The following is a 57,671-nucleotide window of genomic DNA, read 5'->3' as shown; positions in this document are numbered from 1 at the left end:
TGACAAAGATTTATGCCAAATGACGTGATTATTTCGCATATGGCAATTGGGTTCACTTGGTGGTCGGCCAGCGGAGGACCAGGAAAGACAACAAATGCGATGCAAACTGCAGCAGCAATTGGGCGAGATGGATACGATGTCCTCGCGGTCGACTTGGATCCACAGCGGGGAGCCCTAACCCATTACTGTGGGTATGGTGATCTCGCGTACGATGACGAAGAGGCAGGTCACGTCGTTGAGCCAGATATCATGGATGTCTTGTTCGGAGAGGAGGGACTCGAGGAGATCATCGTCGAGACAGACCATTTTGATCTCGTGCCCGGCCACGAGGACATGGGGAACTTCGAATCGGCAGTAGCAGATTCTTCGCGAATGGCAGCTGATCAATTCTTCGTAGTTCGAGACGCAATTGAGGACTTGAGCAGCGACTACGATGTCGTAATCATCGACACACAGGCGACCCACACGAAACTCGTCGACAATGCGCTCGTTGCCGCGCAAAACATCATGGTCCCGATTGAACTCACCCCCAAGGGGAAAGCATCACAACAAGAGCTGGAAGACACGCTGGAGGCAATCGAGAAAGGGTTCCGCGGCATGAACGTCGACGTGACGATCAGGGGGACAGTGCCAAGCCGAGTTGGAAACGCGAAAATCTTCGAAGAGTACCGAGAACAGATGGAAAACGAAGGGATCCCGATCAGCCCATTCTCGATCCCAGAACACTCGCTACTACGCTACACGTGGGACAAGCGGATGGATCTGTTCAGCTTCATCGAGTCAGAGGACACGCGGGAGCTTCGGGCCTACGAAGAACACGTGCCGTTAGCATACAAGGTGATTGGGCGGTGGATGGTTGGAGATTACAGTTACGATGAGGCGATCGAACGGTGGGATGAAGTGAAGGACAAGGAGATGGGAGATGCGACGCCGGAAAAGCTGCTTGAGGATGCTGATCCCACAACGGAGGTGAATGTCTGATGGGGAAAGATAGCCGCTATGATTTCGACGAGGGCTCGACAGACGCACTTGGTGACGATGAACCCGAACCGACTCAAAGCCAAAGCCAAGGCCAAGATCAGGACGCCACCCGTCGCGGTCAGCGACACGAGACCGGTGACCAAGCTCCGGAGAACGCACGGCGTAGTCCATCAGACCAAGATAATTCACTCCCTGCCGGAGGAGAAGCGGGCGATTTGCGGACGAATGCTACCCACCACACGCTCCCGGAGGAGTTCGATATGAACAATCTCCCAGTCAAGCAACGCCGATCAAACGTCAAAGAATACCGTGACGTAGACCTCACGGTGACGATCCAGAACGAGACGATGAACGATATCCGGGATGCAAAGCGGAAGCTGGAAGACGCCTTCGAAGGGGAAGTGCCCAAGACGGATGTCTACGAGATCGTGCTGATTGCCGGTGCAAACGACGACCTCTCCCTCCTTGACGCCGCCCACATCGTGGGTTATGGCATCGATTAGCAGCAGCTTGTGAGTCAAGCTTATTCTATATCCGCCTAATAGGTGGAAAATATGACCGAAGGGCCGAGGGGAGGCGCATATGGCACGCTCTCGGAATTTGTCTCTGTGACGAAGGGGGTTGTTGCGACGGGGCAAAGCCTCGACGAAACGAATACGAAAGCAAAGATTGTGACGCCGTTCATTAGAACTCTCGGATGGCGCGTCTACGACAATAGTGAGGTGTTGCTGGAATATTCGGGTGAGGAAGGATTCGACGATCAGGCAGACTATGCCCTGTTCGGTCCAGACGGAGTCCACGCTGTCGTCGAGGCCAAACAGATTGGCCGGAATATTACAAACAGCGGAGCGCAGATCCGGCGGTATATGCGGTTGTTCGGGGCCGAATGGGGGCTTCTGACTAATGGGGAGCAGTATCGTCTCTACCAAGCGACGGATGAAGATGACGAGCAGTTCGTGGAGTCAGTCTCGCTTGCCGATCTCCCGTCAAGCGCCCACATTGAGGATCTCATGCGACAGTCGGTGTATACCGAGGATACAGCTGGAAGTCCCTCGGACGAAGAGAGTCCTGAAGTACCCTCAGAGTCACGCGAAAGGATTGAGGAGTTTGTTAATGAGAAGCGAAGCAACGATCAGGAACCAATTCAGCAGAGCACGTTCGGGCCACTATACGATAGCCTAATCGAATCAATTGCTCCATCGGTATATGGACATGAGATGGAGAAATTCGGGCTGCTGCTCTCGCTTGTGGGTGGGATACACAAACCACGGGAGAACGGCCGGTCTATTCGGGGTGCGATACACATTTCGCTAGTCCATGATTCGGGGACGTTGACTACGGATATCGCAGAGTATGCAGCACAGGTGGCTCCTTCGGGAGTTCACCTCTCCGGTGGGCCATCTGGCAAAGGACTGTTGACGACACAAAAGAGTCCACACGACTCTTCGTCTCGAAGGCTATCTGAGTACTCTGTTGATACGCTAACACGTGCGTCCCACGCTGTTGTTACGCAGTTCGGCAAAGCCAACGAGAACGAGCTCGACCAACTGCGGAGGGCATTCACCGCGGAGATACCCTCCGACAAAGCTGGCGCGAACCAGGGTCAAACAGGGCTAATTGCTACCTCGAAGCCGAAGTATGGCCGGTTCGATCAGTATGAACCGATTGCGGAGCAGATCGATATTGATCCGACTACAGTATCGCAGTTCGATCTGGTATTCACAGTCGTAGATCGACCAGATCCGGAGGAAGATATTGAGGCTGCCGAACGGATTCTCGAAACGAATCGCGAGAGAGAGCGCGACACCCGCCGCGAGAACACGGTGGAGTCCGAACCCACTCAGTCTGAAGTTGAGGAGGCCGCCCGAACTGCTGCCCCCATTGTCGAACCCGAGTTCCTCCGGGAGTACATTTCGTACGCGAGAGAGACTTACTATCCGACCTTGACCGATGAGGGGAAAGAACCGATCCGCGACTACTATGTTGAGCTCCGTGCGAAAAGCGCTGACGAGGACGCCCCGGTGCCCGTTACCGGTCGGAAATTGGAAGCGATGGTTCGCTTGGCAGAGGCAAGCGCTCGACTGCGGCTCTCTGACACTGTCGATCGTGAGGACGCAGAGCGTGCAATCAAGGTTGTCCGATCTTGTCTACAGGATATCGGTATTGATCCTGTCGAGGGAGATTTCACCCATGATGTGGTTGAAACGGGAGCTGGACGAGAAGGCGAAGACGCGACTGAAGACGGCGGCGAGCATGATGAAGAAGTAGTAGAATCAGTGAGAGACGTGATTGAGATAGTGGATAAGGAATATACTGGAGAGGCCGGCGCACCGATTGATGCCATTGTCGACCGGGCACGGAGCAAGGGTATAAGCAAAGAAAGGCTACTGGACCACATCGAGCAGCTCCGCAGGAAAGGAGACGTATATAGCCCCTCAACCGACCAATACAAAGTCGTATGAGACTCAGATGGTTCCGACCACTCCCCGTTGTCGACTTGTAACTGGACGTCCTACCTATCTCCCAGAGTACTACCAGAAGGACAATACCCCCCGTTGTCGACTTGTAACTGGACGTCCTACCTATCTCCCAGAGTACTACCAGAAGGACAATACCCCCCGTTGTCGACTTGTAACTGAGCGTCTTGATTTCCTCCCAGAGGATCACCGGAACGACCACACCCCCCGTTGTCGACTTGTAACTGAGCGTCTCGATTTCCTCCCAGAGGACCACCTGTACGGTCACACCCCCCGTTGTCGAGTAGTAAGCCCGAAATAGGCTGCCCGCTCGCTATTACGTTGTGTGATAGCGAAGTAACTACTACTCGAATTTCCGGAGTTGGGCATTCACCACAGACTGGATCATTTCCGGCTCAATACTACCGATTCGACTGTCGGCCTCGACCGTATTAATGAGCGCTTCTGGATCCTCGTTCAGTGAGAAGAACATATGCACACCCCGACCACGACCCCGGCCACGGCGCTCGTAATCCAGAATGCCGTACGTCTTTTGTTCAGTAACCTTGTTGACGTAGGTTTCCCGATTGTGGTCCTCACTATCGATCGATTGGGCGATGAATTGGTAGACGTTGTACCCGACGCCGGCAGGTATTTTTTCGGGAGGATCGTCCGCAAAGTGCTGAACAGCAGCAGTCGCATAGAGTGCTAACTTCTTCTGTGTCGCAAGGCCGTTAACATGTCTGAGAGTCCGATTTTCATCGTATTTTTCCTGTGCGGTTCGGACATGGTCCTCAGCAACCACATCAGAACCTTCCCGTTCGGCGATCTCACCAGACCACCGGAACAAGTCGATCGCCTTTCGTGCGTCCCCATGGGTCTGGGAGCCGAACGCCGCGACTAATGGAATCACGTCACCCTGAAGCGCACCTTCCTTGAACGCATCCCGACGATTCTCAAGGATGGCCCGGAGCTGGTTCGCGTCGTAATCGTCAAAGAAAATGTCATCTGGGTTGAACGAGCTTTCGGCTCTGCTGTTAAGATCCTCCATGAAATGAGTATAATTCGTCAGAGCCGTCACCGATACGCTCCCCTGGATATTACCGAGGGATTCAGCCCGCGAGAGCTGATATAGTAGCGAGGAGAATGCGTTGTCGTCATATGGTCCGACAAGCAGATCAATCTCATCGAGGATGAATATGACAGAGTCGTAGTAGCTATCGACGAGTTCGTATAATCGCTCGAATTTTTGATCGGTTGAAACGCCAGTCTGAGGGACGCCAGGCTCCACGCCGACGTCGTCGGCAACGGTTCTCACAAGTCGATAGACGGCTTGGTCAAGCGAATTCGGACGCTCACAATTTAGACTCACGACGCCGAACCGGATGTTCTGGCTTTCACAGAGGTCAATTATTTGCTTACAGACAGCATTGACGATTAGTGATTTACCCGTGCCCGAGGGACCGTTTAGGAGCATGTTCGGGAGTCCTGAGCCATCCAACGCAGGTCGCAGATTGTCGATGACCCGCTCCAGTTGTTCATCGCGACCGACGATTCTATCCTCGTCGATGATCGTTTCCGGGCGGACGAGATCCTTGTCGGCGAAGACACTGTTACTACCTTGTGACTGCAACCGTTCGCGAATTGAGATTTGATCGCTCGATGACGAAGAAGAGGCATCCTCGGCCCCCTCCCCCTGGCCGGTTGAGAGATCGTCGTCCAGATCTTCTCCTGTAGTATCTTCAGATTCGTCAGAATGTGGAAGAGTATCCTGAGCTGACCTTGGATCAGTGTTCTCGTTAGTCACCGTTTCAGGCGAGTCCCCCTCACCTCGGCCCTCGGTGCCATTGTCGGTCATTGCCGTGGGTGTTGATCTCCAAATATAAAAAAGTGGACCACTAGCAGAATGTAAAACGGCGATACTGACGAACCTGAACCGTAGAGACAGGGTTCACGAATACCAGCATTCACCGTTATCGTGATCTAAGGAACCTTCCGCGGCCACCAAGCCGACTCGGCAGGCCCGTATTCTCCGCGACCAGCTGTGTCTCCAGGTAGAATAGGCCGGGCCACTCGGATCTCGACCTCGGGTCGGTTCACGGATCATCGAAAGCCACGGATCGATTTCCAACGACGGACGACCCCCTCCCCCCGTTGTCGAGTTGTAAAATCATAAGGGAGGGGGACCGCTCAGCCAGAAATCGACGAAAGGGAGCTCAAATGCAAAAATATCGGTGCATATGGCCTGAGAACAGTGATCCCCGAAGTCTTCTCTAGAATCAGGTGGTTTTATGTCCTACCTCTACAAGTTAGTCCGTAGTACTATCTCTACAAAATATAATAATAGTGTCATTAATAGAGTTACTGCCTACTGAATGCGACCAAAAAACAGACGTGATACCCGTGTTACTGCCTTTCCGTGGCGATATCGTCTACTCTACCGGTTCGTTGCTTATTCGTTTCGTCGCAGTTCCACGAGCCGTTACAACTCGATAACGGGGGGAGGGGGTCCACGATCCGGTGGAGCTGCCACCGTGATATTCATCACCTGACAACGATTTCTCGCTCCTCGATCAAAGGTACCTCTGTTGGCATCAATCCTTCTGCGTCGATTCTCTACTCTTGGCCAGAAGATCCAGAACACCCGGCGTGCATCCGCCCGGCCATTGCAGGCCGACCCTCCACCCACCACCGTGTCCGCAATTTCTGCAATAGCGAAGATACGAGAACCGTCTCTAGTCCTTCGGGCTGACGGGTCCAATATACTCGTTCGCCCAGCTGTCTCCTTCACGCCACTGCCAATAGTAGTAGTGATAGCCCGGTTTTGTCTCCTTGATCGTGATGTACGCCTTTGACGGGACGTCTTCATAGGCTTCAGGATCGGTTTCGAACCCACGCTGCTCGATCTCTTCGATTGTCTCTTCATCGACTTCTTCGGCGGCACGCTTTGCAGCGATATTATCTTCTCGCTGCGCCCGTTTCCAGTCAGCTAGCACGTCCGCGTAGGTGGCGATCAGTTTCAGGTCCTCTGGCGATTGCTTTTCGAGGGGCTCGACCACGTACGCAGGGAGATCCGGTGGGTCTGGTTTTGTTTCGTCGGACATCACATAGTTACCCCACGAGTTCCATAAGGTTGTATTTTGTGGGGTAATTGCTGAGAGAAGCAGTGGCTGATTTAAATACAACCACTATTTGAAACACCCAAAGTTTGTTTCAAATTTGCCCCGTGGGATCTCCTATTGACCCCCACCCCATGAAAACTGTAGACGCCCTACAATTCCTTTTTTGATAGAATAAATTGCCCTCTCATATTCTACCGAAGTGAAGTCACCCACCCCCCGTGAAAACTGGAATCTACGGCACTCACCCCCTACTTTTTTAAGAGTGTATAGTTGCTCACTGGTGTCGGTTTGACGGCGTTCAAGACGGTCGGGCCCATGTCCGACTATTCCTGCAGAAGGAGACAAGACAACGAGTCCGAAGCACAAACAGGGTCGTGATGAGCTGCCCGTCCTGCTGCCATCTGTCATGGTCTAGAAACTGTTTCACCGAGCCAACTTTTAAGTTAAGACAGAAGTGAGGATCTATGAAAGGAATGAGCTAACGTACCCACTCACAGCGTTGTGGAAGAGGGGTGGGCCGAATCCCACTTCGGCCCACCACCGCGGCCCATTGCACCGCAGGGCACACCTTACACCGTGTGCTTGTTCTTCCGCATCCCACGGACAAAATGTTTGCCCCTCATCGCGAGCGACGCATAGCGCCAACTCGGTCTCTTGACGGGTTGAGGGGCACCGAGAGTGTCCGTGGGCACGGCGGCTCGTCGATCCGCCAACGCGCAAGGTCGACGTCCACCCTGCATGGACGATACGCCTGCCTACACCTCCAAGAGCGATGTTCGCCCCCACGCCGAGCCGACGTACTCCGTCGTCGGCTGTCGGCGCTGTCAAAGTCACTGGCTCGTCGAGGGCCTCGACACCCACGAGCAGGTCCAGTGTCCCAGTTGTAGTGCTGTCTGGCAGGCCGACCGCCTCCGACCACGCGCTCAAGCCGATGATCGCGACGTCGCTCGTGAGCTCCGGGCGCGCATCCTCGCCGATCGCGCTGGCGAAGCCGATCGGTATGTGTCCGTCGACGACTACAGGGCCCTCGAGAAGCAGGTTTCCGACTATTTCGACCGGCAAGACGCGCTATTCGCTGCTGACGTCGACACGGAGTTGGACGAGTACTGCCAGCGGTTCGAAGCACTCGCCGACGGCTACCTCGAACAACAATCTCAACGGTTTGCAACCGCTGCCGAAGCCCATCTCGCCCGTCGTGATCAATGGCTCGAAGCAGAAGCCGAGGCTGCCCTTGGTATCGAGGACGGGCGCTTTGCTGATGTCGTCACCGAGGAGGTCGATCTGGATGTGTTTGATGCCGACCCCGACCCTGAGGGGGCGTCGGTCACGCTCGCTCGTCCAGGCCAAGCCCGCGTCGACGCGGTCCGGCTCACCCGTGTCGGGCCACAAGTGAGTGACTGGCTCCCCGAGTTGTGGATACAGCTGCTTCCTCGAACCACTGCCCTCGCCCGTGAGATTGCGGACGAATACGATGGCTCCGACGACGCCGCGCTCGCTGAGGCCTGCGGCGTCCCGATCGCCGTGACGGACGGCGACCAACAAGAGGCGATTGCCGCCGTTCAACAGTACTGCACACTCCTTGCGACGCACGCTCGCGCTGACACTGACATTGATACTGAGACAACTGCGAGCGACACACAGTGCGCCGACCGCCGGGATGCACTGACTGCCATTGGAACCGGGAAGGATCCGCTCAACAGCGGGCTGGACGCGCTCGTGGCCGGCCCACTCGCACTCCATGCACAGAGTGACCGGGAAACTCCGATCACACTCACCCTTGACCCCGCCTCGTGGGAGGGGGCTCGAAAGGCGACCCGGGAACGAGCGCTGCAGATGTTTGCCCACCTCGCGACGGCGTTCGATGTCCGGGTGGTGTGTTGCTCGCAAGCGGCCGAAGGGATCCTGCGGGACCACACCGAGTGGGCCGAGTCGTATCTTACTGATCCGGAGGGCGGGTCCCACTCAAAGACGGGCAACGAGACCGAGACAGGAACGCCCCAGGCGGCCTATGATGCCGCTCAGGAGTTCACCCCTGGCGATGGGCATCTTCGTATTGTGGGGGCGCTCCGGAGCGCTGAGCCGCGCCAAGCGCGAACGCTTGCCGACGATCCGGATGTGGCCCTTGCCTCAGGGAGTATCAGCGCGTACCTTGGCCGTCTCGAGACGGCGGGGCTTGTCGATATCGACCAGTCGGGGACGTTCAACACGGCGACACTGACGCCGCTGGGCGGCGCGCTTTCCCAGTTACTCACCGATGACTACGACGTCCGACACCCTGATCAGGCGGCGCTCACGGAAACTGGCTCCCGTCTTAACGCCCCCCGACAGGAGCACACAAGTACAGTGTATCGGGCCGGCGAGGCGAGGGCCCCACCCCCCACCGGCCCCGACGGCGACGGCGGCGACGACGGCCGCGACGGCGACGCACCCGCTACGGCAGAGGAGTGGCTGGCCGCGACCGGTGAGATTGAGGATGGAGCCGAGTACGTCCAGTGGCTCAGTGGGCCAGATCCCCGTGGTGTGATGGATAGTTGGGGGATGCACGCCCGGTTAACGGCACCTGTTCGCGAACATGGTGTGACACTCCTCGACCACGAGATTGATCGGTTTGCGGATGGACGCCCTGGCTACCTCTCCTGTTTCGACGACACCACGGTTGCGGTCGTCCAATGGGGTGGGCCACTGGCAACACTGGTACGTCTCTCGGCGATCTTACTGAGCGACAAGGCATGGGCCCGACCGCTGAACAGAGGGGCGCTTGGCGACGGCCTCCAAGAGACATACGACGGAGCCTTCGATGATGCCGCCGAGGATGTGCTTCGATACGCCTCCCAAGTCGGCTGGCTTGGGGGAGCCGAAGAGACGTGGGTGGGACTCCGCGACCGGCTTCAAGAAGTCTCCAGTGGATTGCTCCGCCGGCTGGATGAGCTGGACGGGAACGACACGGAAGCCAAAACGGAGTTGTTCAAAGACGCCCACGGCCTGTTGGCGTCGGCGACACACCTCTTTGCCGCCGCCGGCACTGACCTCCAGATCACGGTTCGGCTCCCGGACGTCGACCAACTTCGGCGTGACTCACCCCGACTCAACGACTTCACGCAGTTCTTCCGACACACGATCCCGAAATCGGCTGGGTATGGTGCCCACAACGCCTATCGAAACCTCATCGAGGACCGTGAATCAAAGCTCAAACGCCGGATGAGCGTGGAGTTCGACCCGACCGACCCGCTTGCCGATCTAGTCGCCGACTGGGTGATCGTCGGCTCTGAGGCGTCCACGCTCCAACCCGATCTCCGTGGCGCGCTTGAGGCGGCGGACGACGACGTCCGGGAGCCGGTCGCCCAAGGCACTGAGGACACGTTCGGGCTTACGGTGCCGGTCCACGTGGCGAATACTTACGCCGGCATTCGGGCCGTCCTTGAGACACATCTCGAACAAAAGGGCTTCCGGGCGGGTTCGGAACTCCGCGAGCTCACCCACGTGCTTCAGTCCGTGTTGGCGACCGACGATCGGGGTGCAAGCCCGTACGATGTCGCAACTGTCTGTCTACACCTCGCGGCGGCCACTCACGACGGTGAGACCCTTAGGGTGGATGATCTGGAACATGGCCTTGCACAGCTCCCAGCGGACCGTCTAGCCCCGACACTCCCACCGTCGGCCTGTCGCCTCCTCAAGACGGTTCTCGGGGCGAGTGATCAGCTTTCGACGGCGGAACTCGTCGATGAGGCTGGCGTCTCTCAGCGCTCCTACGATCGGCATCGCGACCTTCTCACTGCGATTGGCTTCCTCGACCAGGACGATGAGGGGCACTGGGAATCCAGACTGATCCCGTGGTGGTCGCCGTTCTGGACGCCGGTCCCGACGCCGGGGACTCCCGACACGACCGAGGATGCCCTCGGTGTGATCACGGCTGAGATTGGCGACTGTCCGGCCGATGGGTCGTCGCCTACTCAGCCCCACGGCACATCGATGAGGCGAAGTGAGCAAATAGCCGCCATCGTCCGGGCTCATTTTGACGCGATAGAGACGACAGAATCCGCTGAAACAGCCAGCGTTCAGATTGGGCCACCTCCTAGAAGCGACGGGACGCAACTGACGCTTGCCGATTAACGACGATTCGGATCCGCCGGCCCGATATACTCGTTCGCCCAGCTGTCGCCCTCGCGCCACTGCCAGTAGTAGTGGTAGCCGGGCTTGGTCTCCTTGATCGTGATGTACGCTTTTGATGGGACATCGCTGTAGGCCTCGGGGTCGGTTTCGAACCCACGCTCCTCGAGGTCGGCGATGGCGTCTTCGTCGATTTCATCGGCAGCGCGTTTCGCGGCGACGTCCTCGGCTCGTTGCGCCCGTTTCCAGTCGCTAGCAACTCGGCATACGCAGCGACCGACTCCAAGGCTTCTGGCGATTGACCACGTACGCGGGAAGGTCTGGGGATCTGGTTTGGGGTCGTCGGGCATTACACGTTACCCCACTTACCCATTTGTGTTGTATTTTGTGGGGTAACTATCTCGGGACTGCTACTCGCAGTTGGAGTAACGGGACCTCTTAGAATTGCAAGGCGGAAACCCACGGCTTTAGCCGTGGGAGGAAGCCGACAGTACGGCAACAAACCACAGGCATAGCCTTCCTAACTCCCCACCCTGAGCAGATGGGTTTAAATAATACGAGCATCATGTTGGAACCAAGTGCTGAACCGGAACTGCGAAGTGAAACTCACCGCGCTTGAGTCTGAGGAGGAAGCTCTCCTTGATAAGACGTTCGAGCAGTTCCGTTATTCCGCACAATACGTCACCAACTACGGTTGGAGCGACAACCCAGCCAACATCATCGACAGCAAGGACGAACTTCACGACGCGACATATGAGGACGTACGAAGCCAGACCGACCTCACCGCGAACCACGTCCAAGCCGCCCGGTCACTCGCCGCGCAAGCACTTGACTCCTGCACGGAACTGCACTTCGAGGAAGACCAATCCATCAGCAAGCCAACGTTCCGGGGTAGTGTCGTCGTCTACGACAATCGAACGGTGACGTTCTACGACGACTATTGCACGCTCTCTACAACAGAAGACCGAGTGAGCGCCGAATACGTTCTTCCTGAAGACGCGACTGACACGCCGTTCGAAACGTACTGGAACAATCCCGAATGGGAACAGAACAGCGCGACACTGCACAAGCGCGACGGCGAGTACTACTTGCACGTGAACTTCCAGAAAGAACCTGACACGGACGTGTCGGCAGTCGAGAACGGAACGGTTCTCGGCGTCGATTTCAACGTGGACGGGTCTCTGGCAGTCACCAGCACGGGTGCATTCTACGGCAACGCGGACTTCTTGAACCACAAGCGTGACGAGTACGAGCGCAAGCGGGGCACCCTACAAGAAACAGGCACTCGCTCTGCCCACCTCACGATCCAAAGCATAGGTGACTCGTTTAGTGAGTGGAGCGAGGACTACTTGCACCGAGTGTCGCTCGCAATCGTACAGGAAGCTCGACGGTACGACTGTGACGCGATTGCCGTCGAGAATCTGACCCAGATTCGTGAGCGAATCTCGGACGGGAAGAAGTTCCAGCAGTGGGCGTTCAACAAGTTACAGGAGTTTATTTCGTACAAGGCCGAGGAGTACGGCATTCTCGTGGACGATGTGAAACCGCAGTACACGAGTCAGCAGTGCAGTCAAAGCGAGTGCGGGTTCACGCACGAGGATAACCGCAACGGTGACGAGTTCAAGTGCTTGAAGTGTGGTAAAGAGTTACACTCGGACTACAATGCGGCGCGGAACGTGGCATGGTATCTTGTCCAGAACTGGCTCAAGTCTGGTTCTGGACGGGCGAACTGTCAGGTCGCCCTGAAGTCAGGGACACTGAACGGGAATGGCGAGTTTTCGTCTGCCACCGGCTCCGGTGGCCAGACCGGGAGTCCACTGACAAGCCCACCCCTTTAGGCGTGGGTACCTGATTTCGCAAAGGGCCCCCCACCTACCCCGTTTCAGTATCCTCTCTGCTGGAGCGAGACGCGGATCCACGGGCGGGGTCCGCGAGCTGTCGGCCGCTTCAGTGTTGGCTGAGTTACCCCACAGTGGAGAATTTGTCTAAACTATGTGGTAACTACGGTACTCGTTCCCGCCGAGAGTCGGGTTCGTTAGGCTTCCTCGAATTCTACTTCCGGTTCGACGTAAGTACCGAGCGGGGGTTGATGTCGATCTCCTTTGCGGCCTTGGGGAGCGTGTTCTCTCTAAAGAACCAGTGCCTCCTCGTCGTGTGTCTCGACGAACAGCGAGAGTTGCTGGCAGAGATACGTTATCGAATCCGGGTTCGGATCGCTGATGTAGATGCTGATTGGATGGTCACAGTCGACATCGATCTCGTACTCAGTTGGCGTCTCGATGAACACATCGCGTTGGGTCTGATGTGCGTCAGTCATCTGTGTTCCTTCTGCTCCAATCGGGGACAAGAAAGAATCGCGCTTTGTTCTCGCTCGTGACTTCTGTTTCGTGCTTTGGCGTCAGTCTGCTGTCCATGGTGGACTGAAAGGGCTGGGGCGCTCGCGTTTACCTTGCTCGTCTCGGCGAGCACTATCATCCTCCGGAAGGATATCCCGCCGAGCGAGCGCGAACGTCCGAGGGCTTTCGAGTTGTCTTCATCTTTATCGACTGCTTCCTGAGGACTATGCCCACTACGTCCTCTTGTCTACTCCCCGTCCGTACCCACGCCTCCGACATCCTCACGCTCATCAAGCAGGTCCCTCAAGATGACTGCTTCCTCAGCGGACCGATCGGTGAAGTCCCCTGTTGACTGGAAGAACGGATGTGGTTGTTCCTCTAAGTCCACAGCGAACGTTGCCTCCGGAAGGCCTCTATCCGTTACCTGTTCGAATCGTTCCTTGACTGCTTCCCGTGCAACCGGCTCGCCCCCGAGACTCTCGATGAGGATGTCCATCTTCGCGTCCAGTTGCTCCATTCGGTATCGTTGCGCCCGTGCATGGAGCCCTTCTCGGAGTAGCAATTCGACTGCCCGACTCTCCGAGATATCATGATACTCTGCAACTGACTCAATCGTCGCGGCGACATCACTGTCTACGCGAGACGTGATATGGGTCTTCTGCTGCATCGTGCTTCGTCGCTCGATTGTCGCCCCCGGTACTAAGTAGTTGTCGCGCCCCGCCCATCTTTCACTTCCGTGTCGCCGTCGCCGGCGACGCCCGCGACTACCCGCGCCCCGCAACACTGCTCCCGCACTTCGCGATCCGCGACCAACGCTCGCCCCGTCGCATCACCATTACCTATCCCCCACCGCGTTGCGCGGCCCGGTCCCCCACTGCTGTTGTCGTCGCCGCCGACGCTGTGGTGGGCCCCGCCGTGTCGCTGCCGCCGGTGTCGTGTCGCGCCGACGACGCTCCGTTCTTCTTCCGCCGCCGGCGCTGTTCGGTTCGATCGTGGTCGGTCGCCCCTTGCTTACCCCGCGTCGACGTCCCCGTCTCTTCTGGCTTGTCCGTCGCCGGCGTTCCCACTGGCCTCACGTCTCTTTTTCGTCCCCGGCTATTCGTGCGCTCACCCAGGGTTCCACTTCATATCCGAAATCTGGTAGTAGTCCTTTCCCGCTCATCCCCGGCCCCGGCCTGTATCGTCCGTTGCTCGGCTTCGCCCTGAAAATCCGCTACGCGACTGACTACTGTATTCCTTTGGCTCCCTGAACCCTAATTGTGTGAATTCCGCTAAACTGCGACGGCCGATTCTCTGATGTATTAGAGATGCTCTAAGGCGCTCTAATCGCGTTGCCAAACAAAGACGCCCGTTCTGTGGGGGGTGAATCGTACACGTTACCCCCTGAATTCGGCCGCCGTCCCCGTATACCGAGATATGATAGTCAGTATTCATAAGGTATCGTAGATGCCCCGAATTCCACTGCCGTCTGCGTATACCGGGCAATATCTCCGCTCGCGAAGTAGGTATACTGAACCCCCCGAATCCTGACGCCGTCTGCGTATACCGAATTGTATACCGATCGCCCTGAATCATGCCGCCGTCTGCGTATACCAACATTCGAATCGAGTCAACTGGCGGGGTGATTAGTGGTATACCAAGTCCCCGCAATTCTACTGCCGTCTGCGTATACCTAATCGTATACTGATCACCGTATATCACGCCGCCGTCTTGGTATACTCAAAGTGAGGGCGCTCCGGGCACGCTTCTGGATAGTGGTATACTGACCCCTCTAAATTCAACCCCCGTCTGCGTATACCGAATTGTATACCAAACCCCCTGAATTGGCACGCTGTCCCCGTATACTCTAGCCTATGATCGTGATGAAGTATCTAAAATGTGGTAGGTCGGTGGTATGACGCCCGATCTGCTGGTGGTAGCCGTTGTCCAGTACGGGCCAGCTACGATCGTCCGACGCGACTGAGACCTCACCGATAGCGCAGTAGGTGGTTACGTGCCCTCTACTGTAGATTTGATCACGATTCCATTCAAAGGGTGCCTCACTCGGCTTGAGAAGGGAGACTGGTTCGATTTTTGCGAGGGGACTCACTCGGCTCCAAGTTGGAACGCTCCTGTTCGCAGGTGAGACACCGGCAGGTCACCCTCACGTGGCCGGGGCCCAAATCAGTGACTGGGTCAGCCCTGTCAACGACCGACTGAACGGTCCACCGGGGAGCTTACGTCGACCCCAACTGGGTGGCGAGAAGGAGGACGCGAGCGAGTAGGCGGCCCTACGACTCGGCGTCGACGGCTGGCTCGTCGTCGGGACTTGGATCGGCTCGATCCCACACTTCGCCGTCCTCTCGAAGGTCGATGAGCAACGCGCCGGGGAGGTCCTCACTGGTCACGTCTTCGTCCCACTCTGGCTCGTACCGGACGGTCTGTTCGGTCTCGATTTCGTTGTGCTTGAAGAACCCGCTGGCGTTGATCTCGGCATTGTTCCCTTCCCACAACAGCGAGTACACTTTGGGGTGGCTGATCTGCTCGGGGAGTGGCGTGATGGCGATCGTCTTCGTCCGGGAGTAGTAGCCCATCATCACTGCTTCGGCTCCCTCGAGGTACTCCTGGCAGACGACGTTGTTGGGCGCGATCTGGCCGCTTCGTCTGATCGAGACCATCTCACGTCCCGAGAAAACATCGTAGCCTTCCTCACTCAGTTCTGCCGTGAGTTCTTCGACGAGCGCATCGGTGGCCATCGAGTCGGCGGTGTTCTCCTCTACTGGTTCAGTGTCGCTTGGTTCGGCGTCCGTATTCTCGGTCGCGCCCGACTCGGTGTCGGCGGGCGACGGCTCGGTCGAACTGGTCGCTGTACTGTCGGCTGCAGACTCCTCTGCAGTCTCTGTGTCTGCGTCTGCCATGCTACAATTGAGTGTTGGCAAGAGGTGGTATATTCTTTTCCCACGGGGAAGGTATCTGTGAGAAGTGAAAGTAGATATTCTCGAAGGTCTGCAGACTCAGAAGAGATGCCTATGAGGAGCTATTCGAGTTTCTTCCTGAGACTGTTTAGAGTGTGTACGGCTGCCGCCCCAGTGTCGTTGAGTTCTTCGCTGATCTTTTCTACGTTCTCCGAACGGGTGGACGGTGAACCGTCGAGTTTCTCGGAGAGGTTGTTGACCAATGTCCTCACAGCTTCGGTGTTCTCCACGACCCAGACGCCGTCTCCGTAGCCCTCTTTCAGCGTCTCGTAGTCCTCGAGGACGTGGCCTTTCTTCTCGGGACTTGTCTCGACTTCGATGAGCTGGTTCCGATCGGACGGTGACGCTTTGGTGTCTGCTGCGCGGACGTCGAGTTTGTTTGAATCACCACTGTCGGGGTAGAGCGAGACATCGTACCCTCGTTGTTTGTAGACTTCGGCGGCCATCCGCACACCCAGCAGGTGCTTGGGGCTTTCGCCTCCTAACTCTCCTCCTTCATCTGGGGAGAGTGACCGCTCCATGAAGACTTCCGCGGCGGATGTCGGGAAGTAGTACAGCTTCTTCTGGGGCAGCATTACCTTCTCTAAGAGCCCCCAGTCAACGAGGTCATCAGCATGTTCGTTATACTGGATCACCGTCATCGGTTCCCCCAGCGAGTAGGAGTCGTGATTCCCTGTGAGCGCGTCGAAGACCGTGTCGAGGAATGCCTTGTGTCTGAAATTGAGTTCCCCGATATCGATCTCGGTGTCGAATTCTTCGTTGACTTCGTTGGCTTTTGTGGCTACATCTATGCTCGTTTCAGCGGTACTCGAACCACCGCTATCGCCGCCTCCATTCATGTACTCGCTTCCTACCTCTGCCCTGATTAGCTCGTCCTCACGTTTGAGACAGTGGCGGTCGCGACTCTCTTCGCGAACCCTCTCGGACATCGGTGTGACGTTGAATGGGCCTTCGCTGTGTCCTGGTGGGATTGGGAGTGGCTTCAGCGTGAGAATCTCTGGTTTCTGCTTGTGGAAGCCCGTTGAGGGCAGCTGGACGACCCATTCCCCACGACGAAGGCCGGCGATGCGGTCTTTGATTTCGTCGGTGTCTAGGTCCTCGTGGAAGAGGGAGTTGGCAAGCAGGTCGTCGGTCGCGATGTTCCCGATGATCTTGGTGTTGACGTTGTTCAGGATCTCTTGGTAGGCGCGTCTGTTCCCTCGAGGATCTTCACCCAAGACCTGCTCTGGGTACTGCATGATGAGCCCCAGCGAGAGGTTGAACTCGCGGCCTTTCGGGAGGAGTTCGTTGTAGACGATTTCGTTGCGGGCGATGTTCGCACTCTCTTCGATGATCACGTTCGCGATGTAGTCATCATCGTTTGGCGTCCAGATCGACTGGACTGAGGTCCACAAATGCGAGAGGAACAGCACGGTGAAGACTTCGCTACTTTCCCCGCGTAGGTCTCCGGTATCTACGAGGAGGACCTTGTTTGTGTTGAGGATGTTTTTCAGATCCAGCATGGAGACTTCCGACCGCTCGTACCAGTTCTTGTTGTCGTTCCAGTGTTCCTCGGGGACGACGAACGAGAGCATATCCCAGATGAAGTCCCGCTCTTTGAGCTTGCGGATCCGGTTGAGGACGGCGTCGGTGGTGTTCATGAACTGCCGTTCTTCTTTCTCCATGTGGGAGGTGAGGATGCTCCGGACCTGTTCGTCTTCGATTGGTGGGAGTGCTTTCTGAATGTCGTCTTGGCTTGCTTTTTCGACGTCCTCGATCTCTCGTCCATAGTGCTGGAAGTCTTGGGCGGCTTGCAGCAGGTCCCCGATTGCGAAGTAGTCTGAGCCGTGTTCTTCGTCGAAGAGTCCCTTGATGAGATTCGTTAGGATCTCGTTGGCGACGAAGGCCTGATCGACTGTCTCTCGGCCGAGGACGAAGCGCAATAGCTGGAAATAGTGATCGATGATATCTTGGACAGCGGTCTCTCGCTCGCGGCCTGCACCACGGGTGAGCGGGCGGATGTCGAAGAACGGGACGCCGGGGATATGCCCATCTTTTTCGGGGACTTTGACGTACTCGACGTCGTCGAGATCACCGAAGAGTGTGCGGTGACAGCGGAGGTAGTTCCGGCACATTTCCCCACCTTTTGGATCGATGAGGATGGTCGGCCCGTCGAGGCTGTCGTGGGTGGAGAGCATGTCGTTGAGGGTTGCGACGGTCTTCCCACTCCCGGTGGTTGCGGCCCGGATGTAGTGGTGTGTGAGGTCGCCGGCGGAGAGAGAAAGGGCGTCCCGTTTGTTGAGTTCGGTCCACCATTGGTTCACGCTGTCGATGGCGCTGATTTCGCTTTCGTTTTCGGTGTCGTCACGGAGGGCTGTGACTGCGTGGCCGATGGTCATCCCATTCGAGAATTCTTTGAACACCTCTTCGTTGGGGGAGGTGAGCGCCGATTGTGCCTTTGGTTTCCCACCGGTGCCGCCACGGCTGGCTTTCGGGAGTGCGTCGATCGAAGGGACCGTGATGAAACTCGCGAGTTCGTCGATGTTGCAGACGAGGATGGGCTTTCGCCGGGTCACCATCTCCCAGCCATTCGGGTAGGTGATCCCGTGGTTGAGCATCCGCTTGTACTCGTTTTCGTTCTGTTCAAGATACTTCCCTTCGATGGAGTAGAACTGCCCGCTCATCTGATTGAGCGAGTCTTGGAGCGTCTCTGCACAGTGCTGTGATTGGGCAGCTGCGCGAAGCGAGACGTTGTAAGTGTGGCTGGGGTCTTTCAGGTCGATCTGTCCCATACGGCTGTTTCCTGGCCGGTCGCCACCAACTTGCGAGTCCATGATGGAGCCACCGATCTCCTGTGGTGTCTCGCCCCGATGGCGTTCCTGGCGCTCCTCATCAGAGACGCCGATGACCGCGTCGAGGATGCTCCGGATAACCATCCCGCCGGTCGTGTGGACACCTCGCTTGAGGCGACCTTTCTGTCGTTGAGCTTTCGGAGACCAGTCCGAACGGGGCTCGAAGATCACCTGGAAGACGACTGCGCCGTCGGTTTGGATGATGGTTTCGAGGAGGTTTGAGAGTGGCGAGCGGGAGATGTTTTCGGTGTCGAACCGGGTGAGCATCGTCATCCAGTCCTTGCGCCGTTCCTCAACACCTTCGAACCGGACCATGTGTGGGACGTCATCGAAGACGTCCGTGATATCGAACTGCTGGCGGTCGAATTCGAAGTTCTCTGGGTACTGTGAGCGGGTGGTGCTTTCGAGCCGATCGCAGTCGGTGTCGCCACGCTCGCCCGGCCCGAGAAAGAACTTGAACTGGGCCTCACCCTCGGGCTTGTAGATGATGAACTCGAAGTTCGAGACGGGGTTGATGCTGTCGATATGGAGCTCCATATCGAGTGGGAGCTTCCGGCCGGTCCCATACCGATGGAGCCCGTACAGCTCCCGCGTAACCGTCTCCGAGTTCACTTCTTCACGGACAGGTGTGATCTGGATGTACTCTTGGCTGGATTCGATTTCCTCAATGAACTCGGCGGGATCATCGCTGTCTTGATCATCAGGGAAGTCTGGATCGATGTCCTCACTCCTGCCACCCCCGTTGAAATCTCTCGGCAGGGCATCTGTTGGCCTTGCAGTCGCTCTGCCATCGATTACTTCGTCTGGAGTTGTTGGCTCCTCCAGATGCTCATCAGAAAGTGGTTTGTCGAATGGTGTTTCCTCAGGCGTTGGGTGGGAGTCTCGTGGCGACTTGGAGTCGCCCCCTTCGATGAATTCTCTGAGGTGGCCCTCACGCTCTGGAGTATCGTCGTCCGGCCGATCCGCCATACTGCACAGGATGATAGCAACTGTGTTATGCCTTGCGTCGAATTATCGCTATCGATATTGTTCTACAAAAATCAAGAGTAGTAGTTCCGTTTTCAGCCAGAGAGACATTTTGTGACTATGTAGCTATCCTCATCAGGCAGACGCGCTCTCATGTGACACGATCTCCCATTCCTCTGGGGAGATCATCTCTCCATCGAATCCACTTGCTTCGGGGTAAGCCGTCGTAACAAGGACATCCGCGGCATCCTCCAAATAGTCGGTGAGCTGCTGCAGGTGCTCTGAAGCGAGCTGGCTGATGCCATCGATGAGGATGAGTGGGACACGATCGCCAACGTCATAGACTCGGTAACCGGCCAGTGCAACGGCCACGCCGATCAGTTCTACTTCGCCCTCGCTGAGGGCATCGACTGTCGTCTCCCGGCCGTCGCGGGCAATGATGAGGTCAAATTTCTCGACATCTCCGTTTTTGTTGGTTTTGACGTCGAAGCGGGCGCTTTCGAATCCGGGCGCGTAGCGGTCGATGATATCGCTGATTGCAGCATCGAATTCATCCGCAAGAGCGCGCTGTGTCTCGGTCTTTTCTTCGCGAAGCGCTTTAATCTCGTCTGTGAGTTCTGCCTTCGCTTCGCGGAGATTCTCAAGATCGGCTTTTTTCGCCTCGAGATCGTCCAGCTGCTCTTGTTTGGATTCGAGTTTTCGTTCCGCCGTTCGGATTTCGGTTTTCATTTCAGCAAGTTGCTCGTTGTGTTCGTGTTGGGCTTCAGCGACCTTCTGTTCGAGCTCGTCCACTTCTGCTTGAACGGTTTCTTTCTTGCGACGGCGGTCATCGAGCTCTGATTTGGTGTCACTAATCTTCACCTGAAGGCTTCCAATTCTATTCTTAGTTTCCTCGTATTCTCGCTGTTGTTCCTCGGCTTCCCGCTTCCGCTGTTGGTGCTCCTCAACTTCTGTCGTGAGTTGCTGTCTCTGTTCTTTGAGGTCGCTCACTCGCTCGTCGATACGATCGACCCGTGCTTCCATCTCTTCTCTGGGAGTCGTACTCCCACAGACCCAGCACTCTATCTCATCGCCAGAGATGGTCCGCTCGACATCGGTGAGAGCATTGATATCACCGTCGTCAAGAATAGCTTTGTTGGCACGATGGAGTCGTTCAAAGAGATCTATTTTCCCACTGAGGACATCAATCCGCTCTTGTTTCTCCTCAAGCTCGGCCAAGGTTTCGACCTCTTGTGGTTCATCAAGGTCCTCGAGTTTGGCTTGGGCCGCTTCGAGCTTCGATTCGAGATCTTCGATCCGATCTTCTTTGGCCTGAATCGCTTCTTCGTGAGTTTGAAGTGCGCTCCGGCGCTCACTGAGTTCATCACTGAGGTCGTCGGCCCCGTCGTCCTCCTGGGCGGCGTCTTCTAACTCCGCTTTTTTCCCTCGAAGTTCCTCCAACTCGTTCTTAACTTGGGTCACGCTCTCTTGAGCTGACGGAAGGTTTTCAGCGGCCTGTTCGGCCTGTGTGAGGGCTTTTTCGACGTCACGGCGTTCATCTTTGAGGTCGCTGATTTGGCGATCGATCTCTTCGATATTGAGTGGTTCTTGTAGAAATTCCGTGATATCGTCGCCGTTTCGAACGGCTGTTCGAATGGGATTGTCTTCCCCGAGGAACGCAAACAGCCGGGCACACAGCTGATCGTTCTCATCAGTTAGGTATGGAGTTCCACTCAGGCTATTCGCCCCCCGCTCCCGGTTGATAGTAACCTCGTACGTATCCGTGTCAGTACGTAGTGTCACGGAACCAGTGTCGGCACCTTCGGTTAGGGGATGGTCACCGTAGTGGCCGGTGGCTCCCATGACGGTCTGAAGGGCGGCGATAAAACTGGATTTGCCTTGGAAGTTGGACGCTTGGACAACGTTGAGGCCGGGGATAATGGACGTACTGCCCGATCGGATGCCAGCGATATTATTGATATCAAGTTCCCACATTATGGTCGCCACTTCGACATCGAGACATATTAAATGGGGGCCTTCATCAGGGTATGGACAGGGTGAAGCGGTTGTGCAACCGCCGATCGACGATCCGATTAACGACCGTCTGGGTCTAACTGCCCGAGTGTAGTCTGACGGTCATTCGGGGGGTGTTGGTCCGCCTCGGGAGTGTGGCCATCTTGCTTGGGGGGCTCCTCGGGGTAGCGTTGCGATAAGGAACGAGGCGGTCAAAGATTTGAGTGGATTATGCTCTCGTTCGACCGCCTCAGCGGCGATAGCGGTTGCATCGAGTTAGAATTTCTGGAGCGAGAGGCGACACCCGAGCCGGCGATGAAGCTCGGTATCCGACTCCATTTGGCTGGATTATCACTTTCGGATACCGTCTCGATTCTTGAGATGTTGGGTGTCGATCGTCATCGAAGCACCGTGCATCGATGGGTACAGAAGGCCGATTTACAGCCGACAGGTGGTGCTGAGCCGAATCACGTTGCGGTCGATGAGACTGTGATTCAACTCAATGATGAGCGATATTGGCTGTACGCTGCTGTCGATCCCGATACCAACCGCCTGCTTCATGTTCGGCTCTATCCGACGAGAACCACCGCGGTCACCTCGATGTTTCTCTCAGAAGTACGCGAGAAACATCAGGTAGACGATGCAGTCTTTCTCGTCGACGGTGCACCGTGGTTGCAGGCCGCCTGTCACCGACACGGGCTACGATTCCAGCATGTTACACATGGGAATCGGAATGCCGTCGAACGTGTCTTTCGAGAAGTAAAACGACGAACTAACCAATTTTCAAATACGTTCAGCCACGTCGAACCGAGTACCGCTGAAAATTGGTTACAAGCATTTGCCTTCGCATGGAACCAGCTTATCTAGACACCACCCTCCTCGGGGAGGTGTTCTTGACAGATATATCCCTGCGAGAGCGCCTGCCGGAGTGATATCTTCCGTCCACACTCTGGGCACTGTAGAAAGAAGCTCAGGTTGACGGTGACGTCTCCCGCCCCGTGGAGTTGGCCTTTTGTGTCCAAGCTGGAGAGGACTCCGCAGAGATTAGTCTTAGCCCAGTCTGAGATGAAAGCGATCCGGTCACGCTCCCAGTCAGACCGATCTGGGTCGACGTCTTTCGTCGCACCGACGCAGTTTTTTAGATGCCGGTGAAGTGTTGAAGACGACACAAAGTCGGTGGCAACGGCTTCACCGTCGATTCTATCCTGGGCTAGGTCTCTGAGCAATTCGTCCCACTCGCTCCCAGTGTGTTCACCCGAAGAAAGAATCTGGTAATCAGACTCGACCTGGGAATCGATTTGGACTCGGTCTTGACGCAAATAGACGGCTTTCAGCAGTTGTTTGTTGAACCAGTCAGCGAGCGGGCGGAGTCCTGTTTCGGGCGATTGTTGGTCGCCACGCCACCGGGCAACGAGACAGTCATTGATCGTGTCGAACCCGGCGGGGGCGGTAACCTGATAGCGATTAGCCACCTCCCCGACTTTACAACAACTCCTCACAGGCACATACTGCGTCCCCGCGACTAAAAATTTGCATCGTCTTCTTATTCGACCTCTGCCTCGAGGTCTTCGTCAGTGTCTTCATCGATGTCTGCGTGCGATCCAAGATGGTCTTCGCAAACATACCCGCGTTGGCGAGCCTGTCGGATCGGAACACTCGTCGAACACACCGGACAGGTGAGGTCGACTTCCACGAAAACCTCTGCGTCGCTCCCACCAGGGAGGACATCTTTGTTATCCCACGACTTGAGGGTATCTGTGACCTTGTCAGCTGCCTGGTCACGTAGAATCTCGATGTTTCGTCGTTCCCAGTCGGAACCCGAATCTGAATCTGAATCTGAATCAGTCTCCTTCTCTGCGCCAAGGCAGTTGGTTAGGTGGCGGTACATCGTCGCGGTAGAGACAAAATCATCATCGAGTTCGTCAGTGTCGATCCCATCTTGTTCAAGTTCTTCCTCAATCCACACGCGACGGGCCTCATCGTCACCGACAAACGCTTCATACTCCACGGAAAGTCGTGGGGAAGTGTCTTTGCGGTCGTGCTCCAGATAAAATAGCTGCATAATTTTTTGATTGAACCAATCGACGAGCCCTCGAACGGACGTCCCCGGATATTCGTTAATCCCCAGCCATTTTGCGAGTAGTTCTTTATGGATATCCTTATCGAGAGTACCAACGCCAGTCGTTAGATCGTATTTATCAGCCATCCGACCGACTTTACAACAAGGTTTGTAGTCTCCCGGTGTCCCATCTAATAACTCGCCAGAATACCCAGCTGGCCCGCCTCTTCGTGCCACAGGGATTTTGTTAGAGTCATCTGACATCAGTTTAGATTTAGCACCCTGACTGAAAAGTATATCTCCCTGCAAGTGCCACGCTTCGGACGGTGGACGGTGGAACGAGTAGGCTACTCGCCGTCGAAAATGTCGCTGCCGACGTCAGAGAGTTCACTCGCTTCGATGTGAGCATACATTTCGCTGGTTGTTCGTGGATCGTCGTGTCGAAGGGCGCGCTGGGCTGCTGCCGGCGACTCTTCGCGGTAGTACTGTTCGCCAACGCCCCGGCGGGCACCGTGGAGCGTAAGATAGTCTTTGTCGCCACTGACCTCAATCCCAACCGCCTCAGTGAATTTCTGCAAGAGGTGCCGGGCACCTTCTGTCGTGAGCGCTGGTGGGATGAGGTCGTGGGCGCGGTACACTTGGAGTGGTTGGTCGAACGACTCAAGCAGTTCTTCGGCTGCCGCCGCGGTGTGATCTCGCGCGGAGAGTTGGTCGCGAGCACTCGACCACAGCGTGGGGGTGTGAGACGTCGTGAAGATGGGCCACTCATCGGAAGCGGGGTTGAGGACTTCTCGAAGCCGGCGGAGCGGAGGGAGCGGCTTGTCGGTGAGCGGGACCTGCTCATAGTCTTGATCTTTACCAAGGACGAGAAGCGTCCCCTCATCGAGATCGATATCTCCCCATGTGACTCCTGTTCGGCGGCGATCGTCCCCACGTGGGACGCGTAGAATTTCAGCGCCTCGAGCGCCGGAATAGCCGATCGTGTAGATGAGTGCGTGGTCTCGGACTTCGTTCAGTGCGTCGGCTCCACGTTCGTCGATAGCTTCACCAGCACGTTGGCGGACATATCGCGTGATAACCATCCGTTCCTGTGGACTCCAGAACTGCTGCTCGCTCGCTTGGCGGGAGGGCCGATCGGGAAGAGGATCGCGGGCGACGGCTGTCGCGGCCGGGTTCTCGTCCAGGAGTTCCCACGTGCGACAGTACTCGAGGTAGGACGAGACGTAGTCGTAGTAGACGTTAGCAGTTGCAGCTGAAATGCCGGGGGTAGAAGCACCTGAATTGCGCGCACGCACACGCCGGGCGAGATACTCGTCCGTCCACTGAGCGATGGCCTGTCCATCAAGGTCGCCAAACGTTGTGACGCCACGGTTGTTCATTTGCTCGATCCAGTCGCCGACGACACGCTCAAGCTGTCTCGCGTACTTTCCGGATCGTGTTTCGCCGGATCCGGTCACCGCTTTACTGTCGAGGAACGCTTCGAACGGGCGGCCGATCGGGTCGTCGACGGTACAGACGCGGGGGTGTGCATGGTCAGTCATGGATGCGTTGGTGATGGTCGTCCGGTGGGGATAGAGTGGGTCGCGTCGGTCGGGAGTGTTGGAACGGCGTCTAGCTTGGGGACTGCGACGACGTCGGATCGCTGGATCGGCTCCGCGCCCCTATCGATGTGTTGCTCAGAACCCGAGTTCTCGTCGTAACGCCCCCGGTGGGAGAGCATCTGGTGGCTAGGCTCTCGAGGGCTTGGCTGATTTTGGGTCCACCTGACGGGTGAGAGTGGGTAATTGTGCATTGTCGCGTGTGTGATGAGGCGACGGCAGGCTGGCACTTGAATCTACTTGTGATTAGGGATCTAAGCACAAGTGGATTTCCGCAATCGCTCAACGACCTAAATCGACCAGCTCACCCAACAAGAGTGGAGAAAGTGACGAAACAGAGAGGATATAAACTGTATATCGCTATACAAAATTCACATCCCTGGGTTTCACAGTTTCGGAGGATAGCCCAGTTTCAGATCGAATTAACATCACTTCGTGGTTCTTCTCACCGACCAGTCCTGATTTGGATCCTTACCGATCGCATCTACTGGGCGGACGTGCGAAATTGCGTAGATTCTGCCGCTCCTGATTAGGGTTGTCACTCCCAAACGGCGGACTCAGGGGGATCAGCCGGTTAGTCGTGTGGAATCAACGACGAGGCAACGAGCTCAACACACTCACCCGCAGTAATCACAGGTGCGTAGTCCATCTCACCTCCCACACTCGCTTTCAGCAGGAAGTCGGTGAGCCGCCAGATATTGTACAAGAGGACCGCGAAAACGAAGTAGAACAAACGAATGCGGTAGTCTTTCGAGGAGGTCTTCGCGAGAAAATCACCTTTGATCGATTTGTACTCACTCTCGATCTGCCACCGGCGGCTGTAGCGCTGACAGAATGTCTCGGCTTCCTCAGGACCGACTCGTAGATTCGTCGCGAAGACGGCCGTTCCCTCCCCACTCGTCGACGGCACGTACAGGAGCCGCATTGGATGCGATCCAGATTCTACATGGATAGAAGCCGACTCAACAGCCACCTCTTGGTCGTCTCCCTCCATTTGTTCGAGCACATCCCGTTCGGAGCTTGAGACTCGCTTCGGAATGAGGTAGTTCACATCGAGGTTTGAGAGTGTCTGGAACACTTGTATCGAGTCAAACTCTCGATCACACAGCACCGTCTCGATCGGAACTTGTTCTTTCGCTCGTCGAACGAGCCGTCGCACAGTACGATGGATCTGATTCGACGGGTTCTCATCCCACTCGGAACTCTCACGGACCGGCTCAACCGCCAGAACGAGCGGGATGTTCTGCCCGATGATCGAGAGGGTTGCGAATTTGAATGCTCGACCGTCTCTGTCCTTGGTCCCGCTGACCATCGGCATTCCTTCGACCTCTCCGTAATAGGGAATAGTCGTGATATCGATTGCAGCGGTGACCGGCCTTCGAAAGGATGCTTCCGAGGCGATCACGGAGAGCAAGCGATCCGTTGTCTCGTTGAATCCGTTCACGAGTTCTTCGGGATCGAACTGCTTGACGGCGCGGAGGTGGGTATCACCATGGGGGCTGTACTCTTCGCCATGGCGATATTGGAAGCGAGTCGCTCCCTGCGCAGTTCCACAGTGGACCATCCCCATGAACGTCTGTAGCTCAAAGAATTGTGTGTCCTCGTACGAGGCGTTCGACGCCCGACCAGAGTCGAAGTGACCGAAGGCGTGATCACGCGCGAGGCGCGTTGTCTGGATGATCTCCTCCTGTGAGAAGGATTTGTCTTCTACTGGATCTGCGGCTTCTTGCTCATCGTCGACGATCTCTGCCTTAGGCCGCACCTCCGGCGCTGAGATGTCGCGATCGTGGACTTCCTTGATGACGTAGTGGGCGGCTGTGGTGACGAACTCCCGGGTCGCCTCGTCGAACCGGTTACGCCAGGTCCGCGAGAGCACCGATTCGTCGGGGATTTTCTCCAAGTCGAAGACAACTGCGAGTTCGGGATACTGGGCGAGCGAACGGTAGCTTTCGCCAGTGAGTTCGCGGTAGAGTAACAAGCGTACCATCCCCTCGAACGAGTGCGGTGCTGGATGCCACTCTGGGTAGCCGTCATTGAGCGAATCGAACGGCCCCTCCAGAGTTCGAAGAGCCGTGCAGAGGGACTGATCGGCTTTGAGTGCCTCTGTGAGTGTCAACCCGACAAGGTAGGCGTCGGTCAATCGGTGCTCCTGAGAAGTCATGTGAGCTATCCCATCAGCCAGTCACACAAGCGGCGCGATCCCATCCTCTTTGCGCAGGAACCGCTGCTGTTGAATCGGTCAGCACAAACAAGTACTCTGTAAGTCTCGCAGCTACGCTTCGTTCACTCATAGCTAACACCTTCATTGATGATGACTCAATCATCCTGCTCGACGTTGAGGGTGAGAAACTGGTCGGGAGATTCTGGAATCAACTATGCTGAGATAACTCGTGTGAGGACAACCAGCTTCTCAAGAAGAGGCGCGGCGTGAGTGGGAAAACTGGCATCTATAGCCCGTTAAATCGGTTTACAGAGTGCCATCTATCCAAACTGCACCGATTTTCTGATTCCGAATACCAACCGTATGCAATCGAAAAACCCCTCCTAAAGCGATCAGGCAGAGTTTCAGTCTGCAGTTTGGGTGCTAGTGGATGGTGTCACTCCTGGAAGCTCGGGGATGGATAGATCCACCCGGCGGAGCAGTTGCGCGTTGATGGCGACGATTACTGTACTCAACGACATCAGAAGCGCACCCACAGCGGGAGACAGCAGAATCCCGATCGGTGCCAACACGCCTGCTGCGAGCGGAATCGCGAACACGTTGTAGCCGGCGGCCCAGACGATGTTCTCCTGCATCTTCCGGTAGCTCGCCTTACTGAGTTTCACGAGTCGCACTACATCCATCGGGTTGTTCTGCACGAGAATGACATCCGCCGACTGGACGGCGACGTCGGTGCCGCTCCCGATGGCGATCCCGACGTCGGCTCGCGTCAGCGCCGGCGCATCGTTTACACCGTCACCAACCATCCCCACGAGCTTCCCCTGGTCTTGGAGTTCCTGGACTTTCTCGTCTTTGTCTTCGGGGAGGACCTCGGCGAACACCGTGTCGATGCCCAGTTCGTCAGCGACAGCGTTGGCGACGTCCTGGGAGTCGCCAGTCAGCATCGCCACTTCGATTCCCAGATCGTGGAGGGCGTCGACGACGCGGAAACTCTCTTCACGGATTACGTCGGCCATCGCGAACGCGGCGATCAACTCACTGTCACGAACGAGATACACCACCGTTTGAGCGTTCTGTCCCGCCTCGTCAGCGAAGCGCTGGAGATGGGCGGGGATCTCGCTATCGAGCTGGGTCAACAGGTTCGGCCCACCGACGTACACCTCGTTTCCATCGACGTTTGCGCGAACCCCTCGCCCTTTGATCGCCTCGAAGGCGGTCGCGTCGGGAGTAGTTAGGTCTCGCTCGTCGGCGGCCTCGCGAATCGCTCGCGCGATCATGTGTTCGGAGTCACTCTCGACGGCTGCCGCCAGCCCGAGCGCGTCGTCCTCGTCGACGCCGTTGACGGTCGCCATATCCACGACGCCGTGTTCGCCCTCGGTAAGCGTCCCTGTCTTGTCGAAGATGATCGCGTCCAGATTCCGTGCGTCTTCCATCGCGATGCGGTCGCGAACGAGCATCCCGTTGCGAGCGGCGAGCGACGTGTTGATCGCGACGACCAGCGGAATGGCGAGCCCGAGGGCGTGCGGGCAGGCGATGACGAGCACCGTCACGACTCGCTCGATGACGGTCGCGTCGAACGAGACCGCGACGGTCCACGCAATCGCCGTCACGACTGCCGCCCCGAGCGCGACGTAGAACAGCCAGCCTGCCGCCCGGTCGGCCAGTACCTGCGTCTTGGACTTGCTCTGCTGGGCTTCCTCGACGAGACGCATGATGCCCGCCAGCGTCGTCTCCTCGCCCGTCGCGCCAACACGGACGCGGAGACTACCATCGCCGTTGATGGTGCCGCCGATGACCTCGTCGCCAGGCTCCTTCGAGACGGGCTTGGACTCGCCAGTGATCATCGACTCGTTGACGTCCGAATCACCTTCCTCGACGGTGCCGTCAGCAGGGACACTTGCGCCCGGCCGGACGAGCACGAGATCGCCTTCCGAGAGCTCCCTGACGGGAACCTCCTCGGTTTCTCCGTCGTCGGTAATACGCTCGGCGGTGTCTGGCATCAGTTTCGCCAGTTCGTCGACCGCGCTGGAGGCCCGCCGGACCGACCGCATCTCGATCCAGTGGCCCAGCAGCATGATGTCGATCAGCGTGACGAGTTCCCAGAAAAACGCAGACTGCGTCGGGAAGACCACGCTCGCGAGACTGTAGACGAACGCGACGGTGATCGCCATCGAGATCAACGTCATCATCCCCGGCGACCGGTCTTTCAGCTCCGGCACCGCCATCTGGAGGAACGGCATCCCACCGTACGCGAAGACGATGACCGCGAAGACGGGGTTGATCCACTCGCTGCCCGGGAACGCGGGGACGGAGAACCCGAGCCACTCCTGCAGCATTTCGCTGTATAGCAGGACTGGGATCGACAGGAGCGTCGAGACGAAGAAGCGCCGGCGGAACATCTGCTCGTGGCCCTCGTGCATCCCGCCATGCCCCTCACCGTGGCCCTCATGGGAACCGTGGTCGTGTCCTTCGCCCTCGTGTCCAGCGTGCTCGTGCTGCTCGTCGAGCACCGTCTCACTCTCCGCAGCAGGGTGTGCCTCTTCTTCCAGTAGCTCCTGTTCTACCCGCTGCTCGTCCGACTCGGCGTCCGATTCATCCTGCTCGCCGTGTTCGTGCTGGTGACTGCTGTCGTCCTGCTGGTGTTCCCCTCCAGGGGGATTCTCATTTGTATCTTTGTGGTCGTCCATAGCCCATATTCTCTGTAGAGGTGGATCCGCTGGCCCCCTGAATCTTCCCCACTGAAACTGTACAGCAGGACCAGCGTAGCGAAGCTTCAAAGACAACGGTTGGCCGTTGTCTCGGAGTGGTCCGCGCGATTCTCAGGCGTAAGCGGTGTACCCGGCGTCTTCGACGGCCTCCACGAGAGCTGTGACATTTGCCTCACCATCGACGCTCGCCTGTTCGCTCTCCCTGTCGACGGTCACGTCAGTCACGCCGGATACCTCTTCGAGGGCCTCTTCGACCGTCTGCTCACAGTGACCGCACGTCATGCCTTCCACGATGATCGTCGTCGTCATACAGGGATACACACGGCCTCCTCTCTTTAGCGGATTTCCCCTTCGATCATACTGATATCGTGGGGCTCAAACTTTAGATTCAAAGTGATACCTGCGGCCGTAACGAACTAGACATCGGATGCGCCAGGTGTCAATAGCGAGGTGGCTCAAGTATCGTTGTGACGCTCTCTGTACGTCTTCGCCGCTAAAAAGACATAGAGTGCGCCGATAGCCCGAATGCCCAAGCGGAATCGCTCGTTCCATTCTATCGACTCTGGACGCTCGTACAGGAACGCGGTGGCAAATCTCTGATACAGGTCGGGAAATAAGAGGACTATCGCACCGAACACGCCGGTAAGATTCATCAGCAATGCGTATGCTCGCCCGTTAAAGAGTGAAAGCGCAGCTATCAGAACACCCTCCGACCGGACTGCTGGACGTATCCACCCTCTCACTGTTCCCTCGTCTGGATTCGAAATGGCGAGTTTCTCGAAGAGCTCGACGATTTCGTCCGGGAACAGCGCTGAGATAGCGCCGAGGACACCGACGAGTGTTCGAATCATACGATATGGTACGACCGATATGGATATAACTCCCACTGCGACGCTACACTATCGAGAACGAGGGGAGTCCGAACAGTAGCGGCTTCGAACCGGGCACGACGCGCAGAGGCCGCTTGTCGAATGGGCGTCCTGAATCCTTATGGATTCGGGGCATACAGGGCGTAGAGGATAGACAGCATCCCGGCTGCGGTGACGAGTGCTGCGACGAATCCTGCTTCGAAGATCGACACCTGGAGGAGTTCGAAGAGGACGCCTTCAAGGAGGCCGCCAAGCCCGACCAATGCGAAGCCGGCGGCGACGTACAGGAGTAACTGCGTGTGATGTCGTTGGTACCCGCGATAGGCCTGATATGCGATGACCAGTGCTAACGCGGTCGTGAACAGTTTGCCGATGACGAATAGCGTGTGGTCCATGATTCAGTCTCCCCGCATTTCCTCGAAGATGGTCGTAATCCGGTCGGCGGGGTCAGGCTGGATGTCGATGTTGACGTCGAAGCCCTCCGCCTGCAGGAGGATTTCGATGCGTTCGAGGCGCGCCTCATACTCGCTGTAGTGCCGTCCCCCGGGGTCGACGTGCGTATACTCCTCGAGGAGGCCCTGCTCGACGAGGCGGGTGACACGGCGCGAGACGGTCGGGCGTGACATGTCACATTCCTCGCTGAGCTCCTTCGCAGACAGGCGGTCGGTCTTCGTCGCCACGAGGATGTCGCGGGCGTACTCGTCGTCGAGTGTCGCGAAGATTTCCGACGGGTCGGCCTCCTCAGTCACACGTCTCTACTCGCGACAGGAGCGTAATATAGCCCGCCGATTTTCTGACCCAGAACGCCGGCTCGCCGTTATATCGTCTCTGCCTCCGTACTGATAGTTGAAGGTGCAATAACTATGTCCACACTCGACTCCGGCATGAATCAGCTCGAGAGCAGAGTCGGCGGTCTGACCGTCGGCGGGAAAGTTCACAGTCTCAGTGCGTGGTTCGTGCTCGCGCTCCGTCTCATGATGGGCTACGCGTTCGCGTACTCCGGGTTCACGAAGATCACCGGCGAGTTCGCCGCGGGCGGTTACCTCACGAACGTCGCGGCGACGAACGGCAACCCGCTCGCGGGGATGTTCGCGTGGATGGGGAGTACGCCGTGGTTCGTCGAGTTCGCGAACGTGGCCGTCCCGTGGGGCGAGCTGTTCATCGGCCTCGGCCTGCTCGTCGGCGCGTTCGTCCGCCTCGCGGCGTTCTTCGGCGCGCTCATGATGCTCATGTTCTACTTCGGGAACTGGGACATGAGCCACGGGTTCATCAACGGGGACTTCGCGTACATGCTCGTGTTCCTCGCGGTCGCCGCGTTCGCCGCGGGCCGCATCCTGGGCCTCGACCAGTACATCGAGAACTACGACGTCGGTGGCGAGACGCTCGTTGAGCGCTACCCCGCCCTCGAATACATCCTCGGCTAACCACGCCGAACTCTCTTCAGGAGTACAATAATGCAAAATCCAATTCAAGCACGCGGGATTCGTTCTCTGGGACTCATCGTCATCGGAGCACTGACGCTAGCCGTCATCATTGGAATGACTCTGACGCACGCTGCTGTTCCAGATACAGTGATGTGGGACTGGCATGACGGGATGTGGAATGATGGTCACATGGCCGGGTGGGGAATATGGAGCTGGGGGATGATGTTGATCGGTTTGCTGTGGATGGCACTTCTGATCGCCCTTCCCGTCTACATCGTCTACTGGCTGACAACGCGGTCGCCATCGGACGGCCCCACCGAGGATAGCGCACTCGCTGTCCTCCAGGAACGGTACGCTCGCGGCGAAATCGACGACGAGGAGTTCGAACGCCGGCGCGCCCGACTCACGCCTGACGGCGGCCGTTACTGACTGTTCTTCCCCTATTCGTCGACTTCCGTCTTCACGACGGTCGCTGGGCGGGTCGTCAATCGAAGGACGCGGTCGGTCACGCTTCCGAGCAAGGCCCGGTATTCTTCCGGCCGGTGTTTCGTTCCAAGTACAAGTAGATCCATATCTTCGGCATCAGCATACCGTACAATCGTCTCAGCCGGTCGGCCGTGCTCAATTGCTTTGACAACATTGACACCGACCTCCTTCGCTTTATATTGGATGTCTGCGATTGTTTCCGTTCCAAGTTCTTCGAGGCCATGTTCTGGGCCTTCGGCTTCATCAACGTACTCGTCACCGCTGTATGCTGTTACGACGTCCTCATCGACTACATACAGAACATGAAGATCGGCATTATGGGCCTCTGCTAGCGCGATAGCATGGGATTCAGCTTCCTCAGAAGCAACTGTCCCGTCAGTCGAGAGCAAAACCGTATCGTACATTTCTCTTTACTTATTGAGACTAGATTATAAAAGCCAGCGCTCTTGGATAGTGGCGTAGCTGGTAACACTTTTTGTAACTTCACAAAGTTTGGAGATTGTCGTCTCTCACGGTTGAAGAGTGGAGGATTTCTATGACGACCAGCTGATGCTAAGCTATTTCCTGTTATGAGTCGTACTGATTAGCATGGGTACCAGACCAACTGACCTCCGGATGGATATTGGTCGTATTGCTGATGAGTCGGTCGCCCGTGTCACGCCTGACGCCACGGTTGCCGAGATCGCTCACACGATGATCTCCCAATCGCGGTGTGCCAGGTACGTGGTCGTCGAAGAATCCGATCAGATCTCTGGTATCATCACCGATCGAGACCTGATTGCTAACCTGCTCACCGAGGAAAGCGAGTTAAGTGTGCTCACAGCCGAGACGAGTGGAGACGACGTACGAGCTGCTGACGTGATGACGCGTGACCCACTTACTGTGCCAGCAGATGCTGAGATTCCAAAAGTCCTGAGACAAATGAACGAAGCGGGTGCTCGACACGTCCCGGTTGTTGAAGACGGGAGCGTTATCGGGATGATCACTCTGGACGATTTAATTACGCATGTTGCTGGTGAGAGCGCACACGTTTCAGCTCAGATGGATAACGTAGCGGGCATCATCCGAACAGAGTCTACGCACGATTGAAACGCTAATTTGGACTCAAAGTTTTTCGTGTTGCTTGTGCTTCCAGAAATAGAGTCAGTTGAGAGAGATTATCGCATGAGGAGCCGTCTAAGGACGTAGTGGAGGATGCCGCCGTGTTCGATATAGGTCACGGCGGCCGGCGTGCCGACCTGTGCTGTGACCGGGAACTCGACAGTCGACCCGTCCGCGCGCTCGGCGATAACGGTCAGTTCGTCCATCACATCGAGCCCGTCATCGAGGCCGTGGATCGTGAAGATCTCAGACCCATCCAGACCGAGAGATTCCCACGAGTCGCCATCATCGAACTGCAGGGGGAGCACACCCATGCCGACGAGGTTGTCGCGGTAGATGCGCTCGTAACTCTCGGCGATGGTTGCGCGAACACCGAGTAGGTCCGTTCCTTTCGCCGCCCAGTCCCGGCTGGAGCCGGTACCGAACTCTTCGCCTGCCATCACGACGAGCGGGACTCCCTCCTCGCGGTAGCGCTGGCTGGCTTCGAACACGGTCGTCTGCTCGTCGGTTGGGTGGTGGATCGTATAGCCACCCTCGACATCGTCGAGCATCTCGTTCTCGATGCGGACATTGGCGAACGTTCCCCGCATCATCACCTCGTGGTTGCCCCGGCGCGCGCCGTAGGTGTTGAACTCGTGCGGCTCAACGCCGTTATCGAGCAGCCACTGGCCGGCAGGGAGGTCAGATCCGAAGGGGCCAGCAGGGCTGATGTGGTCGGTCGTAACGGTATCGCCGAGTGTCAGCAGGCAGCGTGCATCCTCAATATCGGCGACGCCGGGTTTTTCGAGGGGGAAGTCCTGGAAGAACGGCGGCTCTCGGATGTATGTCGAGTCGTCGTCCCACTCGTAGACGTCACCTGTGGGCGCGTCGAGAGCAGCCCACCGCTCGTCACCCTCGAACACAGAGGCATACTTCTCCTCGAACATCTCAGGAGAGACGTTCTCGTGGATTGCTGCCTGCACGTCCGCTGCGTCGGGCCAGATGTCCGCCAGATACACCGATCCCCCCTCCTCGTCGGTGCCTAGCGGCTCGTTCTCGAGGTCGACGTCCATCCGCCCTGCGAGGCCGTAGGCGACGACGAGCGGCGGGCTCGCGAGGTAGTTCGCGCGGATCTTCGGGTGAATACGCGCCTCGAAGTTCCGATTTCCGGAGAGGACGCTCGTCGTCCAGAGGTCGTGGTCGTCGATCGCTTGCTCGATGGGATCGGGAAGTGGTCCGGCGTTCCCGATACAAGTGGTACAGCCGTAGCCGACGACCGCGTACCCGAGCTCTTCGAGATACGGAAGCAGGCCCGATTCCTCGAGGTACTGCGTGACGACGCGACTGCCGGGTGCGAGACTCGTCTTGACGTACGGCGGGACATCTAAACCTTTCTCGACGGCGTTCTGGGCAAGCAGACCAGCAGCGATCATCACCGACGGGTTCGAAGTGTTCGTACAGCTCGTGATGGCGCTGACGAGGACGTCTCCGTGTCCAATTTCCACTGTCTCACCGTCGAGGTCGACCTCAACGCGTTTGGTTAACGGGTGCAGTTCCGATTCGGGTTCGACCTGAACACCGCCGTCGGTCTCCGCACCAGCTGCATCACCTTCGCCGAGCCACCGCTGTAGGGCGTCTTCGTCGACATCATCGAGGTCGTCTTCGAACTCCCCGTGGAGAAGTCCCCGGAAGCTCTGTTTCACGTCCCCCATCGGAATCCGGTCCTGTGGCCGCTTATGTCCGGCGAGACTCGGCTCAACAGTCGAAAGATCGAACTCGACCACCTCGGTGTATTCCGGTTCCTGTTCTCCGAATAGCCCTTGCGCTTCGAGGTACTCGCGAACAAGGTCGATGTGGGCGGGGTCACGCCCGGTGAGTTCGAGATACTCGAGCGTCTGCTCGTCGACCGGGAACATACTGATCGTCGAGCCCTGTTCGGGCGCCATATTGGCGATCGTGGCCCGGTCGGGGACTGTGAGATTCTCCACACCAGGACCGAAGAATTCGACGAACCGGTCGACGACGCCGACCTCGCGGAGCCGTTCGGTGATGTGGAGCACGAGATCCGTCGCCGTCGCGCCCTCGGGTAATTCGCCTTCGAGGCGGACGCCGACGACCTCGGGAAGTTTCATCGTGACCGGCTGACCGAGCATTGCCGCTTCCGCTTCAATGCCGCCGACGCCCCAGCCGACCACACCGATGCCACCGATCATTGGGGTGTGGCTGTCCGTGCCGACGAGTGTGTCCGGCAGGAGCCATTTCTCACCGTCTCGCTCGCGGGCGTGGACGACCCGGCCCAGATGCTCGAGATTCACCTGGTGGACGATGCCGGTCCCCGGCGGGACGACGTTGAAGTTCTCGAAGGCGTTCTGCGCCCACTTGATCGCGCGATACCGTTCGGCGTTGCGCTCGTACTCCAGTTCGACGTTCTTCTCGTAGGCGTCCTCGGAGTCGAAGTAGTCGACTTGGACGCTGTGGTCGATTACGAGATCAATAGGGATCTCTGGTTCGACCAGGGTCGGGTCCCGATCTTTGCGGTCGACTTCGGATCGAAGGGCCGCCAGGTCGACAACTGCGGGCACGCCAGTGAGATCCTGTAGGACGACTCGTGATGGAGAGAACGGAACCTCTGCGTCCGGTACGTCTGGCTTCCAGCCAGCAGCATTCTTGACATCCGCTGCAGTAACAGTTTCGCCGTCGGCGTTCCGGAGCACCGACTCAAGCAGAATACGGATGCTCACAGGGAGCGTGTCGAGGTCACAGAGCCCCTGCTCTTCGAGTGCTCGAAGATCGGCCATCTTGTACGTCGTCCCGTCGACGTCGAGCTCGCGGACGGCATCGAACGGAAGTGTATCAGTCATAGTATCTACACCTGGGATTGGCAGTCGTATCAATCCCTCTCCGAATCCGATTCGACGAGAATCGGGATTTGTTACGCAGAGGCATCGTATCCAGCGTCTTCGACCACAGTCACAAGCTCATCCCGTTCAGCGGACCCCTCGACCGTCGCGGATTCTGAGTCACGATCCGCAGTAGCAGACGTAACCCCCTCAACTTCTTCGAGTGCCTCTTCGACGGTCTGCTCGCAATGTTCACAGGTCATTCCTTCGACGGTGATTGTCTGAGTCATATCCATTCGTAGATAGGGGCGAGTATTCTATGTGGTTTTCTGCTTAGAATCCAATGTTGTCGCAGCCCTGGATCACCGATTTCGAAGGTGTGTTGTGGGCAACAATAATGTATCCTGCGAGACGAAGCGGTCGTATGCGCAATTTGGATGAAACCGACTTAGAAATCCTCTCGTTACTCGCTGATGACGCCCGCCGCCCGTTCAGCGATATTGGCGAGGAGGTCGACTTGTCGGGGCCAGCCGTGTCTGACCGGGTAAAGCGATTACAGGAAGCTGGCATCATTAACAACTTCACGATTGACGTCAACCGGGCTCATCTCCGAGCTGGTGTACCGGTATTTATTCAGGCCGAAATCGGCTCAGCGTCGTTGGAGGCCGCCCGCGAGCGGGCTCGAGAGTCAGATGGCGTTGAACACGTCTTCACGACCTCCGAAGGAGATCTTTGGTTCTATGCCCGTGTTGAAGCCCAGAACGTACGTCAGTGGGTAGATGGACTCTTTAACGAGATCGATGTAGCAGATTACACCGTCACGCTAATTGACGAGCTTGAATGGACGCCGTCCGTTGATGGCGTCGAATTTGCACTCACCTGTGCTGAATGTAACAATACCGTTGATAATCAAGGTGAAACGACGAGAATCGACGGAGAGATCTATCACTTCTGTTGTCCGTCCTGTCTCACACGGTTCGACGATCGGTATCAGCGACTCGAAGAGGGAGCGTAACGCTGTCTTTGGAATCCAAATTTTCCTGCAGTCGAAACCCCGCCTCTCGAAGCAGTAAATCGCCTAAACCTAGACCCCGTATAGTAGAACAAGCATGACAAGCCAAACAATCCATCTTGATATCACGGGAATGTCCTGCGCCAACTGTTCGGCGACGATCCAGGACACTCTCGAATCGCTCGACGGGGTATCGGAGGCGGATGCGAACTTCGCCACCGACGAGGGTTCCGTCACCTACGACCCTGAAGAGGTATCGCTCAAAGAAATCTACGACGCGATCGACGAGGCCGGGTACGGCGCAGTCTCTGAGACGGTAACGATTGCCATCTCCGATATGACCTGTGCCAACTGCGCCGAGACCAACCAAACCGCTCTTGAAAATATTCCGGGCGTCGTTAATGCGGAGGTCAATTACGCAACCGACGAAGCACAGGTCACCTACAATCCTGCGGAAGTATCTATTGGTGCGCTGTACGATGCTATCGAGGAGGCTGGCTACTCGCCCGTCCGCGAAGATGGTGCCGACGAAGAGTCGGGCCAGGACGCACGAGATGCCGCCCGTCAAGCCGAAACTCGGAAACAACTCAGGTTGACCCTCTTTGGGGCAGTGTTATCGGCACCGTTGCTCTTCTTCCTCATCGACAATTATCTGCTCGGTGGCGCGATCGTCCCTGAAGCCGTCTTCGGTGTGGAACTTGGCTGGGTTGAGTTCCTCCTCGCCACGCCGGTACAGGCGATCCTCGGCTGGCCGTTCTATAAGAACTCGTACAAGGCGATCGTGAAGAACGGCCGCGCCAATATGGACGTGCTGATTGCGATCGGTTCAACAACGGCCTATCTATACTCTGTGGCAGTCCTTGCTGAACTCATTGCAGGTGGACTTTATTTCGACACGGCAGCCCTCATCCTCGTGTTCATCACGTTGGGTAACTATCTCGAAGCTCGGTCGAAGGGCCAAGCGGGTGAGGCCCTCCGAAAGCTCCTCGAAATGGAAGCCGAAACGGCGACCATTGTCCGCGAGGACGGCAGTGAAGAAGAAGTTCCGCTTGAAGAGGTCACAACTGGTGACCGGATGAAAATTCGTCCAGGTGAGAAGATTCCCACAGACGGTGTCGTTGTCGACGGTCAGTCTGCCGTCGACGAGTCAATGGTCACTGGCGAATCTGTGCCTGTCGAGAAAGAGGAGGGCGATGAGGTCGTCGGCTCGACGATTAACGAGAACGGCGTCCTTGTCGTGGAGGCGACGAAGGTTGGAGAAGACACGGCCCTCCAACAGATCGTCCAGACAGTCAAGGAGGCCCAGTCGCGCCAGCCCGACATCCAGAATCTCGCCGACCGCATCTCCGCGTACTTCGTGCCTGCGGTCATCGCGAACGCCCTTCTCTGGGGTGTCGTCTGGTTCCTGTTCCCCGAGGCTCTCGCTGGCTTCGTCGACTGGCTCCCGCTGTGGGGTCAGGTTGCTGGCGGCCCGGCCCCGGTCGGTGGGACCGTTTCAGTCTTCGAGTTCGCGATAATTGTCTTCGCGTCCTCGATCCTCATCGCCTGTCCCTGTGCGCTGGGGCTGGCGACGCCCGCAGCGACGATGGTCGGGACGACGATTGGTGCCCAGAACGGCGTCCTGTTCAAGGGCGGTGACATCCTCGAACGAGCGAAAGACGTCGATACAGTCGTCTTCGACAAGACGGGCACACTCACCGAAGGGGAAATGGAACTCACCGACGTGGTCGTCTTTGATAGCGATGGAAATGTGGTGACTGACGGTGGCGAGCCGACCCCAGATGGTGGACAGCTCAGCACCCGTGAGCGCCTCTCAGAGGATGATGTGCTTCGACTGGCGGCGATAGCTGAAAGCGGCAGCGAACACCCGCTCGCCCGTGCAATCGTCGAAGGGGCCGAAGAACGCGGCCTGGACGTGACTGAGCCTGACGACTTCGAGAACGTTCCGGGCCACGGGATCAAAGCAGTCATTGGTGACAGCGAGGTGCTGGTCGGCAACCGCAAGCTGCTGCGGGACAACGGGATCGACCCCTCTCCCGCTGAGGAGACGATGGAACGCCTCGAGAACGAGGGGAAGACGGCGATGCTGGTCGCCTACGAGGGGGAGCTCGTGGGTGTGGTCGCCGACGCCGACACAGTGAAGGAAAGCTCCAAGCAGGCTGTCACAGCACTCCAGGAGCGGGGAGTTGACGTGATGATGATTACGGGCGACAACGAGCGAACTGCCCGTGCGGTCGCTAAACAGGTGGGTATCGACCCGAAGAACGTCCGCGCAGGAGTCCTTCCTGAGGACAAGTCCAACGCGGTCGACAGTATTCAAGACGAGGGCCGGCAGGCGATGATGGTCGGTGACGGCGTCAACGACGCTCCGGCACTCGCGGTCGCACACGTCGGGACAGCAATCGGCTCCGGCACCGACGTCGCCATCGAAGCTGCAGACGTCACGCTGATGCGAGACGACCCGCTCGACGTGGTAAAGGCGATCCGAATCTCAGACGCGACACTCCAGAAGATCAAACAGAACCTCGTGTGGGCGCTCGGTTACAACACGGCGATGATTCCGTTAGCGTCGCTCGGCCTCCTCCAGCCCGTGCTCGCTGCAGCAGCAATGGCGTTCTCGTCGGTGTCGGTGCTGACGAACAGTCTCCTGTTCCGGCGGTACACCCCCGATCACGACTACAAGCTCTTCGGATTTCTTCGCTAACCGTCACCTCTAGATCAATGTCGAATATTTCCCGGCACACGGTTCGAAGGTACCTCGTCGAGACAGCCAGTAGCGAACCGACATACCTCCGGGCTCGCGAGATTGCCAGCGACCTCGACGGATCTCCCAAGGCAGTCGCGCAGTACCTCAGCCAGCTCCAGGACGAACTCACAATCGTTTCACTCGAACAGTGGGGGCGCTCGAAAAGCACGACGTGGCGATTGGAGGTGAACGGGTCGTGAGTACTGTCACCCGCCGCGTCGAGACTGTCCTTCCGGAGACCGGCTCACGCGAGTGGTGGGCGCTGTACCTGCTGGCCCCGCTCGTCCTTCTCGGTGGGGGCATCCTCGTGTTTCCGACGTTGGTCTACGACCGGTTCATCTGGCAGTATCTCTGGGGACCAGTCGTCGCCGATGCGGCCGGTCAGCCAGTCACGCACGAGGGGATTCGTGCTGTCCAGGGCTACAACGCGGTGAACACGGTAATCTACCTCGCGGCAGTCGTATACAGCCTCCCCGGACTACGTGCGTATCTCGACCAACTCGACGTCACGTTCGACGCACGACTGGCCTACGGGTTCGCTCCGATCATCATCGCAGGTGGGGCGATGCGCGCCCTCGAGGATCTCGGGCTGCTCGGGGACTACGCGGTGTGGTTCATCACGCCATCGATTTACATCGTCGTCACCGCTGTCACCATCCTCGCGCTCGGTGTCGGTGCACTCTTGCGTGACCAAAATATCGGATCTATCCCGCTAACAGTCGGGCTCGTCGGGTCGGTGTGGGCTGTCGGGGCCGTCTGGTGGGCTGTTTGGCACGGCCTCTCGACATCGACCCCACTCCGCCTATGGGTTCCTGTCGCGACGACGGGGATAGCGCTCGGCGTAACCGCACTCTACTACTGGGGCACGAGTTTCGCCAATATCACCCACCTTCGACACCCGCTAATTCTGCTGGCCGTTTTCGGCCAGTTGTGGGACGCTGCGCAGAATCTCATCGGTGTGACGTTCCTCGGCTACTCCCCAAAGCTGGTCGTGACGAATCTCGTGTACCAGGCGACTGGATTCTCCGGATCGACGTTCGTGCTGAAACTCGTCGTGACTGTCGGCATCGTGTGGTATCTCGCCGATGCGAAAGAGGAGATGAATCACACGTGGTGGTGGCTTATGACGTTCTTCATCGGAGCGATCGGACTCCCGATGGGCGTTCGTGGGTCACTTCGGATGCTGTTGGGAGCTTAACGATGGCCTCAAAGATTGGCAAAAACCGATGACTCGAACGTCCAAAATTGCGGTAATAGGTGGAGGGATGGCCGGGCTTGCAGCAGCTGCTGGATTCGACGACGCTGGATTCGTCGTCGAACTATATGAGCGGCAGTCCTACGATAGCAAAGGCGTTAATTGCGGAGAAGCGATGACAGCGGTATCGAAGATCCCACTCGAACCGACTGTAGAGAACGGCTTTCTCAACCCGCTGCCAGCGATGGAAGTGGAGGTGTATGACGGAATCGACGCCGATCGCCACCGCACTGGAGCCGGCACCTTTCCTGCTGCGGATACATATATAACGGACCGAAATGTCGTTGAGCAGTCCTGGGCAGAACAACTCTCAGAGAAGGGTGTTGACATCCACGAAAACCAGTCTATCACACGGACAGATTTCCACGAGTTCACCGATGAGTATGATCTCGTCGTTGATGCAACCGGTCAGCCATCACTCTCTAGTAAAGCGCTCGGAACAACCAACGAGTATTCAGGATATATGGTAGCGCTTAACAGTGATGTCGAAGGGGACTTCACCGAGTTGTACCCGAACAGCCGGATAATTCTGGAGAACTATACAGGGTACTCGTGGGCATTCCCGAAGACATCGCAACGAGCCAACGTTGGTATCGGCTGGACGGTCAGTGACGGTAGTGTTCAGATAAGCTGATTCCATGCGAAGCTGAACGATCTGAGCCAATCATCGGCAGTAGCTGCTGCGGCGTTGCTGAAACAGTTTGAGAACGAGGAGGTTCGTCGTTTTATCTCTCGAAAGACACGTTCGACAGCATTCCGATTCCCGTGTTTTTCATATTGGAATCGAAGCCCGTGTCGTTGACAGGCGTCTTTCAGCGTGGGTGCGCCATCAACGAGAAACATGGCATCATCGACGTCATGTTTCTCCCGGAGTTTGGCGAAAAACGAGCGAGCAATCATATTCGTACGCGTCGGTTCAAGCTCTGTATGGAGTAATTCGTTCGTTTCTGGATCGACAGCAGCGTACAGCCAGTACTGCTCGTTATTGAGTCGGATCACGGTTTCGTCAACCGCGACGTGATCCGGACTCCGTCCAGACTCGGGCTGTAGGTCAGCCTTGTGAACCCAGTTATGAACGGTGGAGCGTGCGCGTTCGACACCGAACCTCTCAAGAATTGAGACAGTATTCGAAAGCGAGAGTCCAGCAAGATGGAGCTGAATACTGAGCTTCATCAGTAGCTGCGGTGTCGCTTCTCGTTCAACAAAATCTAAGTCGATCTGGTCTAAACAACCGTTGAGGCGGGTGTTTTTCGGCATGGACACCTGAAAACCACACCGCCTCACCTTTCAATCCTTATCTGAACACTGCCCGTCGCCCCAACTGGCAGACGAGAATTTTTTCTCGACGATGCTCCTTCTATTTCGGTCATGGGCACTACTCGAGTTGCTTTCGTCGACGTTCGAACTCTTCATCGGAGAGTTCACCGCGAGCGTAACGCTCACGAAGAACCGAAAGCGGCCGACTATCACTCCTCTCAGAATCTCTGTTGAGGAGTGAGTAGACGAGATAGAGCGGGACGACGATTAGGAGCCCCATCCAAAGGAAGCTCCAGAGGCCCATTCCACCGCTGAAGACCCCCCAACCGCCGCTACCCATCATACCGCCGCCGTAGCCTCCACCACCGTGAGCCGCTGCGGTGCCCGTTGCTACAATCAACAGCGGAACCGCTAGTATTGCGATTCGACGAGTCGTCCGCCCGAGAGTGTTGGTGTAGTGTGTCATTGTGATCGTTGAGTCAGTAAGTCGAATATCTATCGTGTCAGACGAGGATCCGAACAGGGATCGTTAGCAGCCGTACCCCTGTCCGTTCATCCCCGTCGCGGTGTGATTGTCGTCCGCCATATCTTGGGCCATCTCGTCGACGGTCACGCCCATGTGCGCTTCCATCTCGTCAACGGCATTCGGGCCCATGTAGTCGGTCATGTGACCTTCCATCCAGGCCGCCCAGTCTGCTGCACTACCATCGGCTGGCGTCCCTTCAGCTGCCGTCTCGTTCCCCTGGATCGGTTCGTCACCGTGTGCGCTAACTACCGGGGCGGCAAACGCGAGTCCGACAATCGCGAGCACCACGAGCAGCCATCGTCCGAGGTTTCGGTTGGTCATTGTTTTTCGCCTCAAGTAGTCATACGGTGGGTTCGGAGTTATCTTCGTGGGAGTGAACTCAAACAGGAGAGCGTTCAAGAACGTCTATAACGCCATCTAAACGTTTTCTACTGACGGGATCGTTCATACCTGCCGAATTCGAAAGGATCAGAGGAATGGTGAGAGCAAAGGGGATCCGTCGAGACTGTTCACCTCATTGCGGCGATCCAGACAATAACCACGGTTCAGGCGGCGAGGGAGGCTCGGGTATTGCTGACCACGAACGAGATGGATCAGTTCCCTCGGAACTGGTGATACTGCCTCGTGAGTGCCTGACGATGGTAGAGGATTCCAATTGTCATGAGGAACAGAACGGTCGCAATTTCGTAGCCATACGCACCAAGCAATAACATCGTTGAAGAACCACTCAGTCCGCCTGCAAGTAGTACGGCAAACAACGGGCTAACGCAGGCAGGGCACGCCACAATCCCGACTATTCCTCCGACTGCCGACTGCGAGAAATCAAGCAATGCATCATAGACGAGATACGCCAGCGCGAACAGGCCAACCGCTTGGTAAGGAATGAGCGAGACCGTGATCAGGTCACCTGTATAGACGAAGACCGGACTCCATCCCAAAGATCGACCCCACGTTATTCCGAAGCCGCTTGGTCCAGTGAGCTGCCCGAAATGAGAGGTGCTCGGTCCAAGTAATCCTGAAAAATAAAACATCACGATGAGATATAGAGCAACGACAAGTGCGGCACCAATACGATACACTCGACGTTTCGTTACAGGTCGAGTGTGCCAGATCACCCAGACTGAGGCGGTGAACCAAATAAATGGAAGGACGAAATGGGTCCACCGGCTCCCCATATCTCCTGTGAAATATGCGTACACCAACCCGGCGATCAACTGTGCGGCGAGGAGGAGATTGAGCCACGTGCTTGACTTGAGAACCCGGCTAATGCGATCAGTTTCGAGTGTTGCTTGTGACATGATGGGTAGTGTTAGTATGAATTTCTACGTCTGTTAGTTCTGCAGGTCATCACTCGGATACACGCGGTAGGTTCGACCCTGTCGTTCCCGATACAGCAGCCCGCGCTCCTCGAGTGAACTCACGGTCTGGCTCACTTTACTCTTTGAGAACTCAGATCGATCCCGAAGTTCGATCTGCGTGATTCCAGGCGAGTTCAGGACGGGTTCAAGGACGCGTCGTTCATCATCCGGTAAGAGATCGAGAACGCGCGCTTGCGGATCCGATTCAGGATTGATAGGCGTCGCCGGCGAGGCGTCATCGTCTATCGATGTAGGCGTTGCCTCCGATACCTGATCGGGGTCGATGTGATCCGCTGAGTCGGTTGTCGAATCGATGAGATTCCCTCGAACCACGTAATAGATGCCACCGATACTGCCTGCGACCAGAAGGGTTCCAACCACGTACCAGAGAGGATCTGGACCGTGAATCGCCCCCATAGACGAGTCCATCATCGGCCCCATCGACTGCTCGATAGCGCGACGCTGTTGATAGGCCCGCCAACTGAGTAGTCCGCCAGCCAAGAGGACGAACCCAAGGAGCACACCAACGACGGTATCCGCTGGACGTTGGTTCATATGACATCCCCTTGTTTCGATATCTGACTGCTCATACAATCAATTTTGGCGCGACAGGTGTGACAATTGCGGATTGAAGGTGCGATGATGAAGTGCTTCACAGCGGATGAACCACAGTACATCTATCAGTGATCGTGATCGTGGTTTGTTATCTGCGGGCTTTGATCAGCAAATTCCGTGGGCTCTTCCTCGAATGCCCGCTTACAGGTCTTCGAGCAAAAATAGTACGTCATCCCATCATTGGACGCACTCGGCCCCTCATCGTCGGTCCGCATGCCACACACCGGATCACGATACTGACCTGGTGCGCCGATTCCACGTCGGTAGACATACAGGAGGAACCCGGAGAGCGCGAAGGCGATAATATTGAGGTAGAACGTGTAGTTGAGCTCGAAGTACGTCTGTTCGGTCGCCGTCTCGCCACCGGCCAGATCTGGTACGATGCCGAGGGCGTCGAACAGCAACTCCATGAGGAAGCCAGTGAACGCCATCGTCACGAAGAAGACGCCAAGGATGTACAGCATGATCTTCCAGCCGTAGTACTTCCGGTAGACGTTCAGCACGGGCACGGTGATGAGGTCGGCGTAGACGAACGCGATGATCCCGGCGAAGCTGACGCCACCGCCCCACAGCGCGACGGCGAACGGGACGTTGCCCATACTGCCGACGAAACTGAGGACGGCGATGATGACGCCCATGACGGCGTTCTCGGCAGTCACGAGCAGGCCGTCGCCCTGAATGAACAGCGTGTTCCACACCCACTGCGGGACGAAGACGATGACGAACCCAGAAATAAGGAAGCCGGCGACGATGTCTTTCCAGATCATCGACCACTCCTTGCGGTACTGATTCCCGACCTTGTACCAGCCACCCCACGACAGCAACTCGTCACGCCACCCGCCGCTACTCGACGTCTCCTGGCGATAGGTCTCCATACAGCCCTCCGAGCAGAATTTGAGCGTCTCACCGCCGTCGGTCGTGAGCGTGTACTCGTCTTTCCCCTCCATCCCGCAGGTGGGATCTTCCGTGACGCCCGCCTGGCGGTCGCGCTCGTTGAGCTTCTCGCGGACTTCGTTAAACAGGTTTTCGGGAAGCGTAAGGTGGACGATGGCGGCCATGACGGCGATGAGAATCAGGCCGCCGAGCAGTTCCGCGACGAGGAACTCCCAGCCAAGCAGGATGAGAATCATCAGCCCTAGTTCGACGATGAGGTTCGTCGACGCGAACATGAACGCGAGGAAGTTCACCGCGTGCGCCCCCTTCTTGAACAGGCCCTTCCCGATGGCGACGGCGCCGAAACTACAGCCACTGCTTGCTGCTCCGAACACAGTCGCCTTGGTAAGTCCAGTTAGATCGCCCTCACCCAGCACCTGTGCCATCCGCTCCTTCGAGACGTAGACCTGGACCAGACTCGTAATCGTGAGGCCCATGATGATCGCCCACGCCGCCGTCCAGAGAAATCCGACACCGATACGAAGGGATTCAAGAACTCCGTCGATTATCGTCGCCTGCATAGGTGTATCATTGTAGGGATCATCTATTGCGGTTTTGATTAGAATATACTGCCTATGAGGGTATCAGTACTATGGCATCGTAACCGTCGGCCATAGATGATCTATCGTGAAGAGGGGAAAACATTGCAAACCTCCACAAGCTCCACGGAATCCGACTTCAGATTCAAAAGGGGAATCTGATTAAATCACGCCGACGTATTAGAGGCTAATGGGACCAGTAGAGACCGATGATATCCCAAATGAGGGGAACACCACCTGGAAGAACAGCCTTCGCCGGCCTGCTCGGTTGTCCAGTACGGTAACTGTCACATCCACTTCCTAATTTACGATGGCTGTCGATCTGGCAATCCATGATGCACTCGTTCTCACAGCCGACGAGCGGAACCGCCTGTACGAGCGCGGCACAGTATGCATCACCGATGGCTGTATCGAAGAAGTCCGACCATCACGTGCAGGAGACGGAGAATTAGAAGCGTCCACCGTTATCGACGGGAACGGGAAACTGGTGATGCCGGGGTTGGTGAACGCCCACACGCACTTGGAGATGACACCGCTCATCGGTGCGTTTAGCGAACTCGAGCTGACGGAGATGCTTGGGAGTGGGACGGCCTTGTTTAACAGATTAGGGAACGGCGAATTCGAGTACCTCGTCGAGGCAGGCGTCGAGCTCGCAGCGCTCAATTTCCTCTTGGGCGGTGTCACGACCGTGAACTCGATGGACGCACGGCCTGCCGCAGGTGCAGAGGCGTTCGGGGAAGCAGGGCTCCGCGGATTTTTCGGCCCGGCGATCTCGGACCTCTTCTGGGACCAACCAGTCGATCAGCAGTTCTCCCGTGCTCGCGAGTTCGTCGAAACGTACCACGACACGTACGAGGGCCGAATCAGGGCGACGATCTGCCCGCACGACGACTGGTCGTGTACCAGGCAGCTGTGGGAACGGACCGCGTCCCTCGCCGCAGAGTACCCGGACCTGCTCGTCCACACGCACTTGCTCGAACTCGAGGAGAGTAACACGATGGCACGAGCGAACGGTGGCGAGGACTCGGTGGGATTGCTCGACGACGTTGGACTCCTGGACGACCGACTGGTCGCTGCTCACTTCCGCCTCGCCGACGAAGAGGACATCCAGCGAACCGCCGAGGCGGACGCGGCTGTTGCGCACTGCCCGTCCGTCTTCTGTTACTGGAATCCGGACGGGGAGACGCAGTGGACGCCCGTTCCCGAGCTTCGAGCCGCCGGCGTCGACGTCGGAGTAGGGATTGACGACCACTACTGGCACGACTCGTACAGCATGTTCGGTGAAGCGCGGCAAGCTCGGCTGGCGGCAAATCTCAAGCGTTCAGCCGGGCAGTTCGACTCGATGGAACTGATACGAATGCTCACTATTGAAGGCGCACGCGCGCTGGGGATGGGCGACGAGATCGGCAGTATTGAAGCGGGAAAGCGCGCGGATATTATCCTCCTCGACGTCGACAAACCGAAGTTCACGCCACGGACCAATATTCCTGCACAGGTCGTGAACAACGCGGTGCCGGCCGACGTCGAGACAGTGATCGTTGACGGCGACGTCGTCCTCCGGAATGGTGTGCCCGAGACAATGGACTCGGACGACGTGCGACAGCGAGTAAATCAGGCTGTCGAACGCTTCATGGACGAGACAGGCTGGGAGTTAGACATTGGTGGTAGTGAACCGCCGACCAGCATCGAGACTGTACGGGACCTCCCAAAGCGTGGCCCTGCGCGACTCCTGACTCGCCTCGCGATGCAATCCGCGCGTGATCGGTTCTCCTTCTAAGACCCTGCCAGCGTAGGGGTGGTTCCCCCTCAGGAATTTCTGTGGGCGCGAACGAACGCACGTCGCAGGACGGTCAGAAGAACGTACGTCTCGTACTTCTGGGTCTGGCAGTGCTCGCAGGGCTGCATATCCTCGACGATCTCCTCAATAGCGTCGTCGTACTCGTCGGTGAGCGTAGTGAGCGCGTCCGTGATCTGGGGCTGGGCAGCGTCGATCATCTCCTCGACGGCGGCGTCGGCCGAATCTGGTAGTGAGTACGAGAGGACGATCGTGTTCGCGTGGTAGTACTTCGTCGTCCCACCACGCCCCTCCTCGAAGCGAACGACGTCGACGAGGCCCGCATCCCGGAGCTCGTTGATGTGATGGCGGACCGTGTTCTCCGTCCGGTCGATGCCGCGATCGTCGAGGCGTTCGTGGACCTCGGTCGCAGTTAGGGCTTCCTCGGACAGAATGTCGAGGACCATCGCCCGCATCGGCTCGTCGATGGCGTCCGAAATCCGAGTGTCTCGCACCGCGATGTCGTCGAGACGGTGGTCGGTATCGGAATCACTCATACGAGAACTGAGCGCGAGCACCGTCGAACGCGCCCTGTCGAACGTCGACGGCGTCCAGCACGTCGAAGTCCACTACGCGACCGGCCGCGTCGAGATCGAGTACGACGACAGCGTCACTGACCCCGACGCCTTCGCAGAGACCATCGAAAACCAGGGGTACACTCCCCAGCCCGCCTAACACTATGAACAAACAATCGATCACGCAGTACTACCGGAACCACCGGAAGGCCATCGTCACGGCGACGAGCGGCCTGCTGTACGGCGGTGGCTGGAGTCTCGGCTACCTCACGAGTTTCGAGATGGCAAGCGCCGCCATCCTCGTCCTCGCGACGGTCGTGGGTGGCTACGACATCGCCAAGACCGCTTACCACGAGGTCACCAACCGGACGCTCGGCATCAAGACGCTGGTGACGCTGGCCGCCATCGGTGCTATCGTCATCGGGGAGTACTGGGAAGCCGCCGCCGTCGTCTTCCTGTTCAGCCTTGGCAGCTACCTCGAAGGCCGGACGATGCGGAAGACCCGGACGGCACTTCAGGAGCTACTGGAGATGACGCCCGACACGGCGACCGTCCGTCGCGACGGGACACTCCAAGAGGTCTCCGCCCGCGATGTCGAAGAGGGCGAAGTCGTCGTCGTAAAGCCGGGCGGGAAGATCCCGGTCGACGGAACCGTCGTCGACGGCGAGAGCGCAGTCAACCAGGCGCCGGTCACCGGCGAGAGCGCGCCCGTCCACAAGGCCGACAGCGACGAGGTGTACGCCGGGACGGTCAACCAGGAGGGCGCGCTAGAAATCCGGACGACGGGAGCGGGATCGGATACGACTCTCGAACGGATCATCCGTCGCGTCGAGGAGGCCCAGGAGGCTCAGTCGCCCACGGAGAGTCTCATCGACCGGTTCGCGAAGTACTACACGCCGGCCGTCATTGCCCTGGCTATCGGCGCGTACGCGGTCACGCAGAACGCGATCCTGTCGCTGACGCTGCTGGTCATCGGCTGTCCGGGCGCGCTGGTCATCGGGCCACCGGTCAGCATCGTCTCGGCCATCGGTAACGCCGCCCGGTCGGGCGTGCTGATGAAGGGCGGCGAACACCTCGAACGCGCCGGCAAGATCGATCTCGTCGCCTTCGACAAGACGGGGACGCTCACGAAGGGCGAGACCACCGTCTCCGACATCGAGGGGTTCGGCGTCGCCGCCGCCGACGTCCTCTCGCTCGCAGCGACCGCCGAGAAGAAGAGCGAACACCACCTCGCGGACGCCATCGTCGACATGGCCCGCGAACGCCAGACGGCTGCGACGGACGGTGGAGCGACGGTCGCCCAAGCGGACGATACGGACGTGGGGCGCAGGTCGGTCCCCGATCCCGACGACTTCGACGTGGTCGCCGGCAAGGGCGTCATCGCCCATGCCGATGGCCAGGAAGTCGTCGTCGGCAACCGCGCGCTGCTGGACGACCGCGACGTCGATGTCCCCGATCGGGTCGCCGACTACGTCCGCGAGCGTGAGGGGCGCGGCGAGACAGTCGTCCACGTCGTTCGGGACGGGGACATCATCGGCGCGATTGCGATGCGGGACGAGCTCCGGGAGGCCGCTCCTGGGGTCGTCGCGGCGCTCCAAGACGCTGGCATCGAGACGGTGATGCTCACCGGCGACAACGATCGGACGGCCGCTGCCGTTGCCGAGGAGGTCGGTATCGACGAGTACCGTGCCGAACTCCTCCCCGAGGACAAGCAGTCCGTCATCGAGGGCTACCAGGCCGACGGCCACGTCGTCGCGATGGTCGGCGACGGCATCAACGACGCGCCATCGCTGGCCACTGCCGATGTCGGCATCGCGATGGGTGCTGCGGGAACGGACACCGCTATCGAAACGGCTGACATGGCGTTGATGGCCGACGACCTCGAACGCATCCCGTACGCGGTCAAACTCAGCAAGGCGACGCGCTGGAACGTCCTCGAGAACGTCGGGATCGCGGTGCTGACCGTGACCGTCCTCCTCGCGGGCGTGCTCACCAGCTACGTCACCCTCGCGTCGGGAATGCTGGTCCACGAGGCCAGCGTCCTCCTCGTCATCCTCAACGGGATGCGACTGCTCCGCTACTGACCACGAGACACGATCACAACCACAACTCATGACATCGAATTCGACTGCGACTGACACGACCCAGACGAGAACCAATTGGCAGGTCGACTACGACGTCGAGCCGATCGAAATCCGCGACCCCGTCGCGGAGGCCCTCGACGTCCTCGAACCGGGCGAGCCGTTCGTCATCGCTTATAGAGACGCGGTGAAAGAGGCAGGACACTCCTGTCCGACTGCCTCGGGCGCCTACCGGATCGTCCAGCTCGGGCTCGACGCCCTGTATCCCGACGACTATCCAGTCCGGAGCGAAATCGAGGTCCAGACGGCCGGCCCGCAGGAGGATGCTGCGTACGGCGTGATGAGCCGTATCATCTCGTACGTGACTGGCGCGACCGGCGATGACGGATTCAGCGGGCTCGCCGGCGGCTATGGCGGCCGCCGCGACCTCCTGTGCTTCGACGGGTTCGACCCGGACACGGCGGACCCGACGTTCCGGTTCCGGCGAACCGACACGGACGAGACCGTCGAAGTGGCCTACCACGTCAGCGACGTTCCTAGCGGTGGACCCGCAATCGGGAACCTCCAGAGGATTCTCGACGGATCGGCAAGCGACCAGCAACGGGAGGCCTTCGCTGACGCTTGGCACCGCCGCGTGCAGGCTGTTCTCAGAGACGCCACCCTATTCTCCGTCGAAGGGGTATGAACGCGGCGGTGTACCCCTCACACTCGTAATGAGAGTTACCGCGATATACTGTTGGGCTCCTTGGGTACCTTGGTAGCGCCATCACCTAACTCGCCGACATCGATATGAGAGTACCCCACGCAAACCATCCCCTCAGAGTTGTCCAAGTATCGAGCTACAACCGCCAACCCAAATACTCAAACAAGAATCTCGCCCATCCCGCGTCAACTGCCATATGGAGCAAGGTAATCGTGTTTCCAATGGTCGATATCGATCTCCACAGCCTCTGAAGTCGTTGGAGAACCGACCGTGACCCATCAGTCATAATCTGCGGCAACGTCTACGGACACATCTATGCCGTTGTATGAGTCGTCGGAGCGCCCTGTCGGTGCCGTCGATATTGACGGGGTACAAGAGGTCAACTATGATTTATTTCCAGTTCATTTCGAACTGATTCGAAGGCACGCATCAAATCTATCCTCCGAGGTTGTGGGGTTTGCAGAAGTTCGGAGGGTACGCCTGTACAAAGAGGCGGGTAACTAACACTAGTCTGGCTGTGAATGGTGTTCTATCTGCTGATTCCAATTCTATTCCGACACACCGTCTAGTTCGAAAATTGACTACGTGGGTGTCAGTTCTCTCTGGCAAATTCGTCTTTCAAGTAAAGGACTGTAAGGCCAGTTATTGCCTTGATCTCATTTGACTTCAGATACATATCTCCTTTATCTCCTGTCACCACTTTCGAGACCACTCCTCTCGTCTTCAAATCCAACGCATCGGTGAGAATTCCCGCATCGGGACCGTATTCACTATCGTCGCCATAAATTAATCTCTGAAGCTGGTTTTCCACGTGCTGGTTCTTGTTCCAACGTTGATGGAATTTCACCCGCTGCGCCAGATCCCTCTTACGCTTACTCGCGGTCGTTGTTATCCGATTTACCAGCTCATCGATGACCTTTCGAGCATCTTTCGCATCGCAGTCGGCATCTAAAGTGCGAGTTGATTCCCATCGTGACCAAAAGCTCCCTCAATGAAAGTTTGTGCACGATCCCGCGCGCGGTATTTATCACCATACTGATTCATGCAGTAATCGGTCAGAGCCTGCGTTTGGCAGATGCCGATTTCGAATGTGGTTGACATTCCAGGTAGTACAATAAATTGTAACCTAATAAAAGTTATCGCTCATCTAACTATTATCAACTGGATATTAATTGACAAAATATAAGTTAAAATAGGCCCAACTGCCGCCATGAGATTCCGATACGCAATAATTTGCTTTTTGATTGTCACATCTGGATGCACAAGTTTCACCGATCAGAATACTAGTGCGACGGATACAGTAACAGACACCACGGAACCAGCCACAACAGAGTCGATTAAGGTTTTTTTCAAAGTCAATATTCAGACCGAAGACAGAGTGAATATCCGTGTCAAAGAACTAGAAAGCCAAGATTTAGTGCTTAATAAAACATATACGTCAAAGAAGAGGGTAGATATTGGCAAATCTTTAGAAGCGGCCACTGACTATCGAATTATCATTCGTACTAACGGGACTGTCCAGTGGAACAAATCAGTCCAAGACTATGAGGGGTACGAACTCCGTGTCGAAGAGAATGGGACAGTGACTGTCGTTAATTTCTTTGAAAGCTAATCACTCTTGCATAGAAGATTGTTGATATAGAGTATCTTGTGATTTTGTGCTGGTCAGAGCGAATTAGAATCTGGTAATCCAGCCATTCAGAAGACATACCTTTCAACGACTATAGTAGCGTTTGTAACTGTTTGCACATCGGATCACACCCAGTCGGGCGATCCAATGTGCAATAACTCACAAAGGCTACTATAGCTGTTCCAAACGAGAGACCTTGCTAAAATCTTCTTCTTCAGATAGATTTTCTTTTGAAACAGCCGATCGCTGAAGAGTGCCTATCGCCCGCTCGGAGAAGGCTTCGTCGGGAGGATCTCCGTTCGAAGTCGCTCTCGATCCGCGTCGTCCAATCGGTCGACGTCGAGTCGGTTGAGATTGCTGAGTATACGATGCATCCGGTAGCCCTGTTTGAACTCTTGCTCCATCGGAAGCGCCTCATCGCTCGCCGGCACGGAAAGACCCACCATCGAGACTGGCGTCGGGCTTGCAGGAGATCGCAGTCTTAACCAACGAACCTCGACGGTACTCGCAGGCGGTTGGTTAATCGATGCCCAGCACTGGCCTTACTCGAGATTGGGGCCGTAGCGAGCCAAGCCACACAGCCGGCACTCCCAGATCGGTTGTCCCATCCACGCCTCATCGGGGACCGACTCGTGGGTCTTGAACCGATGGTCGGTCGCCCGTCCACAGGTTTTACAGTCGAGTTCCTGAGTTGTCGGTACCGACGACACTTGGCGATCAGCCGCAGCTTCGCCAGTAGATTCGGTCAGCGCCATCGCTGGAACCAGCCACACCGCATCGTCGGCGTCGTCGAGGAACGTGTCGAGACGCGACGCGTCGCGGATGCCGTCCCCACGCTGGTCATAGAGCCGCGTCGGGGCCTGCTCCTGACGCTCCGACGCTTCCTGCCCGTGCCACCCAGTCCGGTCACGGGCGGCACTGAGAAGCCGCTCTCCCTCTTCTGACGACACCTGTTGCACCGGCAGGCTCCGTACACGCTAGCCGCGGCGATGGCCTCGATGGATCTGCCACGAAGCAGATCCTCGTTCTGGGCGCTCCGGAAGAGCTGACACGCCTGGTCGCGGACCGAATCGGAGAGTTCGAGGGCGCTCGCCAACCGACGTACTTCGCCCAGCCCGTGTGCGAGATTCCGTTCCGCTTTCGACCGCCAGCGCCCACGGGTCTGTTCGCGCCGCATCCGGGCCAGCCGCCGGCGTTTCTGACCAGAGAGTTCGTTCCCGTGTGCATCAGTTCCGCGACCGATCTCGGTCGAGAGGCCTCGATCGTGACGGGCCGCAGTCAGGGGTGCACCTGTTCGCTCGCGTTTGTCCTCATCGTACGATCGCCACTCTGGCCCGTGATCGATACGTTGTTCCTCGATAACGAGTCCACAGTCCTCACAGACCGTTTCCTTGACGTTTGTAGTGACGTGTCCGTGGCACTCGGGACACTGGTTCGCGCTCGAGTCCGTCTGGATGTCCTCGTCGAATCCAGTCTCATAGATGTCTCTGATTGCCATCGTTCTCACCGTGTTTCGGGAACTCGCCAGTACAGCGAGCCCCTCGCCCCTTGTAGGGGTCAATAAACCCTATTAAACGGAACGACCCAACGCTAATCAACAGGCCTTCAGATGATGTTCTATGGAAGAACTAGAATATCGTGGGGAATGGTGGCTTGCTGACGAAGATGAAGAGGATCGGGTTGCAGGCATTCTGGAGTTTGATCCAGATGAAGGAGGGAATCTGGAACTCATCGGCTCATTCGGAGACTTCGGGGGCGGCACATTTGGTGAGTACGATCTGATCAAGGGACACACGACCGACGGAAAGATCGTCACACTACAGGACTGCTACGTCAATCAGGGTGGACTGTCAGGAACGATGCAGAGCCAGTCGGTGAGCGTTCAGAAGGTCTTCACGGGGGTCCAATTCAGTGACGGCGACCTCAAATTAGACAAGATGTGTCTCTCGTTTCCGCTTTTGGAGATGTGGACCGCGACTAACATCATCGGCGTACCAGAAGGTCAGATGAGTGGTGCAGAGATTGGTGAATTCGACGAAGTAGAGGCTGAGTTGGAGAACGCGAATATCCGACTCAATATCACACCCTCTCAAATGATGAACCGATACGAGGGGATGGACATCACTCAACAGGCGTATTTTTGCATCGAACCTGACGAACCACTCACCGTTTCTGAGTTCATAGATGACTACATTCGTCACCTACAGCATTTCGTCTGTCTCGCAATCGGGGAGCCTGTGAATCCTACCGATGTGAAAGGATACTTCGATCATGACGGCGAAACCGAGCGCATTCAAATTTCCTATCAGGTTTCACACCTACCGGAGGTCCCCAACAAGAAACATCCTCACAAGCTCCAGTTCAACTTACGGGACATCGATTTTGAAGAGGCAATCCAGAATTGGTTTGAGGACGCTGAGGGTGCAGAGATGACTCACAATCTGTACTTCGGCACTCAGTACAACAAGACGATGTTCGAGGAGAACAAATTTCTCTCACTCGTCATCGCGCTGGAGTCCTACCAGAGCTACCTGTTCCCTGACCACCGGCTGATGGAAGAGGATGAATATTCCGAACTCCACGACGATATTCTGGATACAATTCCCGACGATGCCGAGGCGAAAGGACGGATAGACGATCTACTCGGAAGCATCGGGAACAAGGGTTCGCTCGGTGACCAACTGGAAATGGTGTTCTACGAATACGAGGAAATTCTGGAAGACCTCTTCGAGATGGATGATGTTATCCAAGACGCGAAGAACGGACGGCACACCATAGCTCACGGACTTGAACGGGAATACGACGTTAGCGAACTGGGAGATACTGCCCGACTTCTTCAGGTCGTAATTGAGGCGATCTTCCTGAGCGCAGCCGGTCTTGGTGACGAGTTCGTCAAGGAGAAACTGACGGAAAACCGGAAATACATTCTGAACCAGTAGCTTCACCTGAATGATGTTCACCACCCAGCACCACGTAGTCGTAATTAAATTCGTCATATGAGGATCTACTATTGTTGTCCGTTGAGGGAAAGTTCGAGCGTACCTGTAGTGCGGAACTAGCGTTGGGGGAAGGTTCCACCGTCTAGAGCTGACTTCGGGGTCTTAGGGACGACTCAACGACTATCGAATACCTTTGGTATATTGGGGATGTCGGATTACTTCTGACCCTCTGATTCGGGACTGTATGCCAGAACTTCAGCATCGATGAGACGAACCGCGTCATCGTAGAATTTCCCCTCCACTGTTCCCTCGAAGTGCTCCAGAATCCCCTCCACTACTGCTTGTTCCTTGCCGACCTGCCGTCCCTCCTGTGGGAGTCGTCGAGCATCGTTACAGTTCGCACAGAACCGAAACCGTTGATACCAGTCTTCGTCACCCCGTTCGTGGTCTTTGACGTAGGAAATGATGACGCCATCACCAGCCTCCATACTCTCCTTGCAGTTGTGGCGACCGTAGTCGACCTTCCCCATCTGTGGGTGCCCCTGACAGTGGACGACACCTCCAGTAGTGTGCTTGACGACATCCCCGATGAATTCCTCCCGATTCATTAGGTTAGAATGTTGCCTTTACACTGCTCTGTTGAATCCGCAGAAGGCGGCGGGATAGCGTCGCTCTGAAGGTAGTAGCGAAGCGGAAGAGTCGAATGTGACTAACCTACTCTTCCGCTTCGTTAAGCAAGCCGCGTCGCTGGCTCAAAA

The 57,671-nt window shown here is 57.2% G+C and carries 49 protein-coding genes and 3 pseudogenes; 19 read left to right on the top strand and 33 right to left on the bottom strand.

The genetic code is table 11. The features are described 5' to 3' along the window. Nucleotides 1-39 precede the first annotated feature (39 nt). Genes NO878_RS13250 through NO878_RS13240 form a run of 3 tightly spaced genes read left to right on the top strand, consistent with a single transcriptional unit; the run spans nt 40 to nt 3,443 of the window. Entirely contained in the window at nt 40-981 is a 942-nt protein-coding gene (locus NO878_RS13250) for a ParA family protein (protein ID WP_256406455.1), read from the top strand. Then, a complete protein-coding gene (locus NO878_RS13245; protein WP_256406454.1) occupies nt 981-1,484 on the top strand; it encodes a DUF7970 domain-containing protein in 504 nt (167 codons plus the stop codon). The genes NO878_RS13250 and NO878_RS13245 overlap by 1 nt, the downstream gene beginning before the upstream one ends. 51 nt (nt 1,485-1,535) lie before the next feature. Beyond that, complete coding sequence (locus tag NO878_RS13240) at nt 1,536-3,443, top strand: type I restriction enzyme HsdR N-terminal domain-containing protein (RefSeq protein WP_256406453.1); 1,908 nt, start codon at nt 1,536-1,538, stop codon at nt 3,441-3,443. Nucleotides 3,444-3,801: 358 nt separating this feature from the next. Here NO878_RS13240 and NO878_RS13235 read toward each other — a convergent pair whose 3' ends face one another. Both NO878_RS13235 and NO878_RS13230 read right to left on the bottom strand, forming a co-directional pair. Next, nucleotides 3,802-5,295 carry an orc1/cdc6 family replication initiation protein gene (locus tag NO878_RS13235; RefSeq protein WP_256406452.1) on the bottom strand — a complete coding sequence of 498 codons (1,494 nt, stop codon included), beginning with the start codon at nt 5,293-5,295 and terminating at the stop codon, nt 3,802-3,804. Between the two features lie 877 nt (nt 5,296-6,172). Continuing rightward, nucleotides 6,173-6,541 carry a hypothetical protein gene (locus NO878_RS13230; protein ID WP_256406451.1) on the bottom strand — a complete coding sequence of 123 codons (369 nt, stop codon included), beginning with the start codon at nt 6,539-6,541 and terminating at the stop codon, nt 6,173-6,175. A 756-nt stretch (nt 6,542-7,297) separates the two neighbouring features. Here NO878_RS13230 and NO878_RS13225 point away from each other — a divergent pair. After that, nucleotides 7,298-10,669 (top strand): DUF5817 domain-containing protein, encoded by a 3,372-nt coding sequence (locus NO878_RS13225; RefSeq protein WP_256406450.1) that lies wholly within the window; start codon nt 7,298-7,300, stop codon nt 10,667-10,669. On the opposite strand, the gene NO878_RS13220 is transcribed toward NO878_RS13225, so the two are convergent. Further along, nucleotides 10,666-11,016, bottom strand: coding sequence for a hypothetical protein (locus tag NO878_RS13220; protein WP_256406449.1), 351 nt, complete (start codon nt 11,014-11,016; stop codon nt 10,666-10,668). The two genes, NO878_RS13225 and NO878_RS13220, sit on opposite strands and share 4 nt — an antisense overlap. Before the next feature lie 228 nt (nt 11,017-11,244). Between NO878_RS13220 and NO878_RS13215 the strand changes: the two genes are divergently transcribed. Continuing rightward, complete coding sequence (locus NO878_RS13215) at nt 11,245-12,504, top strand: RNA-guided endonuclease InsQ/TnpB family protein (protein ID WP_256406448.1); 1,260 nt, start codon at nt 11,245-11,247, stop codon at nt 12,502-12,504. A gap of 290 nt (nt 12,505-12,794) precedes the next feature. Here NO878_RS13215 and NO878_RS13210 read toward each other — a convergent pair whose 3' ends face one another. The 5 genes from NO878_RS13210 to NO878_RS13190 all read right to left on the bottom strand — a co-directional run bounded on the left by NO878_RS13210 (nt 12,795) and on the right by NO878_RS13190 (nt 21,727). Beyond that, complete coding sequence (locus NO878_RS13210; protein ID WP_256406447.1) at nt 12,795-12,983, bottom strand: hypothetical protein; 189 nt, start codon at nt 12,981-12,983, stop codon at nt 12,795-12,797. Nucleotides 12,984-13,249: 266 nt separating this feature from the next. Further along, entirely contained in the window at nt 13,250-13,669 is a 420-nt protein-coding gene (locus tag NO878_RS13205; protein ID WP_256406446.1) for a hypothetical protein, read from the bottom strand. Nucleotides 13,670-15,272: 1,603 nt separating this feature from the next. After that, entirely contained in the window at nt 15,273-15,899 is a 627-nt protein-coding gene (locus NO878_RS13200) for a hypothetical protein (RefSeq protein ID WP_256406445.1), read from the bottom strand. Nucleotides 15,900-16,018: 119 nt separating this feature from the next. Next, complete coding sequence (locus NO878_RS13195) at nt 16,019-19,756, bottom strand: ATP-binding protein (protein WP_256406444.1); 3,738 nt, start codon at nt 19,754-19,756, stop codon at nt 16,019-16,021. Nucleotides 19,757-19,888: 132 nt separating this feature from the next. Then, nucleotides 19,889-21,727, bottom strand: coding sequence for an archaea-specific SMC-related protein (locus NO878_RS13190; RefSeq protein ID WP_256406443.1), 1,839 nt, complete (start codon nt 21,725-21,727; stop codon nt 19,889-19,891). Between the two features lie 249 nt (nt 21,728-21,976). On the opposite strand from NO878_RS13190, the gene NO878_RS13185 reads away from it, so the two are divergent. Further along, nucleotides 21,977-22,612, top strand: coding sequence for an IS6 family transposase (locus NO878_RS13185; protein ID WP_256406442.1), 636 nt, complete (start codon nt 21,977-21,979; stop codon nt 22,610-22,612). On the opposite strand, the gene rdfA (NO878_RS13180) is transcribed toward NO878_RS13185, so the two are convergent. The 9 genes from rdfA (NO878_RS13180) to NO878_RS13140 form a co-directional block, all read right to left on the bottom strand. Further along, nucleotides 22,609-23,244, bottom strand: coding sequence for a rod-determining factor RdfA (rdfA, locus tag NO878_RS13180; protein WP_256406441.1), 636 nt, complete (start codon nt 23,242-23,244; stop codon nt 22,609-22,611). The two genes, NO878_RS13185 and rdfA (NO878_RS13180), sit on opposite strands and share 4 nt — an antisense overlap. Before the next feature lie 44 nt (nt 23,245-23,288). Next, nucleotides 23,289-24,068: a rod-determining factor RdfA gene (rdfA, locus tag NO878_RS13175; protein ID WP_256406440.1), complete on the bottom strand. Its 780-nt coding sequence runs from the start codon at nt 24,066-24,068 to the stop codon at nt 23,289-23,291. Between the two features lie 83 nt (nt 24,069-24,151). Then, on the bottom strand, nt 24,152-25,345 hold the full coding sequence (locus NO878_RS13170) for a tyrosine-type recombinase/integrase (protein ID WP_256406439.1): 1,194 nt from the start codon (nt 25,343-25,345) through the stop codon (nt 24,152-24,154). Nucleotides 25,346-25,976: 631 nt separating this feature from the next. Beyond that, nucleotides 25,977-27,563: a transposase gene (locus NO878_RS13165; RefSeq protein WP_095638025.1), complete on the bottom strand. Its 1,587-nt coding sequence runs from the start codon at nt 27,561-27,563 to the stop codon at nt 25,977-25,979. A 404-nt stretch (nt 27,564-27,967) separates the two neighbouring features. After that, nucleotides 27,968-30,250: a copper-translocating P-type ATPase gene (locus tag NO878_RS13160; RefSeq protein ID WP_095638026.1), complete on the bottom strand. Its 2,283-nt coding sequence runs from the start codon at nt 30,248-30,250 to the stop codon at nt 27,968-27,970. 132 nt (nt 30,251-30,382) lie between these two features. Beyond that, the gene (locus tag NO878_RS13155) at nt 30,383-30,580 is read right to left on the bottom strand and encodes a heavy-metal-associated domain-containing protein (protein WP_004594582.1); all 198 of its coding nucleotides are present in this window, start codon (nt 30,578-30,580) and stop codon (nt 30,383-30,385) included. A 146-nt stretch (nt 30,581-30,726) separates the two neighbouring features. Then, complete coding sequence (locus NO878_RS13150; protein WP_004594583.1) at nt 30,727-31,122, bottom strand: hypothetical protein; 396 nt, start codon at nt 31,120-31,122, stop codon at nt 30,727-30,729. Nucleotides 31,123-31,259: 137 nt separating this feature from the next. After that, nucleotides 31,260-31,535 (bottom strand): DUF7521 family protein, encoded by a 276-nt coding sequence (locus NO878_RS13145; RefSeq protein ID WP_004594584.1) that lies wholly within the window; start codon nt 31,533-31,535, stop codon nt 31,260-31,262. 3 nt (nt 31,536-31,538) lie between these two features. Beyond that, a complete protein-coding gene (locus NO878_RS13140; protein WP_092817278.1) occupies nt 31,539-31,889 on the bottom strand; it encodes an ArsR/SmtB family transcription factor in 351 nt (116 codons plus the stop codon). 114 nt (nt 31,890-32,003) lie between these two features. On the opposite strand from NO878_RS13140, the gene NO878_RS13135 reads away from it, so the two are divergent. Together NO878_RS13135 and NO878_RS13130 are read left to right on the top strand one after the other, a co-directional pair. Further along, nucleotides 32,004-32,564: a DoxX family protein gene (locus NO878_RS13135; RefSeq protein ID WP_092817279.1), complete on the top strand. Its 561-nt coding sequence runs from the start codon at nt 32,004-32,006 to the stop codon at nt 32,562-32,564. A gap of 219 nt (nt 32,565-32,783) precedes the next feature. Beyond that, nucleotides 32,784-32,993, top strand: a complete 210-nt coding sequence (locus NO878_RS13130) for an SHOCT domain-containing protein (protein WP_236039625.1) — start codon at nt 32,784-32,786, stop codon at nt 32,991-32,993. 11 nt (nt 32,994-33,004) lie between these two features. Here NO878_RS13130 and NO878_RS13125 read toward each other — a convergent pair whose 3' ends face one another. Then, nucleotides 33,005-33,454: a universal stress protein gene (locus NO878_RS13125; RefSeq protein WP_092817280.1), complete on the bottom strand. Its 450-nt coding sequence runs from the start codon at nt 33,452-33,454 to the stop codon at nt 33,005-33,007. Between the two features lie 184 nt (nt 33,455-33,638). Here NO878_RS13125 and NO878_RS13120 point away from each other — a divergent pair, with 184 nt between their 5' ends. Further along, a complete protein-coding gene (locus tag NO878_RS13120) occupies nt 33,639-34,139 on the top strand; it encodes a CBS domain-containing protein (RefSeq protein ID WP_004594590.1) in 501 nt (166 codons plus the stop codon). Nucleotides 34,140-34,207: 68 nt separating this feature from the next. On the opposite strand, the gene acnA is transcribed toward NO878_RS13120, so the two are convergent. Both acnA and NO878_RS13110 read right to left on the bottom strand, forming a co-directional pair. After that, nucleotides 34,208-36,991 carry an aconitate hydratase AcnA gene (acnA, locus tag NO878_RS13115; protein ID WP_050050398.1) on the bottom strand — a complete coding sequence of 928 codons (2,784 nt, stop codon included), beginning with the start codon at nt 36,989-36,991 and terminating at the stop codon, nt 34,208-34,210. 71 nt (nt 36,992-37,062) lie between these two features. Next, nucleotides 37,063-37,260, bottom strand: coding sequence for a heavy-metal-associated domain-containing protein (locus tag NO878_RS13110; protein ID WP_049938510.1), 198 nt, complete (start codon nt 37,258-37,260; stop codon nt 37,063-37,065). A gap of 134 nt (nt 37,261-37,394) precedes the next feature. On the opposite strand from NO878_RS13110, the gene NO878_RS13105 reads away from it, so the two are divergent. The 5 genes from NO878_RS13105 (at nt 37,395) to NO878_RS13085 (ending at nt 42,617) form a co-directional block, all read left to right on the top strand. Then, nucleotides 37,395-37,985: an AsnC family transcriptional regulator gene (locus NO878_RS13105; protein ID WP_049986206.1), complete on the top strand. Its 591-nt coding sequence runs from the start codon at nt 37,395-37,397 to the stop codon at nt 37,983-37,985. Between the two features lie 94 nt (nt 37,986-38,079). Then, on the top strand, nt 38,080-40,686 hold the full coding sequence (locus NO878_RS13100; protein WP_004594598.1) for a heavy metal translocating P-type ATPase: 2,607 nt from the start codon (nt 38,080-38,082) through the stop codon (nt 40,684-40,686). A 17-nt stretch (nt 40,687-40,703) separates the two neighbouring features. Next, nucleotides 40,704-40,928, top strand: coding sequence for a DUF7123 family protein (locus NO878_RS13095; protein WP_004594599.1), 225 nt, complete (start codon nt 40,704-40,706; stop codon nt 40,926-40,928). Further along, a complete protein-coding gene (locus NO878_RS13090) occupies nt 40,925-41,926 on the top strand; it encodes a DUF63 family protein (RefSeq protein ID WP_050050397.1) in 1,002 nt (333 codons plus the stop codon). Before NO878_RS13095 ends, NO878_RS13090 begins: the two co-directional genes overlap by 4 nt. A 67-nt stretch (nt 41,927-41,993) precedes the next feature. After that, nucleotides 41,994-42,617, top strand: a complete 624-nt coding sequence (locus NO878_RS13085; protein WP_343218063.1) for an NAD(P)/FAD-dependent oxidoreductase — start codon at nt 41,994-41,996, stop codon at nt 42,615-42,617. Here the strand turns inward: NO878_RS13085 and NO878_RS13080 are convergent. The 6 genes from NO878_RS13080 to NO878_RS13055 form a co-directional block, all read right to left on the bottom strand. Then, a complete protein-coding gene (locus tag NO878_RS13080; RefSeq protein ID WP_256406437.1) occupies nt 42,605-43,240 on the bottom strand; it encodes an IS6 family transposase in 636 nt (211 codons plus the stop codon). The genes NO878_RS13085 and NO878_RS13080 overlap by 13 nt on opposite strands. Before the next feature lie 118 nt (nt 43,241-43,358). Further along, the gene (locus tag NO878_RS13075; RefSeq protein WP_049986201.1) at nt 43,359-43,706 is read right to left on the bottom strand and encodes an SHOCT domain-containing protein; all 348 of its coding nucleotides are present in this window, start codon (nt 43,704-43,706) and stop codon (nt 43,359-43,361) included. 63 nt (nt 43,707-43,769) lie between these two features. Further along, on the bottom strand, nt 43,770-44,087 hold the full coding sequence (locus tag NO878_RS13070) for a hypothetical protein (RefSeq protein ID WP_004048656.1): 318 nt from the start codon (nt 44,085-44,087) through the stop codon (nt 43,770-43,772). Nucleotides 44,088-44,359: 272 nt separating this feature from the next. Beyond that, complete coding sequence (locus tag NO878_RS13065) at nt 44,360-45,064, bottom strand: DUF7546 family protein (protein WP_123624180.1); 705 nt, start codon at nt 45,062-45,064, stop codon at nt 44,360-44,362. A 33-nt stretch (nt 45,065-45,097) separates the two neighbouring features. Further along, a complete protein-coding gene (locus tag NO878_RS13060; RefSeq protein WP_004048657.1) occupies nt 45,098-45,679 on the bottom strand; it encodes a helix-turn-helix transcriptional regulator in 582 nt (193 codons plus the stop codon). Between the two features lie 125 nt (nt 45,680-45,804). Continuing rightward, complete coding sequence (locus NO878_RS13055) at nt 45,805-47,193, bottom strand: permease (RefSeq protein WP_049986199.1); 1,389 nt, start codon at nt 47,191-47,193, stop codon at nt 45,805-45,807. Between the two features lie 328 nt (nt 47,194-47,521). On the opposite strand from NO878_RS13055, the gene NO878_RS13050 reads away from it, so the two are divergent. After that, nucleotides 47,522-48,988 carry an amidohydrolase family protein gene (locus NO878_RS13050; protein WP_050051507.1) on the top strand — a complete coding sequence of 489 codons (1,467 nt, stop codon included), beginning with the start codon at nt 47,522-47,524 and terminating at the stop codon, nt 48,986-48,988. 29 nt (nt 48,989-49,017) lie between these two features. On the opposite strand, the gene NO878_RS13045 is transcribed toward NO878_RS13050, so the two are convergent. Continuing rightward, entirely contained in the window at nt 49,018-49,542 is a 525-nt protein-coding gene (locus NO878_RS13045; protein WP_004048660.1) for an ArsR/SmtB family transcription factor, read from the bottom strand. Here NO878_RS13045 and NO878_RS13040 point away from each other — a divergent pair. From NO878_RS13040 to NO878_RS13030, 3 genes are read left to right on the top strand one after another with little or no spacing between them, the layout of a single operon-like run. Next, nucleotides 49,505-49,720, top strand: coding sequence for a heavy-metal-associated domain-containing protein (locus tag NO878_RS13040; RefSeq protein ID WP_256406436.1), 216 nt, complete (start codon nt 49,505-49,507; stop codon nt 49,718-49,720). The genes NO878_RS13045 and NO878_RS13040 overlap by 38 nt on opposite strands. Before the next feature lie 4 nt (nt 49,721-49,724). Continuing rightward, on the top strand, nt 49,725-51,644 hold the full coding sequence (locus NO878_RS13035; protein ID WP_006186939.1) for a heavy metal translocating P-type ATPase: 1,920 nt from the start codon (nt 49,725-49,727) through the stop codon (nt 51,642-51,644). Nucleotides 51,645-51,672: 28 nt separating this feature from the next. Further along, entirely contained in the window at nt 51,673-52,326 is a 654-nt protein-coding gene (locus NO878_RS13030) for a hypothetical protein (RefSeq protein ID WP_006186940.1), read from the top strand. A 35-nt stretch (nt 52,327-52,361) separates the two neighbouring features. On the opposite strand, the pseudogene NO878_RS13025 reads toward NO878_RS13030, so the two are convergent. From NO878_RS13025 to NO878_RS13005, 5 genes and pseudogenes are all read right to left on the bottom strand, one after another. Further along, nucleotides 52,362-52,639, bottom strand: a pseudogene (locus NO878_RS13025) (site-specific integrase); the annotation flags it as partial. Between the two features lie 297 nt (nt 52,640-52,936). Then, nucleotides 52,937-53,155 carry a hypothetical protein gene (locus tag NO878_RS13020; protein WP_256406435.1) on the bottom strand — a complete coding sequence of 73 codons (219 nt, stop codon included), beginning with the start codon at nt 53,153-53,155 and terminating at the stop codon, nt 52,937-52,939. Nucleotides 53,156-54,231: 1,076 nt separating this feature from the next. Then, entirely contained in the window at nt 54,232-54,420 is a 189-nt protein-coding gene (locus NO878_RS13015; RefSeq protein WP_256406728.1) for a DUF8012 family protein, read from the bottom strand. 96 nt (nt 54,421-54,516) lie between these two features. After that, nucleotides 54,517-54,942: pseudogene (locus tag NO878_RS13010) on the bottom strand (biosurfactant protein 1); the annotation flags it as partial. Then, nucleotides 54,927-55,472, bottom strand: a pseudogene (locus NO878_RS13005) (transcription initiation factor IIB); the annotation flags it as partial. The pseudogenes NO878_RS13005 and NO878_RS13010, both read right to left, overlap by 16 nt. Before the next feature lie 121 nt (nt 55,473-55,593). Between NO878_RS13005 and NO878_RS13000 the strand changes: the two are divergent. Continuing rightward, nucleotides 55,594-56,913: an ApeA N-terminal domain 1-containing protein gene (locus tag NO878_RS13000; protein WP_256406434.1), complete on the top strand. Its 1,320-nt coding sequence runs from the start codon at nt 55,594-55,596 to the stop codon at nt 56,911-56,913. A gap of 215 nt (nt 56,914-57,128) precedes the next feature. On the opposite strand, the gene NO878_RS12995 is transcribed toward NO878_RS13000, so the two are convergent. Continuing rightward, nucleotides 57,129-57,521 (bottom strand): hypothetical protein, encoded by a 393-nt coding sequence (locus tag NO878_RS12995; protein WP_256406433.1) that lies wholly within the window; start codon nt 57,519-57,521, stop codon nt 57,129-57,131. Nucleotides 57,522-57,671 lie beyond the last annotated feature (150 nt).

Source organism: Haloplanus ruber (assembly GCF_024494725.1).
In the GTDB taxonomy this organism is placed as follows: Archaea; Halobacteriota; Halobacteria; order Halobacteriales; family Haloferacaceae; genus Haloplanus; species Haloplanus ruber.
This window is presented reverse-complemented; position numbering and strand designations above follow the sequence as displayed.

Excerpts from the sequence above, each read along its gene's own strand:
- NO878_RS13250 (WP_256406455.1), top strand. The coding sequence starts at position 40 with ATGGCAATTGGGTTCACTTGGTGGTCGGCCAGCGGAGGACCAGGAAAG.
- NO878_RS13245 (WP_256406454.1), top strand. The coding sequence starts at position 981 with ATGGGGAAAGATAGCCGCTATGATTTCGACGAGGGCTCGACAGACGCA.
- NO878_RS13240 (WP_256406453.1), top strand. The coding sequence starts at position 1,536 with ATGACCGAAGGGCCGAGGGGAGGCGCATATGGCACGCTCTCGGAATTT.
- NO878_RS13235 (WP_256406452.1), bottom strand. The coding sequence starts at position 5,295 with ATGACCGACAATGGCACCGAGGGCCGAGGTGAGGGGGACTCGCCTGAA.
- NO878_RS13230 (WP_256406451.1), bottom strand. The coding sequence starts at position 6,541 with ATGTCCGACGAAACAAAACCAGACCCACCGGATCTCCCTGCGTACGTG.
- NO878_RS13225 (WP_256406450.1), top strand. The coding sequence starts at position 7,298 with ATGGACGATACGCCTGCCTACACCTCCAAGAGCGATGTTCGCCCCCAC.
- NO878_RS13220 (WP_256406449.1), bottom strand. The coding sequence starts at position 11,016 with ATGCCCGACGACCCCAAACCAGATCCCCAGACCTTCCCGCGTACGTGG.
- NO878_RS13210 (WP_256406447.1), bottom strand. The coding sequence starts at position 12,983 with ATGACTGACGCACATCAGACCCAACGCGATGTGTTCATCGAGACGCCA.
- NO878_RS13205 (WP_256406446.1), bottom strand. The coding sequence starts at position 13,669 with ATGCAGCAGAAGACCCATATCACGTCTCGCGTAGACAGTGATGTCGCC.
- NO878_RS13200 (WP_256406445.1), bottom strand. The coding sequence starts at position 15,899 with ATGGCAGACGCAGACACAGAGACTGCAGAGGAGTCTGCAGCCGACAGT.
- NO878_RS13195 (WP_256406444.1), bottom strand. The coding sequence starts at position 19,756 with ATGGCGGATCGGCCGGACGACGATACTCCAGAGCGTGAGGGCCACCTC.
- NO878_RS13190 (WP_256406443.1), bottom strand. The coding sequence starts at position 21,727 with ATGTGGGAACTTGATATCAATAATATCGCTGGCATCCGATCGGGCAGT.
- NO878_RS13185 (WP_256406442.1), top strand. The coding sequence starts at position 21,977 with ATGCTCTCGTTCGACCGCCTCAGCGGCGATAGCGGTTGCATCGAGTTA.
- rdfA (WP_256406440.1), bottom strand. The coding sequence starts at position 24,068 with ATGTCAGATGACTCTAACAAAATCCCTGTGGCACGAAGAGGCGGGCCA.
- NO878_RS13170 (WP_256406439.1), bottom strand. The coding sequence starts at position 25,345 with ATGACTGACCATGCACACCCCCGCGTCTGTACCGTCGACGACCCGATC.
- NO878_RS13165 (WP_095638025.1), bottom strand. The coding sequence starts at position 27,563 with ATGACTTCTCAGGAGCACCGATTGACCGACGCCTACCTTGTCGGGTTG.
- NO878_RS13160 (WP_095638026.1), bottom strand. The coding sequence starts at position 30,250 with ATGGACGACCACAAAGATACAAATGAGAATCCCCCTGGAGGGGAACAC.
- NO878_RS13155 (WP_004594582.1), bottom strand. The coding sequence starts at position 30,580 with ATGACGACGACGATCATCGTGGAAGGCATGACGTGCGGTCACTGTGAG.
- NO878_RS13150 (WP_004594583.1), bottom strand. The coding sequence starts at position 31,122 with ATGATTCGAACACTCGTCGGTGTCCTCGGCGCTATCTCAGCGCTGTTC.
- NO878_RS13145 (WP_004594584.1), bottom strand. The coding sequence starts at position 31,535 with ATGGACCACACGCTATTCGTCATCGGCAAACTGTTCACGACCGCGTTA.
- NO878_RS13135 (WP_092817279.1), top strand. The coding sequence starts at position 32,004 with ATGTCCACACTCGACTCCGGCATGAATCAGCTCGAGAGCAGAGTCGGC.
- NO878_RS13130 (WP_236039625.1), top strand. The coding sequence starts at position 32,784 with ATGATGTTGATCGGTTTGCTGTGGATGGCACTTCTGATCGCCCTTCCC.
- NO878_RS13125 (WP_092817280.1), bottom strand. The coding sequence starts at position 33,454 with ATGTACGATACGGTTTTGCTCTCGACTGACGGGACAGTTGCTTCTGAG.
- NO878_RS13120 (WP_004594590.1), top strand. The coding sequence starts at position 33,639 with ATGGGTACCAGACCAACTGACCTCCGGATGGATATTGGTCGTATTGCT.
- acnA (WP_050050398.1), bottom strand. The coding sequence starts at position 36,991 with ATGACTGATACACTTCCGTTCGATGCCGTCCGCGAGCTCGACGTCGAC.
- NO878_RS13110 (WP_049938510.1), bottom strand. The coding sequence starts at position 37,260 with ATGACTCAGACAATCACCGTCGAAGGAATGACCTGTGAACATTGCGAG.
- NO878_RS13105 (WP_049986206.1), top strand. The coding sequence starts at position 37,395 with ATGCGCAATTTGGATGAAACCGACTTAGAAATCCTCTCGTTACTCGCT.
- NO878_RS13100 (WP_004594598.1), top strand. The coding sequence starts at position 38,080 with ATGACAAGCCAAACAATCCATCTTGATATCACGGGAATGTCCTGCGCC.
- NO878_RS13095 (WP_004594599.1), top strand. The coding sequence starts at position 40,704 with ATGTCGAATATTTCCCGGCACACGGTTCGAAGGTACCTCGTCGAGACA.
- NO878_RS13085 (WP_343218063.1), top strand. The coding sequence starts at position 41,994 with ATGGCCGGGCTTGCAGCAGCTGCTGGATTCGACGACGCTGGATTCGTC.
- NO878_RS13080 (WP_256406437.1), bottom strand. The coding sequence starts at position 43,240 with ATGCCGAAAAACACCCGCCTCAACGGTTGTTTAGACCAGATCGACTTA.
- NO878_RS13075 (WP_049986201.1), bottom strand. The coding sequence starts at position 43,706 with ATGACACACTACACCAACACTCTCGGGCGGACGACTCGTCGAATCGCA.
- NO878_RS13070 (WP_004048656.1), bottom strand. The coding sequence starts at position 44,087 with ATGACCAACCGAAACCTCGGACGATGGCTGCTCGTGGTGCTCGCGATT.
- NO878_RS13065 (WP_123624180.1), bottom strand. The coding sequence starts at position 45,064 with ATGTCACAAGCAACACTCGAAACTGATCGCATTAGCCGGGTTCTCAAG.
- NO878_RS13060 (WP_004048657.1), bottom strand. The coding sequence starts at position 45,679 with ATGAACCAACGTCCAGCGGATACCGTCGTTGGTGTGCTCCTTGGGTTC.
- NO878_RS13055 (WP_049986199.1), bottom strand. The coding sequence starts at position 47,193 with ATGCAGGCGACGATAATCGACGGAGTTCTTGAATCCCTTCGTATCGGT.
- NO878_RS13050 (WP_050051507.1), top strand. The coding sequence starts at position 47,522 with ATGGCTGTCGATCTGGCAATCCATGATGCACTCGTTCTCACAGCCGAC.
- NO878_RS13040 (WP_256406436.1), top strand. The coding sequence starts at position 49,505 with ATGTCGTCGAGACGGTGGTCGGTATCGGAATCACTCATACGAGAACTG.
- NO878_RS13045 (WP_004048660.1), bottom strand. The coding sequence starts at position 49,542 with ATGAGTGATTCCGATACCGACCACCGTCTCGACGACATCGCGGTGCGA.
- NO878_RS13035 (WP_006186939.1), top strand. The coding sequence starts at position 49,725 with ATGAACAAACAATCGATCACGCAGTACTACCGGAACCACCGGAAGGCC.
- NO878_RS13030 (WP_006186940.1), top strand. The coding sequence starts at position 51,673 with ATGACATCGAATTCGACTGCGACTGACACGACCCAGACGAGAACCAAT.
- NO878_RS13015 (WP_256406728.1), bottom strand. The coding sequence starts at position 54,420 with ATGGTGGGTCTTTCCGTGCCGGCGAGCGATGAGGCGCTTCCGATGGAG.
- NO878_RS13000 (WP_256406434.1), top strand. The coding sequence starts at position 55,594 with ATGGAAGAACTAGAATATCGTGGGGAATGGTGGCTTGCTGACGAAGAT.
- NO878_RS12995 (WP_256406433.1), bottom strand. The coding sequence starts at position 57,521 with ATGAATCGGGAGGAATTCATCGGGGATGTCGTCAAGCACACTACTGGA.